Genomic DNA, 56782 nt, shown 5'->3' on the forward strand with positions numbered 1-56782 from the left:
GACATTTCGGTCATCGCCGTCGCCACCTGGTCGGTGCGCTCGAACTGCTCGTGGGTGCCCTGGGCCATCAGCGCGGCAATCGCTTTCAGCTCGCCGCCGGCACTGTCCAGGTCAGTGGTGCTGCGCTTGAGGCGGGTGAAGGTGTCGGCGAGGAAATCCCGCAGCGTGTTGGCGGCAACGGCCAGACGCCCCAGTTCATCCTGACGGGTGATGCTGACCCGGTCGCTGAACTTGCCCTGACTCAATTGCGCGACGTATTCGATCAGCAGGCGGATCGGGCCGACGATGTTGCGGTTGACCATCCACAGGGTGAGCACACCCACCAGCAGCGCCGAGGCAAGCATGACCAGCGTGCCGATGAGAATGGTCCGGTCAGCCGTGCTGCTGAGGATTTTCGACTGCTCGTCACTCTGCTTGCGCAGGCCAGTCACCAGGCCGGTCATCTGCTCGCTGGCGGCACGGTCGACGCCTTTAACGGCCATATCACCGGCGACCGGATCACCGCCGGCAGCGATGTAAGCGTCACGGCCTTTGCGGTAGGCCGCACCAAGGGTACGGTGCTCATTGCGCAGCGCATCAACCTGGGTTTTGGTGGCCGGATCCAGCCCGTCCATTGCACTCAGCCTGCCGAGGGTGTCCTGCACCTGACGTTCCTGGTCTTCGAATTGCGCCCAGAACTTGTCGCGATCGGCCGGCTGTTTGCCGCGCAGCAATACGTTTTTCCACTCCTGCACCTGAACCTTGAATTGCAGGTTGGCCTGATCGACCAGTTGCGAGGCGTGCAGCGGCCCTTCAAGCAGACCGCGATAGGCGTGCACGTTGCTGGACAGGAACTGGAAACACGCGAGGGCAATCAGCACGACCAGCACGAGGCTGCCGCTGAGCAGCGCGAGGATCTGCAATCTCAGGGATTTCGACATACGAGGATCTCAAAAGGGAGGACAACCTGCTCCGAGGATCGTCCGGAGTTTTTTGCGGCTTGCCACATCCCTGTGCCATCGCGTCGGACCGATCCGAAAACGAGGCGCCTACACAGAGTGATTCGACCCCGCGCAGGGCTTCTTGAAGGCCGGTCGGGCAGATCCGACCAACGGCTGAAAAGCGCCAACGGCAAGGCCTGCAGCCCAGTCAAACGGTGGTCGAGACGTGCTGAACGAGATTCAGATGAGTGCGTACCAGCCAGCAATCACTCCCGCTGACCGAACACCTGGGAGGGTCTGCGCAGCACCGGATCGAAGGGGTTGATTTTCTGGCTGATCGCCGCGGCCTCGCGCTTGAGCATGTCCACCACCGTGGGCATGCGGTCGGCACTGAGGCGGTCGCTGATGGTCGCCACACTTAACGCCGCCACTGCCCGGCCATCACGGTCGAGGATCGGCACCGCCAGACCCGCCATGCCCTCCAGCACACCGGTGTTGCGCGCGGCATAGCCGGTACGCCGCACCGTGTCGATTTCCGAGCGCAGCATCACTTCGTCGTACAGATGGAAATCCCGCAGGCGCGGCAGGTTGTAGCGGATCACGGTCTCGCGTTCGTCTTCCGGCAGAAACGCCAGGATCGCCAGACTGCCCTGCCCCACGCCCAGCGCCACGCGGCCGCCGATATCGCCGGTGAAAGTGCGGATCGGGTACGGCCCTTCGCTGCGGTCCAGGCACACGGCGTCGAAACCACTGCGGGCGAGCAGAAACAACGAGTCCCCCAACGAGGCCGACAGGCGCAGCAAGCTCGGCCGCACCACGTCCCGCAGGTTGCCGGACTGCCCGGCGCGCGCGGCCAGGGCGAAGAATTCCAGGCTCAGGCGGTAACGCTTGCTGCGCAGGTCCTGCTCGACCATGCCTTCGTCCATCAGGCTGCGGAGCAAGCGGTGGGTGGTCGGCTGCGACAGGCCGACCTGTTGAGCCAGTTGCGTCACGCGCTCACTGCCATCGGGACACTTGCCCAGCGCCCGCAGCACGGCAAACAGGCGAGAGACCGCGCCAACGCCCGTTTCTTTCTCACCGCTCTTCCGCTCAGTGGAATCCATTTCGCTCTACTCCTCATTTCTTTTCGCTGAATGAATGAATTCAAAAAAACGACTCACTCAATGAAATTGCTCGTTGAGCGCATCCTAGTCTTGGGCCTAGGATCGGTCCACAGGGCGATTTGAATAACAGCGGCAGCCGACACCGATCGAGCGCCAGCGTCCACGGCCACACGCAGCACTTCTCTTCGCATCTGCCCATAAAAAACGCGCGCCGTCGGTGCGCACGAAAAAAGGTGGAACGCAGCCATGGCTTTTCTTCAACTCCAGGCACTGTGCAAGCGCTACGGCCCCATCGATGCCGTCGTGGCCACTGACCTTTCGGTGGAGCAAGGCGAATTCGTCTCCCTGCTCGGCCCCTCCGGCTGCGGCAAAACCACCACCCTGCAAATGATCGCCGGCTTCGTTGATGTCAGCGCTGGGCGCATCCTGCTGGACGGCCGCGACATCACCCACGCCAAACCGGCCAGTCGCGGGTTGGGTGTGGTGTTCCAGTCCTACGCGCTGTTCCCGCACATGACCGTGCGCGACAACGTCGCTTTCGGTCTGAAGATGCGCAAAGTCTCGGCTGCCGACATCGAGCGCCGCGTCTCCCGGGTGTTGGAGCTGGTGCGCCTCACGCCCCATGCCGAACGTTACCCCCGCGAGCTGTCCGGCGGGCAGCGTCAGCGCGTGGCCCTGGCCCGGGCGCTGGTGATCGAGCCGCCGGTATTGCTACTGGACGAACCGCTGTCCAACCTCGATGCGAATCTGCGCGAAGAGATGCAGTTCGAAATCCGCCGCATCCAGCGCGAAGTCGGCATCACCACCCTGATGGTCACCCACGACCAGGCCGAAGCGCTGTCCATCAGCGACCGCGTCGTGGTCATGCAGGCCGGGCGCATCACCCAGATCGACGAGCCCTACACCCTCTACGAACACCCGCGCACGCGTTTCATCTCCGGCTTCGTCGGCAAGGCCAATCTGCTGCGCGGCGATCGCGATGCCAGCGGCACGGCCCAGGTCCGTCATCAGCCCGGCGACGGCGAACTGGTGCTGAGCCTGCGCCCGGAAAAAATCGATCTGGTGCCTGCGGGGACCGGTCGCCTGCAAGGCCGCGTGGTCATGCGCTACTTCCTTGGCAGCCAGTGGCTGTACCGCATCGAAACGCCCATCGGCGAAATCACCGTGGTGCGCCGCAACGATGGCGACGCGCCGATGAACGAAGGCTTCGCGGTGGGGCTGGACTGGCCGTCGGACCTGCTGCGGGTGTTGAGCGTCGACGAGGTGCCGGCATGAGTGTGCTGCGCGACACCGGACGCGGGTATCTGCTGTCGGCCCCGGCCCTGGCGCTGTTCTTCGGCCTGCTGGTGCTGCCATTGGCGTTGACGCTGGTACTGTCGTTCAACGTGTTCGACTACGAAGTCGGAGTCAAAAGCGGTGAATGGACCCTGGCCCAGTACGCCAATCTGCTCACCGATTCGTACTTTTACGAGATCTTCCTGCGCACCTTCTGGATCAGCGCCCTGGTGACCCTGCTCTGTGTGGTCATTGGCGTGCCCGAGGCCTACATCCTCAGCCGCATGGGCACCCCGTGGCGTTCGATTTTCCTGATCCTGATTCTTACGCCGCTGCTGATTTCGGTGGTGGTGCGGGCGTTTGGCTGGAGCCTGTTGCTGGGCGCCGACGGTCTGATCAATCAGGCGATTCAGGCCCTCGGCGGGCGTCCGATCAAGATGCTGTACACGCCGTTCGCGGTGATTCTGGCGCTGGTCCACGTGATGCTGCCGTTCATGATCATCCCGGTATGGACCTCGCTGCAGAAACTCGACGCCTCCGCCGAACAGGCCGCGCTGTCCCTTGGCGCGACTCAGGCGCAAGTGATGAGGATGGTGGTGCTACCGCAGGTGATGCCCGGCGTGCTGTCGGGGACGTTGATCGTCTTCGGCCTGTCCGCCAGTTCGTTTGCCATCCCGGGATTGCTCGGCGGGAGGCGGCTGAAGATGGTCGCCACGGTCGTCTACGACCAATACCTCTCGGAACTCAACTGGCCCATGGGCGCGGCGATTGCCGTGGCGCTGCTGCTGATCAACCTGTTGGTCATGCTGTCGTGGAACCGGCTGGTTGAAGGCCGCTACAAAAAATCCCTGGGGGAATGAGCCATGTCCAAGAACGGTCCTCTGGCCCTGTCGTTTCATGCCCTGGTGGTGGTGTTCATGCTGGCGCCGCTGGTGGTGGTCTGCCTGGTGGCCTTCACCCCGGAAAACACCCTCAGTCTGCCGTGGCACGGTTTTTCCCTGCGCTGGTTCAGGGCGGTGTTCGAGCGCGCCGACTTCATTCAGTCGTTCTACAACAGCCTCATTCTCGCGGTGGTCGCGGCCACCCTGGCGACGTTGATTGCCGTGCCGGCGGCATTGGCGATCACCCGCTATCGCTTTCCCGGCCGCGACTTTCTCAACGGCCTGTTCCTGTCGCCGATCATCATTCCCCATCTGGTGCTGGGGGTGGCGATGCTGCGCCTGTTCGCGCTGATGGGGGTGAACGGCAGTTTCGTCTGGCTGATGTTCGCCCACGTCGTAGTGATCACGCCCTACGTACTGCGCCTGGTGATCGCCGCTTCCATCGGCATGGACCGCAGCGCCGAGCAGGCCGCTGAATCCCTCGGCGCGAGCCGCTTCACCCTGTTTCGCCTGATCACCCTGCCGATGATCCTGCCCGGCGTGGCCGGTGGCTGGCTGCTGGCGTTCATCAACAGCTTTGACGAGGTCACGCTGTCGATCTTCGTCACCTCGCCCTCGACCCAAACCCTGCCGGTGCGCATGTACGTGTACGCCACCGAATCCATCGACCCGATGATGGCGGCGGTCTCGGCGCTGGTTATCGCCCTGACGGCAGCCACCATGATCATCCTCGATCGGGTGTATGGGCTCGACCGTGTGCTGGTGGGGAGGCATTGATGACTCTTTCATCCATTGACATCTGTCTCAGGGAGCGCGCGCCATGGCATTGCTGAAACGACTGGCCGAACGCGATCGCGCCGTGGTCGCCTTTACCCTCGACGGCCAGCCGGCCAGTGGTTTGCAGGGCGATACCTTGCTCACGGCGGTGCTGACGGCGGAGGACTCGCTGCGCGGCAGCGACTTCAGCGGCGAACCCCGCGCGGGTTTCTGCCTGATGGGCGCGTGCCAGGACTGCTGGGTGAAACTGGGCGACGGCCGACGGGTGCGGGCTTGCTCGACGCTGCTGGAAGCCGGCGTGTGCGTGAGTCGTGAACCGGGGCGCAACCAATGAGTGCGCCAACCCTTCAGGCCATGAACACCGTCATCGTCGGCGCCGGGCCGGCCGGAATTCGCGGCGCGCAGACACTGCTTGCCCACGGCCTTCGCCCTTGTCTGCTGGATGAAAGCCTGCGCGGCGGCGGTCAGGTCTATCGTCGCCAGCCGGAGAACTTCAAGCGCTCGGCCAAGGCGCTGTACGGTTTCGAAGCAGGCAAAGCCGTGTCGGTTCACGCCACCCTCGATCAGTTGCAGACCGAAATCGACTACCGCCCCGAGACGCTGGTGTGGAACGCCGAAGCACGCACCCTCGACACCCTGCGCAATGGCCGCACGGCGCAGGTGCCGTTCAAGCATTTGATCGTGGCCACCGGCGCCACCGACCGCATCTTGCCAGTGCCGGGCTGGACCTTACCCGGCGTCTACAGCCTCGGCGCAGCGCAGATCGCGCTGAAGTTTCAGGGCTGCGCCATCGGTGAGCGCGTGGTCTTCGCCGGCAGCGGGCCACTGTTGTATCTGGTGGCGTATCAGTACGCCAAGGCCGGTGCGACGGTGGCGGCGGTGCTCGACAGCTCGCCCTTTTCCGCTCAGACCCGCGCCCTGCCCGCGCTGCTCGGGCAACCGTCGACGCTGGCCAAAGGGCTTTATTACCGCGCCTGGCTGACGGCCCACGGCATCCCGGTGCATCAGGGCGTTCATCTGCACGGCATTCAGGGCGAGCGGCGGGTCAGCGGGGTCAGCTGGCAACAGGGCAATCAGCGGAAAAACCTCGCCTGTGACGCCGTCGCCTTCGCCCACGCGCTGCGCAGCGAAACCCAATTGGCCGATCTGCTCGGTTGCGACTTCGCCTGGAGCCCGTTGAATCGCGCCTGGCTGCCCACCCGCGACGCCGCCGGCCGCAGCAGCGTCGAGGGGGTTTATCTGGCCGGGGATGGGGCCGGGATCATGGGCGCCGACGCTGCGGAAATGGCCGGCGAACTGGCGGCGCTGACCTTGCTCGGCGACATCGGTTACCGCATCGACCGCGCGCGCAGCATCGAATTGCAGCGGCAGCTGGAAACCATCCAGCGGTTTCGCCAGGGACTGGAAACCGCGTTCCCCTTCCCCGAAGACTGGGCGGCCAAGGCGCCGGACAGCCTGACCGTTTGCCGCTGCGAGGAAGTAACCGCTGGCGACATCCGTCAGACCGTGGCCGAGGGTCACTGGGAGATCAACCGGGTCAAGGCCATGTGCCGGGTCGGCATGGGCCGCTGCCAGGGGCGCATGTGTGGACTGGCCGCGACGGAAATCGTCGCTCAGGCGTCGGGGCGCGACATCGCCAGCGTCGGACGATTGCGCGGGCAGGCGCCTATCAAGCCGCTGCCGTTTGGCGTGGAGGCAGAACAATGAGCCAGCCCGTTGAAGTGGATGCGGTGATTATTGGCGGCGGGATCGTCGGCGCCTCGGCGGCGCTGTTTCTCGCCCTGAGCGGCAAACGCGTGGCGCTGCTGGAGCGGGACTTTTTCGGCTCTCACTCAAGCGGCGTCAATTATGGCGGCGTGCGCCGTCAGGGCCGGCCGTTGTCGCAGCTGCCGCTGTCCCGGCGCGCCCACGAAATCTGGGGGGACCTGCGCGCATTCATTGGCACTGATGGCGAATACGTGCGCTCGGGGCATCTCAAGCTGGCCCGCAGCGACAAAGACATGGCCGCGCTAGTCGCGTATGAAGAGGCGTCGCGCGGGTTCGGAATGGAGCTGCAGTTGCTCGATCACGGCCAGTTGCGCGCGCGCTTCCCCTGGGCGGGCGATGTGGCGGTGGGCGCTTCGTTGTGCGCCGAGGACGGCCATGCCAATCCGCGCCTCGTCTCACCCGCGTTTGCCGCTGCCGCACGCCGCGCCGGTGCGCAGACGTTCGAGCAGGCCCACGTCAGCGAGGTCAGCCATGACGGGCAGTCTTTTCGGGTGAGGACCGCCAGCGGTCTGAGCTTTCACGCTCCGTGGCTGCTCAATTGCGCCGGTGCCTGGGCGGCTCAACTGGCCCAGCAGTTCGGCGAACCGGTGCCGATGCGCGCGGGCCACCCGGCGATGCTGGTGACCGAACCGCTGCCGATGTTCATGGACGTCAGCACCGGCGTTGAAGGCGGCGGGATTTATGCGCGTCAGGTGGCGCGGGGCAATTGCGTGCTGGGCGGCGGTCAGGGATTTCCGCTGGACCCGGCCACCGCGCGGCCGGGTCAGGCGGCGATTCTGGAGATCCTGCGCAACGCCGTTGAACTGTATCCGCCGCTGGCCGGTGCTCAGGCCATTCGCACCTGGAGCGGCACCGAAGGGTATCTGCCCGACCGCGAACCGGTGCTGGGGGCCAGTTCGACCCAACCCGGTCTGCTGCACGGCTTCGGATTCGCCGGATCGGGCTTTCAGACTGGCCCGGCGGCAGGCGAGGCCTTGGCGCAGATAGTCTGCGTCGGGGCGTCGAACATCGAGCTGAGCCCGTTCTCGATCACACGCTTTCAATCGCAACCGCACACTTCATCGCCCGCCATCGTCGTGCCGTCCGGCACCGATAACGTCATTCCATTGCTCAGAGGAAGGTCGAACCCATGACTCACATGAAACGTGTTGCCGTAACCTGCTTGTCTTGCCTGCCGCTTGCCGTGTTGCTTGCTTCGATGCCCGCACAGGCCGAACCGACGCTGTACCTGGGCATGAACGGCGGCACCATGGAGCGCTTGTACGCCGACAATGTGCTGCCTGCGTTCGAGAAGGCCAACAACGTCAAGGTGGTGATCGTGCCGGGCACGTCCTCGGACATCCTCGCCAAGGCCCAGGCCAGCAAGGACAACCCGCAAATGCACGTGATGTTCCTCGACGACGGCATCATGTACCGCGCCATTTCCATGGGCCTGTGCGGCAAGTTGAACCCGAGCGCGAGCCTGGCGGACATTCCGGCCAAGGGCAAGATCAAGGAAGAAGCGGTGGCCGTGAGCCTGGGTGTCACCGGGCTGGCGTACAACACCAAGATGTTCAAGGACAACGGCTGGAGCGCGCCGACGTCCTGGGCCGACATGGCGGACCCTAAGTACAAGGAGAAGCTGGTGTTTCAGTCGCTGGCCTCCTCCACTTTCGGGCTGCACGGTTTTCTGATGTTCAACCGGTTGCAGGGTGGCAATGAAACCAACGTCGAGCCGGGTTTCAAGGCATGGCCGAAGACGGTGGGCCCGAACGTGCTGGAGTACATCGCCAGCTCGGCGAAAATCTCGGAGATGGTTCAGACCGGTGAAGCGGCGCTGTTCCCGCTGACGCCGACCCAGGTGACCGCGCTCAAGCTCAAGGGCGTGCCGGTGGAATACGCGCCGCCGAAGGAAGGCGGTGTGGTCTTGAACGTGGCCGAATGCACCATCGCCAACAACGACCAGCCTGGACTGGCGCAGAAACTCGCGGCGTTCCTGCTGACCCCGGAAGCCCAGGCGCCGGCCCTGGAGATGGGCGACCAGATCCCATCCAACCCGAAAACCCCGACCACCGACAAGACCCGCGGTCAGGTGGAAGCCATGAACAAATACCTGGAAACCGCCGTGACCATCGATTGGGATCAGGTCAACCAGGTCCGCCCGGAATGGAACGCCCGCTGGAGCCGCTCGATCGAGCGGTAGGTGATTAAGGTTGGACCGCGATCCAGTAGTAGGACCGGCTTCAGCCGGGAAGGCGTCGGAGGCCATGCCGGAAAATGGATGGCGCGCACGCTGGCCTCTTCCCGGCTAAAGCCGGTCCCACTAACGCGCCGCGTATGCTGCAGGACCGGCTTCAGCCAGTCCCACCCAAGTGCCGCGTATCCTATGGCACCGGCTTTAGCCGGTCTCTGACCCGGAACGCCGCAAATCACACCACATATGCACCTTCGAGACGTACCGCTCATCCACCGCCACCGCATACGGCTCGACCCCGAACGCCTCAAACCCCATCCGTTCATACAAGTCCTGGGCACCGCGGTTGCCGTCGGTCACCGTCAACTGGACGAGCAACAGCTGCGGCACGCTCTGCGCATAGGCCAACACGCTGCCAACCAGATCATGCCCGACACCTTTCCCCCGATGGGCGTGGGGAACGTACATCCCGAACAGCGTGGATTTGTGACGCGCCTTTTTTCTGCTTTCAAGAGAAAGGCCGGCAACCCCCAGCAGGCTCCCTGCTTCAACGGCGCCGAACACCACCTCTGTCGCCTCAGGCCCGACCACGAGCCGTTTCTCCCACCAACTGATCGGCAAGGCTTCGCGCTCGCCGACGTTGGACGTGAACGCATCAGGATGCAGGGCGTAGGCTTCAAGCATCAGGGCTCGATAAGCCGAGGCATATTCCGGGGTCAGTCGCTGAATGGTCGTGGTCATCGAAGTCACACTGCAGGGTCGAGCGCTGATTATGTGGCTCAGCCCGCGTGACGACTACCGCCCAGGCGCAGAATCAACCAACGCCCTCTCCCGTCGTACCCGTTAGTTCATGCATCAACGTGCACCAGACGGCAAAACACCGGGTTTTCACGCCGGCTATTGCAAAAACCCTGCTCATCGCTGCAACCTCCACGGTTTGTGCGGCTCAGACTATTTCGCGACAGGTAAAATCGCGCACCGTGGGCGCGTCAGTTCGAGGGAGATTTCCATGCGTTTCAGATCATTCATCCAGTGTCTCGCTGTTGTGCCCCTGGCGCTGCTGATGGCAGGGACGGCCGTCGCCAGCGAAGAAACGCAACTGATCCAGTCAATCAATACCTATCGCAGCCAGGCTCAGCCCTGCGCCAATGTGGCGTCGACCGAGCTGCCGCCGCTGAACAGCGACCCGCGCCTGAACCTGCCCGCCAGTGGCACGGTAGATCTGCAGCCGATGCTGGCCCGGGCGTCGTATCCGATGGTCAGCGTCCAGGCCATCACTCTCTCGGGCCCGCGCGACGCGCAAGCGGCCATGGCGGCGATTCAGGAAAGTTTTTGTCAGGTGGTGCTCAATCCGCAGTTCGTCGACATCGGCGTCAGCCGCAACGACAGAGACTGGCGCATCGTGCTGGCGCGTCCACTGCTGGCGGGCGGACTGGGTAACGCGCAGGCCGAGGGCCAGAAACTGCTGGGGCTGATCAATGAAGCGCGCAAGCAACCGCAGCAATGTGGCGCTCAGTCGTTTTCCGCTGCTGCCCCGCTGGTGTGGAACGACACGTTGATGAGCGCAGCCGAAAGCCACTCGCGCTCCATGGCCAACAACAACTATTTTGATCACAAGGGTCGCAACGGCGGGACGCCGGGGGATCGTGCGGAGCTGGCCGGGTATATCGGCCAGCAGATCGGCGAGAACATTGCCGCCGGGCAGGACAATGCGCGCAAGGTGGTCGAAGGCTGGCTCGCCAGCCCCGGCCACTGCGCCAACCTCATGAACCCGCAGTTTCATGACCTCGGCGCTGCCTACGCCACCGACCCGAAAAGCGACGCCGGTATTTACTGGACGGCGCTGTTCGGGGTGCAGTAAGCGCTGATGGGCTTGCGAGCCGCCCTACCAAGCGGCTCTGCGATCAGAGGCCGTCAGCGGCGTGCAACGTGCGCAGTTCAACGTCCGCCGCGCTTTTCTTCTGCCAGACCGGCCAGTACTCAACCCGCTTGGACTCGACCGAGCTCTTGTTGCTCTCGAACCAGCTCAGGGATTTAGGCGAGTTGGTCATCAGCTTGGTGTCGGCGATCCAGTCCTTGAAATCGCTGGACTGCGAGCTGTATTCCGCTTTCGGGTCGCGGGCGACCGGCCATGGCGAGAAGCGTGCTTTCCACATGCCCATGCGCGGGATGACCATCGAATAGTAGGTCTTGCCCGGGGCCAGGTCGGCTTCCAGGAAGTCCGCCGCTTCCGAGACCACCATGAAGGTATGGTGGCCCGGCGTCGTCGGGTAGGCGATCTTGGTGCCGTTGGCCAGAATGCCGATGAACTGGGTCTTGCCACCGGTCACGTCATACACGGACGCGTCGATGGCCTTGGCCATGAACGCGCTGCGCATGAAAACGACCTGTGCGCCGTCCTGAGGACTGGCTTCGATGGCTGGGTTGTCGGCAGGTTTCATCATGGACGAACAGCCGGTCAGCACCAGTGTGCCAACCAACGCCAGAATGTGGGTAATGCGCATTTACAGCTCCTTGGGAAAAATATCCGGCCCGAAAACGGATCGGGCCCGGGGCTGTATCGGCGCTGACACCTTTCTCTTGAATGAAAAAAACACCGCGAGGGCTCTGGAATCGGCGTCCCAAGGCGCCTTGATCGAAGCGCAGTCCGATTATCCCGCCTGGATCGCCGACGCCGGAAACTGCCCGTCACTCACGTTCGCCTCGGTGTAATGCCGCCGGTGCGCCAGTGCCTGACCCTGTTCATCGAACAGATGGCAACGGTGGCCCTGCACACCGACGCGCAGCAATTGCCCCGCCTTGACCGCCGACATTCCCTCGCCCTTGACCATCAGATCATGGCCGTCGTCGGTCTGCGCGTGGGTAAACGTCTCCCCGCCCAGATGCTCGACCACCAGGGTTTTTACCGGAATTTGCGCATCGCCCTCGCCCCGATCCGACAGATGCTCGGGCCGCAGGCCCAGGGTCAATGGGTCGCCCGCCTTCACATGCTCGCCCATCACCGGAACCCACAACAGCTCGCCACCCGGCAGGCTGACCTGGACGCGTTCACCACTGACGGCCACCGCCGTGACCGGTAGAAAACTCATCTGCGGCGAGCCGATAAAGCCGGCAACGAAACGGTTGCGCGGATGGTGATAAAGCTCCAGCGGCGAACCCACTTGTTCGATGCAACCCTTGTTGAGCACGACGATTTTGTCGGCCAGGGTCATGGCTTCGACCTGGTCATGGGTGACGTAAACCATGGTTGCCTGGAGGTCGGCATGAAGCTTGGCGATCTCGATGCGCATCTGCACGCGCAGGGAGGCATCGAGGTTGGAAAGGGGTTCGTCGAACAGAAAGACTTCGGGCTCATGGACGATGGCCCGGCCGATGGCGACGCGCTGACGCTGTCCGCCGGACAATGCCTTGGGCTTGCGGTCGAGCAGCGGTTCGAGCTGCAGGATGCGTGCGGCGTTGCGCACCTTGGCTTCGATCTGGTCCTTGGGGGTCTTTTGCATCTTCAGCCCGAAGGCGATGTTGTCGTAGACCGACATGTGCGGGTACAGCGCGTAGGACTGGAACACCATGGCCACGCCGCGATCCGCCGGCTCCAGGTAGGTCACATCGCGAGCGCCGATGCGAATCTGGCCCTGGGTGATGCTCTCCAGGCCCGCGATACAGCGCAGCAGGGTTGACTTGCCGCACCCCGAAGGCCCGACGAACACCACGAACTCGCGGCTCTCGATACTCAGGTGGATGTCATGCAAGACCTTGATCTCGCCATAGGCCTTCTCGACGCCACTCAAACTGAGCTCAGTCAAAATCGTATCCCCTGAATTATTGTTGTTTGGGCATTTTTCACGGCAACGGCGCGCTGATTTGACAGCAATGCATTTTGTCCTACGATCATTTGTAATTCGTAAATTACAAATGTCAAGGAACTCGCCCGAACCGGATTGACTGCCCCGTAGATCCACCTATATGCACCGTTAACTCCTGTACCCGCGTAACCCTCACCCACAACAATAATGAGGTCACGTAAATGAAGAAGCTGGTTTGGAATGCCCTCGCCCTGTCGATTGCGCTGGGTTCCGGCGCCGCACAGGCCTGGACGCTGGAAGAGGCCGCCGCGCCGTACAAGGGCACCGAAATCAAGGCGATTTTCCTCGACCGTCCCGGTTACGCCGCCGCCATCAAACTGCTGCCGGAGTTCGAAAAGAAAACCGGCATCAAGGTCAGCTACGAAACCATCCCCTACGAGAATAGCCGCGAACGCGAGGTGCTGAGTTTCACTTCCGGCGAGCAGCTCGACGTCGTGCTGACGGACGTGGTGTGGATCGGCGAATTCGCCGGCAACGGCTGGCTCGAACCGGTCACCACCTTCACCCAGGACGCGAAGCTCGCCGACCCGGACCTCAAGCTGGAGGGTTTCTTCCCGATCCTGCTGGAGTCCTTCGGCAGCTGGGACAAACAGACCTACGGCCTGCCCTTCGATAACTACTCCGGCCTGCTGTTCTACAACAAGTGCATGCTGAAAGAAGCCGGCTTCGACAAACCGCCGGCCACGTGGGACGAGCTGCTCAAGGATTACGCGCCCAAACTCACCGACAAGACCAAGGATCGCTACGCCTACGCCCTGCAGTCGCGGCGCGGTGAAACGCAATCGGCGGACAGCTTCATGCGTTTCCTCTGGCCGTTCGGCGGCTCACTGCTGGACGATAAATTCAAATCCAATCTCAATTCCAAGGCATCTCAGCAAGGCCTGCAATTCCGGCAGGACCTGATGAAATACATGCCGCCGGGCATCGTCGATTACGACCACAACGAAGCGGTCAACGCCCTCGCCCAAGGCAAGGTCGCGATGATCACCGAATGGTCGGCGTTCTACGGCACCCTGGCCGACCCGACCAAATCCAGGATCACCGACTGCCTGGCCGTGGCCACCGAGCCCAAAGGCCCGGCCGGTCTGAAGCCGGCCCTGGGCGGGTTCTCCCTGGGGGTAAACGCCAAGTCCGACGACAAGCAGAAAGCCGCGGCGTGGCTGTTCATTCAGTGGATGACGTCAGAAGCCATGGCCAAGCCGTACCTGGACGCCGGTGGCGTGAGCGGGCGGATGTCGGTGTACAAGGACGCCGACGTGCAGAAGAAATACCCCTTCGTGCAGCCGATGGTGACGTCGTGGGAAGGCGGCGTGCCTGACTACCGCCCGCGCTTCCCGCAATGGCCGGAGATTTCCGAAGTGGTCGGCGAAAACGGCACGGCGATCATGCTCGGCAAAACCGGCGTGGAAGCCGGGGCCAAGGCGATTGGCAGCAGGATGGAGGAGATCCTGAAGAAGGCAGGGTATTACGACGGCAAGGTCAAATTGCTGAAGTGACGGTTTGACCACACTCCCGTAGGAGCCGGTTTGCTGGCGAATGGAAAATGTCTGACACCTCTGCGGTGAATGGCACAGCGTATTCGCCAGCAAGCTGACTCCCACAGGGGTGCAGCGTAATGCCGTGAGATGCCCGCACCTTCGAGACCCAACACATGCCGAACAAGAAAAAACCACCCTTCCCGACCCTGTGGAACAACACCCGCGCGGCCCTTGCCTTTCTCGCGCCGGCCACCGTTGCCCTGGCGCTGATCGGCATCTTTCCGACGGTGTTCGCGCTGGTCAACTCGTTCCGCCAGTACAACCTGGCCCGGCCAAAAGACGCGACGCCTTTCATCGGCTTCGACAACTACCTCAACGTGCTCAACGACGCTTCGTTCTGGGCGGCGCTGGGCCGAACCGGGCTGTTTCTCATCACCGTGGTGCCAATCCAGCTGGCGCTTGGGCTGATCATCGCGCTGATGCTGCACAAGCCCGGCCTGTCCGGTTTCAAACTGCTGGCGCGCATGAGCCTGGTCATCCCGCTGGCCACCGCGCCCGCCGTGGCCGGGCTGATTGGCCGGCTGATCTTCAACCGCGATTTCGGCGTGGCCAACGCCCTGCTCTCAGTGGTCAATGCCGGGCCGGTCGAATGGCTGGGCGACACCACCAACGCGTTTATTGCCGTGGCGCTGATGGACATCTGGCAATGGACGCCCTTCTGCGCGCTGGTGCTGCTGGCGGGGCTGACCATGGTGCCCAATGAAATCGAAGAGGCCGCGCGCCTGGAAACCCGAAGCCGCTGGCAGATCGTGCGCTACGTGCAGTTGCCGTTTCTGTTGCCCAGCGCGACGGTGATATTGATTCTGCGCACCGCCGACATCCTCAAGATGTTCGACACCGTGTTCACCATGACCCGCGGCGGCCCGGGCGCGGCGACCGAGCTGGTCAGCGTCTATATCCAGCGCATCGGCTTTCGCGTGTTCGATCAGGGCGTTGCCTCGGCGCAGGCGATCCTCATGCTGATCCTGACCATCGTGCTGGCCCGTCTGTACATCAAATTCGTTTACCGGGAGATCTGACATGGCCACCGTTGCGACTGCGAAAAACCCGGCCACCCCCGCCCTGGTGCGCCCACGGGCGAGCGTCAATGGCTGGCATCTGGTCGGTCTTCTGGCGATCTTCCTGTTCGCGGTGTTTCCGTTTTACTGGATGGTCGCCACCAGCCTCAAGACCCAGGCCGAAGCCCTCGCCTCGCCACCGATCTGGGCCTTCACACCGCACCTGGATAACTACGTGAAAGTGCTGTTCGAGCGCGACGTGCTGCACAGCCTCGGCAACTCGCTGATCGTCGCGGTTTGCACCACGGTGCTCGCCGTTGGCCTCGGCACGCCGGCGGCCTACGCCCTGGCGCGGTTCGAATTCAAGGGCAAGGAAGACCTGTGGTTCTGGTTCATCACCAACCGCATGCTCAGCCCCATCGTCGTGGCACTGCCGATCTTTCTGATGGCGCGCAACATGGGCCTGATCGACACCCATCTGGTGCTGATCCTGATCTACCTGACCTTCAACCTGCCCATCGTCGTGTGGATCTGCACTGACCAGTTTCGCGGCGTGCCGAAGGACCTGGACGAAGCCGCGCGGCTGTCGGGCGCGTCACGCTTCACCATCTTCTGGCGCATCGCCCTGCCCCTGGCGATGCCGGGGGTGGCGGTGTCGGCGATCTTCTCGTTCATCTTTTCCTGGAACGAGCTGCTCTATGCCCTGGTGCTGACGCGCAACACCGCCCGCACCGCGCCGGTGACCGCCACCAGTTTCATGAGCGGCTACGACTTGCCCTGGGGCGAGATCATGGCCACCGGCACGCTGATCGTGTTCCCGGTGATCATTTTCGCGCTGATGGTATCCAAGCATCTGGTACAAGGGCTGACCATGGGCGCCGTGAAATAGACGCCCCGCTTTACCGGCCACAGTAAGGACACCGCCGTGCAGAACCTTTACCCGGACACTCCCTTCACCACCGAACCGGTGAACGCCGAGGATCAGCTCAATATCCGCATCGCCTGGTCCTATTACGTCAACAGCATGACCCAGCAGCAGATCGCCGACCGGCTGGGCATCACCCGCGTTAGGGTCAACAAGGCCCTGGCGACCTGCCGCGAAACCGGCGTGGTGCAGATTCGCATCACCTCGCCGCTGGCGGCCTGCATCCAACTGGAAGAGCGTCTGCAGAATCGCTTCGGCCTGCGTCGCGTCACCGTCGTGCCCTCACCCGACGATCCGTCGACCATCTTCCGCGTGCTGGGCGTCGGCATTGCGCCGAGCATCGAGGAATACCTCACCGACGGCAGCATCGTCGCCGTGGGTTGGGGCCGCACCCTGCGCCAGGCCGTGCGCGAACTGTCCGCACGGGCGCTGCCGAACCTGACCGTGCTGTCGCTGCTCGGCGGCCTGCATTACGGCTCGGCCAACAACACGGTGGAGATCGCCTCGAGTTTTGCCGGGCTGTTCGGCGGCTCCTGGTACTACCTCGCCGCGCCGGTGTTCGCACCTTCGGAGCAATACCGCGACATGTATCTCGAAGAAGCCTCGGTGCAGGGCGTGCTCGGCAAGGCGCGGCAGGCCGACCTGGCCTTGCTCACCGTCGGTGATTTGAGTGAGCGCTCGCTTATGCTCGAGCTGGGGCTGGTCAACGATGAGGACGCGCGCTCGCTGCGGGCCGCCGGTGCCGTCGGTGACCTGCTCGGCCGCTGGCTGGACCGCGACGGCATCGAAGTCAATCACCCGCTGAACCGTCTCGCCGTCTCCCTGGACCTCGAAGACCTGCGGCGGATCAAGAAGGTCGTGCTGGTCTCCGGCGGGCCGTACAAGGCCGACATCATTCGCGCGGTGCTGCTGCGCAATTTCGTCCACGAGCTGGTCATCGACGAAAGCGCGGCGCGGCAACTGCTTGATCAGGACAAATAAATCCCCCTTCTGGAGCGATCGCGATGGCCCATCATGACTTTGGCGGCAAGCGGATTCTGGTCACCGGCGCGGGCAAGGGCATTGGCCGGGAAACCGTGCAGTGGCTGGAGCGATGCGGTGCAGAGGTGATCGCCATGGGACGCAATCCGGAGGATCTGGCCTATTGCGCGCACTCAGCGGTGGCGGACCTCGCCGACGTCATCGCCACCCGCGCGGCCGTGGCCTCGGTACTGCCCGTCGATCTGTTGGTCAACTGTGCAGGAGTGGTCGAGCTGAAGTCGTTTCTCGACACATCGGTGGAGACCTTCGATCACCTGATGGCGGTGAACACCCGGGCGCCCATGGTCGTGGCGCAAATTGTCGCCCGCGACCTGATCGCTCGCGGCGTGCCGGGCGCCATCGTCAACGTCTCAAGCCTCGCCGCTGCGGTGGGCACACGGGATCATCTGGCGTACTGCGCGTCGAAAGCGGCGCTGGATGCCATGACCCGAGTGATGGCCGTTGAGCTTGGCCCCCACGGCATTCGGGTCAACAGTGTGAATCCGGTGGTGACACTGACGCCGATGGCAGACAAGGCCTGGAGCGACCCGGTCAAGGCCGGCGCGATGCTGTCGCGGATTCCCCTGGGCCGCTTCGTTCAGCCCGGGGAAATCGCCGCGACCATCGCCTTTTTACTCAGCGACGACGCCGGCATGATCAACGGCGTGACCCTGACCGTGGACGGCGGTTTCAGAGCGGGCTGAAGCGCACGTCTAAACCCTCGCTCAGCCCCACAAGGTGCGGCCGAAGAACGTCAGCGTGCGGTCCATGGCCAGTTGCGCCCAGACCGGGTCGTATTGCGTGCCCGGAATCCGGCCAGGGCCGACGGCTTCTTCGTTGGCGAAGGCGTGGTGGGCCAGGTAGCGGTGGAATTCCAGGTCGACGCCGCCTTCGCTGAGTTTGGCTTCCAGCTGATCGACGCCGTCCGCCGGGAAGAATTCATCCTGAGTGCCCCAGTGCGCCTGAACGGGCACCTTGATCGCCGCAGGGTCGAGGAATTCCATCGGCGGCATGCCGTAGAACACCACGCCGGCGGACAGCTCGGGGATGAAGTTGAGTGCCAGAAGGGTCAGCGCGCCGCCCATGCAGAAGCCGGTGACGCCGACTTTCTGGCTGTGTCCCTTGAGGTATTGCACGGCGCCGCGGATGTCCTGGGTGGCGGCATCGGCGAAGTCGAGTTTGTCCATCAAATGGTGGGCTTCTTCTTCCTCGACCGTCATTTCGCCACGGTACAGATCCGGCACCAGCGCCAGATAACCGGACGCCGCAAGACGATCGGCCACGCCACGGATCTGATCGTTCAGGCCCCACCATTCCTGAATCACCACCACGGCGGGTGCGCCTTCGGTCTTGGCCGGGCTGGCCAGGTAGCCACTCAACTCTTTGCCGTCCGGACGTTTGAACGTGATGGTCTTGCCCGTTGCCTGTGTCGATGCTTGAGTCATGGGGTTCTCCGGATAGAAATTCAGTTGGATTAACAGCGTAAGACGACTGACCGTCAGTTCTACGGCAGCAACACGACGGTGAACAGCGTGACCCACGTGAAATTACTGACAGGTTCGGCGTGAACCCCGTTCAACCGTTTTGCAGATCCGTGCCCATGGCAGCGCCGGTCATGTCTCGACGACGCTCGTCACGTGGGGCCGAGCGATGCTCGCGCAACTGCTTTTTCAGGGTGGCCGCCGAAGGCGCGTAGAGAAAGCCGAACGACACGCTGTTGCGTCGGCCTTTCACCGCGTGGTGCATCAAGTGCGCGTGGTAGAGGCGTTTGAGGTAGCGACTGCGCGGCCGTGGGCGTGCCGGCCAATGGCGATGGACCATGCCGTCGTGAACCAGCACGTAGATCAGGCCGAACGCCGCGACGCCTGCGCCCACCCATTGCAGCGGGTCATGGCCGTGGTTGCCGGCAACGATCAGCGCGACCGCCACCATGCCCAGGGCCAGCAGATAGAGGTCGTTGGTTTCAAAGGCGCCGAGCTGTTCTTCGTGGTGGGACTTGTGCAGGAACCAGCCCCAGCCGTGCATGACGTACTTGTGCGCGAGAAAGCCGACCCCTTCCATGGCGGCAAGGGTGAGGAGAAAAATCGTTAAGTTGAAGATCATAGCGTCGGGAAGGCCGATGGGTCTGGACGTCGACGTGCAGCATACCGGGGTCACGGGAAATTTCCAGATTCGCGCTCACAACGTTTGCTTTCCTGACCAACCGATGTAAAAAATGGCCCCATGGGTGAGCGTCCCGGACGTTCACTGTATTCGTGCCCTGCCCCTCGCGGCGGCCGGCACCGCTTTCAAGGAATCAAGCATGGCTCCAAGACACGTCATCAACGCTTCGGTCAGCCCCAAGGGCAGCCTGGAAACACTGTCGCAACGTGAAGTCCAGCAACTCAGCGCCGCAGGCTCCGGCAGCATCTACACCCTGTTCCGCCAGTGCGCCCTGGCTATTCTCAACACCGGCGCCCATGTCGATAACGCCAAAACCATCCTCGAGGCCTACCAGGACTTCGAAGTGCGCATCCACCAGCAGGACCGTGGCGTGCGCCTCGAACTGCTGAACGCCCCGGCCGACGCCTTCGTCGACGGCGAGATGATCGCCAGCACCCGGGAAATGCTGTTCAGCGCCCTGCGCGACATCGTCTACACCGAGAGCGAGCTCGACAGCCAGCGCATCGACCTGAGCAGCTCCCAGGGCATCACCGATTACGTTTTCCACCTGCTGCGCAACGCCCGGACCCTGCGCCCCGGCGTCGAACCGAAGATGGTGGTGTGCTGGGGCGGCCACTCGATCAACACCGAAGAATACAAATACACCAAGAAAGTCGGCCATGAGCTGGGCCTGCGCAAGCTGGACATCTGCACCGGCTGCGGTCCCGGCGTGATGAAAGGCCCGATGAAGGGCGCGACCATTGCCCACGCCAAGCAGCGCATCACCGGCGGCCGTTACCTGGGCCTGACCGAGCCAGGCATCATCGCGGCCGAGGCGCCGAACCCGATCGTCAACGAGCTGGTGATCCTGCCGGACATCGAAAAGCGCCTGGAAGCCTTCGTCCGTGTCGGCCACGGCATCATCATTTTCCCGGGTGGCGCAGGCACGGCAGAGGAATTCCTCTACCTGCTCGGCATCCTCATGCACCCGTACAACCAGGACCTGCCGTTCCCGGTCATTCTCACCGGCCCGAAAAGCACGGCGCCGTATCTGGAGCAGCTGCACGCGTTCGTCGGCGCGACACTGGGCGACGCCGCGCACAAGCATTACCAGATCATCATCGACGACCCGTCTGAAGTGGCGCGGCAGATGACCCTGGGCCTTGCGTCGGTGCGCCAGTTCCGCCGCGACCGCGCCGATGCGTTCCACTTCAACTGGCTGCTGAAGATCGAAGAGAGCTTCCAGCGTCCCTTCGACCCGACCCACGCCAACATGGCCAGCCTGCAACTGCGCCGCGACCTGCCGCCCCACGAACTGGCGGCCAACCTGCGCCGGGCGTTTTCCGGGATCGTGGCGGGCAACGTCAAGGACAAGGGCATTCGCCTGATCGAGGAGCACGGCCCGTACGAAATCCACGGCGACGCGGAAGTGATGCAGCCGCTGGACAAGCTGTTGCAGGCCTTCGTCGAGCAGCACCGGATGAAACTGCCGGGCGGCGCGGCGTATGTGCCGTGTTATCGAGTGGTGTCCTGACTCAGCTGACGCGAGCTCTCTGACATCCGGCGATCTGCCACGCTGTCTGGAATAAACGCAGTTCCTGTGGGGGCGAGCTTGCTCGCGAAGAGGCCCGCTCAGCCAACTCATCTCTGGCGGCTGTGTAGCCGCCTTCGCGAGCAAGGTGGAGCGCCACCCCGGTCGCTCCCACAGGTATTTCGTTCGCTGCAGAACACCGTTGTGCCTGGAAGACTTATTTCCACACCTGCATCTCCCCGAAATTCCGGAACCCATCCATGATCCACATCCGCCCCATGACCGCCGAAGACTTCGCGCTCTTCTGGCCCACCTTTCAGGCTGTTGTTCTGGCGCAGGAAACCTACGCCTACGCCCCCGACCTGAGCGTCGAGCAAGCCCGGCACCTGTGGCTGGAATACCCGCTGCACACGCTGATCGCCGAAGAAGACGGCATATTGCTGGGCAGCTATTACCTCAAGGCCAACGCTGCCGGCCCTGGCAGCCATGTCAGCAACTGCGGCTACATGGTCACCCCGGCCGCGCGGGGTCGTGGCGTCGCGCGCCTGATGTGCGAGCACTCCCAGCAACTGGCGCTGGACAGCGGCTTCTCGGCCATGCAGTTCAACTCCGTGGTCGCCACCAACGACGTCGCCGTCGCGCTCTGGCAGAAACTCGGTTTTGAGATCGTCGGCCGTCTGCCCCGCGCTTACCGCCATGCCCGGCTCGGGCTGGTGGACTGTCTGGTGATGTACAAATGGCTGGCGGACATGCCGGCCTCACGCAAAGCCAAAAGCCCGTTGCTGATCGGACGCAAGAACATCGAATCGGTGATCTCCCGCCCCCGGCGCAAGCCCTCTGACGGACCTGCCTGATCTTTCCGGACATCGGGAACCACCTGCCTGCCTGACGCCACTCACCCTGCAAAGTACTCACTTGCACGGACGGCGTCAGCATGGCTTTAAATTCAGTTTTCCGTGGCCAGGCCACGAATGTCGGAAGCGTCCCCGCCACACCCTCGGCATCAGCAACTGGACCCGCTCAGCGCAAAAATGTCATGGCGCGAATGGCTACTGCCAGCCGGTCAACGCTGCAGAAAAGCCGTAACTTCGCAGGCGGTCTGTTTAAGGCCCGACAGGGAGACGCCTCGTCGACCCCACGCGCCTCCGGGGCCGGGAACACCACTAACACTGCGCTCGCACCCAACGCGGCGGCGGCATCAGCTACGGCCGCTGCATCAGCCGCGCCACAGGCGAACGCGCCGGTGCCGCCCACCGGTCCGGCGCCAACCGCTCCAACCGGTCCTGCGACAACCCAGCTACCCGCCATGGCGATGACACCCCGGCTGAGCATGGCGTTGCACAATCAGCAACTGACTTTTGGCGGCTCCGGCCAGCCCAACCGCACCGAGCGCCTGCTCGAAGGCATTCTGAGCAAGCACGACCAGCGTTATCAGGGCTTGGCGGAGCTCAATCAGAGTGCAGAGAAAACCGAATACCTGCTGGTCGACACCCAGAACCGGCTGCTCCACGCCCATGCCAGTGATGCGGCCATTTCCCTGTTCAAAAGCAGTGAAAAACGCGCCAACAACGCCTTCGATGTGGCGATGCCCACCGATGCCCATCGCGCGCAGATCACCGGCGTGCACAAAGACGCGAACAACACCGCCTGGCGCATTCACGAAAATAAGCTGTACGCGTTGCAAGGGGGCCAGTGGCAGGAAAACACCCAAGGCGCAACGCTGAAAACCCTGCACAACATCGGCGCTGGCAACCTGTTCGGGCTCAACGGCGAAGGCCGGGTGTATTCGCTGAATGATCTGAATACCCCGTTGAATTTCGATCACAAGGTCACAGCACTGGGGCGCTCGCCGGACGGTCAACTGATGGCGCTCAGCGAAGACACTCAAGGCCAGCACTTGCTGGTGCAGCGCAATGCCCTGGGCGCGGGCGTGCACGATGTGCACCACTTGATCACGCCCACCGGCACGGACAACGACGAAGCCCTGAAACCCAAATCGGTGGCCATCGCGGGGCAGCGCCTGCTGGCGACGACGGCGTCGGGCAAACTGCTGCAGGCGACGATGCCGGCGGTAGATGATCGCAAGAAAACGATGTTCGTCACGGGCGAGCTCACGCTGCAGCCAGCGCCACCCTCACCCGCCCTGCTGGCCGCCTTCGGCAATCACACCGTCAGCGACTTCTTCCACGACGATAAAAATGTCCTGCACGCCCGAGTCAAGGATCAGCAAGGCCTGGAGCACAGCGCCGCATGGGATGACAAAAGACAGGACTTCGTCCCCGGCTGGTCCATGGCGCCGCTGGTCATGGACCGTCAGCAAGGCTTGCCGGTCCTGACACCTGACGCCGCCGCGCAAATCCAGCTGCCACGCGGCAAAATCGCCAGCCACGACAACACGCTGCTGGTCCAGGACCCGCGCACCGAAGAATGGAAGAAGACCACCGAAAAGGACATCAAAGCCCTGCAGGCAGGTCAGGACGGCTTCGCTTACATCATCGACAAGGACGGCAAGCTCAAACAGTTGAAAGTGGTGCCCCAGGCCGCCGCCCATGACATGGGTCGCGGCGCCGATCTCGCCCTGCAGGGTCGCGGGACCGAAGCCAAGGGCACCGCCCTGCGCGGCGCCGAGCATCTGGTCGCCGACAAACTGGCGGTACAGAACGATCAGAATTTCATGACCCTGAGCGACGGTGAACTGCGTTTGCATGACCAGAACGGCGAACGCGCGCAGTTGCCCAAGCCACCCGGCACCGGTGATATCCAGGCGATCAGCACGGGCGGCAAGGATTGGTTCGCCCTGCGCGGCGGCGCCCTGTTCCGGCTGAGCGGCGACGATGCCAACGCTCGGAAGCTCAATCCTCAGCGGACCTGGCAAGCGGTTCAGGGCCCGACCACCCCGCCGGGGGCCGTTCTTCAGGACCTGCGCCCCAGTCACGACGGACGTTTGCTGGCTACCACCAGCGCCGGAGAATTCGTCAAAACCGCGACCGGGTGGGAAGCCGCAACACCCGCCCCGGCGGCCCCACGCAATGACCACGCGGCCTTCAATCGGCTGGCGGCGGCCGAGCCGGAAACCCTGCGCAGAGGCTCGGCCAAACTCACCGTCAACGTGATGGGCAGCAACAACGTCGAGAGCACGAAGGTGAAGCAATATGCCCCCGCCACCCTCAGGCAGAATTACCTGACGGCTCATCTGTCCTTGACCGGCGCGGCGAAAGTGCCGGCCGACAGCCTCCAGCACGCCTGGAAAGGCCGCGAAGGCCTGAGGCCGATCTACACCGAAGAAACCGCGCTGCTGCGCGAACTCCACACCCGCGCGACGGCGGCGACCGGGGCTCCGGGGCGGCCAATGGCACAGCGCATTGATGACCTGGCGCCCCGCCTGACGTCACCTGAATCGGGCGAGTTGGCAGAGCTGTTCAACTGGTTCCAGACCAGCGTCACCGAAGACCTGCAGAAAACCCTTCGTGAACTGGCTCAGGACGAGGGCGCCTTGCTCAAGAACGGTGCCGCCAATCCGGCCTTTCGGGGCAAGCCGCGTACCAACGACATGCTGCCGCAAGTGGCCGGCGTCCTGCGCCACAGCGGCATCGACAACGCCCATGAGCTGGGGCAGTTGCTCGACTCGCTGGAGAATGCGCATTTCACCCTGGAGCGTCGCAACACGGAGAAACCGCTGGATGGCTCCCGCACCCAGGGCGATAAGCAGGCGCTGCTGCGCGCCCGCCTGGCCCTTGACGTCAAAGTGCTCAACGACATCAGCACCGCCCTCGACGGGTTCGCCGATGAAGTGAAAAAACCGGGCGCCAAGGATTTCGCCCCCATCGCCACGGCGCTGGCCGCCCTGCACAACGACACCTACGAAGGCAGCCCGGTCAAACGCTACACCGACGCGGGCTTTCGTGACCACGCGTCCCTCGAAGCCAGTTACGACGCCACCAAGAACCTGCTCAAGCACTTGCGCAAGGACAACCACCCGCTCAAGCGCAACATATTGCAGGGACTGCAAACCCCTGCCGGCCCCAATAACGCCGATGTCACGCGCAGCCTGACCCAGGCGCTTCGCGATCTTGAACCCCGGGAAAGCGTCAAGCTGAACCGCAACTACGGCGGCGGTATCACCGGCGGCGTCGCAGGCCCGGCGGAACCGGCCTTCCTCGGCTTTCGCGGCAACATCGATCCGGAGCGCACCTACGGCCTGACCTTTACCCGCTTTGATCGCGGCCTGAAAGTGTCGATGAGCCGCGAAGGCGCCATCAGCGGCACAGGAAGCTTCGGTTTTGGTGGCGGCAAAAGTGACACCAAAACCACGCCGGGCGACAGCCATGCCAACATCCAGTCCAACGGTGGCTGGTTCGGCGGCAGCCTGGACGCCAAGTACAAATACGCCAACAGCACGGCGCTGAGCTTTTTCATCCGTGACGACGAAATCGATGATTTCATGGCCGACCTGATGCAGACGCCGCTGGCCAGCAGCAAGCGCCCGACCCAGGGTGGCCTCAAACCGATGGAATTGATGGATCGTGGCGTCGAGAAGGAAGTGCGCACCACCGGCAAGCACGCGTTCGACCTGGATGCGGGGGTCAACCTGGAATCCCGTACCAACAAGGGCCAGACCGATGCGGAGCCCGTCGCCGGCTTCATGCGCTTCGGCGCCGGACTGCTGGGAACCGTGTCACTGCTCAGCGCCGAACGGGAACGCACCGAGGGCCATGGCAGCGACGGCCTGCACACCGATATCTACAGCAGCAACCGTGCGCGTTTCCTCGAAAAAGGCTCGGTGACCGGCTACGCGCGGATGTTCAGCACCGTCTTTACGTCGCGCCCCAGCAACCTGTTCGTGGCTGGCGGTGCACCCTTGGGGGTCAGCGCGACACTGGCGTTCGACAACAAGACCGGCAAGAGCTACGACGTGCGCTTCAAGAACGCCCTGCCGCTGCAGACCGCCGACGTCAAAACCCTGGGCGAAACACTGGAGAAGGCCTTCCCCGGCATGAGCAAGAATCCGTCGGCTGAAGGGAAGAATCCTGAGCAGGTGCTGCAGGACCTCAAGAGCAAATACCTGACGGCCACGCCAGACGAGAACGACGCGCAATACGCCGCGCGCCAGAGCCTGCGCCAGCTCGACCGGCAGAACACCGCTGCCGGCCAGGGCTCGAGCCTGATGTCGCTGATGGACATGGTGGTCAAGCACAACAACGTCAACCGGCTGGATCAGGCCGCGCCGTCCAAGCGGCAGATCGACCGCGTCAAACAGATGCTCGGCCGCGACTGCAACGAAGGCAACGCCCAGCGCATTCACGACATGATGAGCGCCGACCCGCAGTTCAAAGGCCTGCTCGACGCGATGAAGGACACCAAGGGGACCACTCGCGCGGAAATCAAGCTTGAGGTCCGCGACGACATCAAGGAACGCATCGAAACCGGCGCGTTGGACGGAAGCCTGACCGACGCGATGCTCAAGGACATGCTCAGCGACAAGAACAATCTGCGCATCAAGAGCATCGCGGTGTTCAAGACCGCAGCCAAGGAAGACTCGTTCGGCACGCCCTTCCCGTTCGTCAGCTACAAAAGCGGCAGCGCCCTGAGCATCGAACGCCTGATGGGCGAAGTCACCTTCGAGTACGGCATGGACCCGACGAACCCGAAAAAGGCCACCGCCGACGGCGACATTGCCGACCGTGGCGACTCGCAGCCCGCCCTTGAACTGGGCCAGGTCGGCAACGGCGCCTTCCGGCCGCGCTAGGCCGACGCCCATGACTTTCCATTGATCCAATCGAAACCCCGGACAGGACACCGCAGATGATGAACACGACGACACAAGCAGACGCCTGCATTCAGGCACTGGGCAAACAACTGGGCACGGCGTTGCAACTCGAAAACGGCGTGTGCGCGCTGTTCGACGAGGGCCGCGAGGTGGTCATCATCGAGATCCCGGCGGGCGGCGACGTCGCGATCCTGCATTGCAAACTGTCACTGCGCCCCGACCCGAGCCTGTACGAGCGGCTGATGAGGCTCAACTTCGACAGCGGCGCCATGAGCGGCTGTTGGCTGGCGCTGGATGAACAACACTCGGTGCGCCTGTGCACACAACTGCCGCTCAAGGCCCTTGATGAGATGACCTTCGTGGACTGGGTGCAAGGGTTCGTCCTGCAGACCCGTGACGTTGCCGGCCTGCTGCAACAGCGCCCTTCATCGCCGGCCAAGGCACCGACTCATGCCCAGGGACACGGTGGCCTGTCGCGGCGGATCGGCTGACATCGTGCCGGCGCGCCGATGCTGCGTCGGGAAACCGGGCCGGTGACGCTTTCAGGGCCGGGCATGGCGCTTTCAAACTTGCCGGAATGCCATCTCTCGACGATTCTCTATGCACGGCCAGACCGGCCGTGCTCACAAGAAACGCGCCGGAGAGGCCAGCATGACGACCGTAGCAGAACTACTGAAGTTGAAAGACCCGCATCACGCTGACGTTCACACCGTCGGGCCTGGGGAGATGGTCCTCGAGGCGATCAAGTTGATGGCCGAAAAGAACATCGGCGCCGTGCCGGTGGTGCGCGATGGCAAGGTGGTTGGCATCGTCAGCGAGCGGGATTACGCCCGCAAGATGGAGCTCAAGGGCCGCGCCTCGGCCGGCACGCCGATCAGCGAGATCATGACCCACGACGTACAGACCGTGGGTTCGCAGCACACCGTCGAGCACTGCATGAACATCATGACCGACCGCCGGCTGCGCCATTTGCCGGTGGTGGACGAAGGCCGGCTGATCGGTCTGCTGTCCATCGGCGACCTGGTCAAGGCGGCCATCGCCGAGCAGGCCAGGCTGATCGAAAAAATGCAGGAATACATTCGCGGCGAAAGCTACTGAGCATCCACACGAAAAAGCCGGAGCTTTAAGGGCTCCGGCTTTGTGTTGTGCGAGTGAATGAATCGCCGGTTAGCGAACCTTGAAGCGATCGATCATCGCCACCAGTCGCTCGTTGGACGCCATCAGCGCGTCAACGCTGGTGTCGGTCTGCTGACCACAGCCCACCAGCTCACCGACCATGTGCCGAATGGCGATCATGTTCTGGTTGATCTCCTCGGTCACCGCGCTCTGCTCCTCTGCCGCCGTTGCAATGTGCGCGCTCAGGTCATGAATGCGCAGCACGGAACCAGCCATGCCATCCAGGCCTTCGTTGACCCGCGACGTGCGGTCGGCGGTGGACTGGCAGCTGACTTTGGTTTTTTCCATCGCGCCCACGGCAGTGCTCACGCCCTGCTCCAGCCGCGCGAGCATCTCGTTGATCTCCGACGTGCTCTGCTGGGTACGACCGGCCAGCGCCCGCACCTCATCGGCCACCACCGCAAAGCCACGGCCCTGCTCACCTGCCCGCGCCGCTTCAATGGCCGCGTTGAGGGCCAGCAGGTTGGTTTGCTGGGCGATGCCGCCGATAACCCCGAGCACATCGGTGATGCGCTTGGCATCGACCTGCATTTCCTGCACGTATTTCGTCGCGTCTTCGACTTCCGCCACCAAGGCCCGCACGCTGACCGAGGCTTCGTCGACGACGTCACGGGAACGCTGCGCTGCGTCATTGGCCGATTGGGTAAAGCTCGCCGTCTGCGTCGCGCTCTCGGCGACGCTGTCGGCGGTGGCGCTCATCTCGTTGATCGCGGTCACCGCCTGATCGGTTTCCGAAGCGTGACGGTTGAGGATCTGGTTGATGTTGCGCGACTGATCCTGCAACTGCACCAGCCCGGCCGAGATCTGCTCGGTGCCGTTGCGCACCTCGACAATCATGGCTTGCTGGAAGGCGATGAACTTGTTGACCGAATGGCCAACAGCGTCCAGCTCGTCCTGGCCTTTGATCGGAATACGGCGGGTCAGGTCAGCCTCACCCGAAGACAGCGCGTCGATGTTGGTGCGCAGAACGGTCACGCGTGCCAGCAGACGGTGGAAGGCAAAGCCCAGCACCACCAGCAACAGAATGACCAGCGGGATCTGCAACCAGCCCAGGGTCTTCAGCACTTCGGTGCTGCTGGCGGTGAGCATGGCGGTCGGCAGCGACGTGGCGATGACCCACGGCGTGCCCGCGACCGGACGCAGGAAGAAGGTCAGATCACCCAGTTGCGGGTCGATGTATTCCTGGGAATACACAGCGTCGCCGGAGATCTTGCCCAGACCCTCCTGAATGGCCTTGGCGAACATCGACTGGCCGCTGAAGCCGGAAATGTTCTTGAGGATGATTTCGCCGGGGATGCGGCTCTGGTTGGTCAGGATCTTGCCGTCGCGCTCGACGATCATCACCTGACCCTGAATGTCTTTTTCCTTTTCCTGGATCAGGCCGTTGAAGAAGCCCAGGGTGACGTCGATGGTCGAAACGCCGTACAGCGCGCCATCCTTGTAGATGCCCATGGCGCAGTTGGTGCGCGGCTGCGGGCTGGCTTCGTCCTGGTAGGCAGCGGCCCAGGCGCATTTGCCCTTGGGTGCGTTCTGCCCGGCGCGGTGCCATGGCTGTTCCCAGTAGTTGGGCGCAGGGTCGGAGTTCCAGAAGGTGCTCACCACCAGTTGGCCACTGCCGTCACGGTGGAAGAATGAGCTGTGCTTGTTGCGCCCCGGGGTGCGCTTGTCCGGCATCGGCCAGACGCCGCCGCCAAAGACTTTCTGATCGCCGTACTGATCAACCAGGCCTGGCAGCACCTTGTCGATGCCATCGCTGTCCAGCAGCGGCACCGCCTGGGTGATCGCCCGGGACTGGGCCTCTACGCGGGCCAAGTCCGACAGGATACGCGTGCCGATCTGATCAACCTGGCTCAGGACTACCTGCTCCTGGGTCGCGCGGACCTTGGGCGTGACCAAGTGAACGATGCCCTGTTCAGTGATCACCGCGATCACCACAATCAAGGCCACAAATATGACCGTATAGCGCGCCTGCACTGTTTTAAACATCGTCGTCCCCATGCCAAATATTTTGTAATTGTTTTGCATACTCCTGATGGGCTATCGACCGAAAGTCGCCAAGGATGAGGGGCGCAAAAAAAAGGTTTTTCCCCCGGCCCGGCGGGGCGTCATTGCACCGGGAGGAAGTTCAGGAACAGCAGGCTCTGGGCGTAATTCAAACCGATGCGTCTATATCGCTCGTCGAGCATCTGGGTGAGCAGATCCAGGCGCGCCACGATCTTGCCGAATTCAGTGGCAAAACTGAGGTTGCTGCCCTCCTCCGAAATTTCGTTGGAGAACAGCAACAGCTCGCCATTGGCGTTCTGTCGCTGGCTCAGCAGCCAGGTGGCCTTCTCGATATTGCGCGCGGCGTTGCTGACGAAGGTCGGGTTGATCTGGTCGGTCATGAAAAATTCCAGGCGCCCGCCGTGGGCCGTGACCAGCATGCTGCCGATGGCATAGATGAACGCACCGACGCGGTCGCCAAGAAACTCCGGGCTCAGGGCGTAGCTCAGCGCGGCGAGGTCACGCCGGGTGCCCAACTGCGGCAACGGCTTCTGTTGCTCGATGGCCTGTCGCACGTTGCGCTCCGCACTTGCGGCGTCAACGAAGCCGGACTTGCGCCACTCGCCGGGATTGCGCAGGTAGAGTTTGTTCATCAGCAGATAGAGGCTGTCGAGGTTGTCGGCCATGGCCAGTGTGGCCATGCGGTCCACGCTGGTCTGGAAGAACTCCTGGGGGCGGGTCTCGCTGAACTGCGTGGCGACATCCCGGCCGTCCTGGCGCGTACAACCCGCCGCGCAGAGCCCGAGCATGCACAGGGCAAACAGCGGGCGCAGGTGACGGCAAACGGATAAAACAGTGAACACGGCGAGCATCAATCCCAGGTTTCAACGAACGGGACACCGCGTTCATCAGCGCGTCCCGGCCAAGGTCAGAACGGCTGAAGGCAAAAAAGTGCAATGTCGGCGGCAAATCCGCGTTTAAAGCGGTTCGGCAGACATGTGAGCTTTCATGCAAATGATTCCCTCATCCATTTGACGCCGCCGTCCGCTTTCACCAAGCTAGCCGCCTTCGCATGATTCTCAGGAAACACCCCGCGTGATGACCACAAGCCTGCTCTGGCGCCGTTTCGTATTTTGCCTCGCTCCCCTGATCGCCCTGCTCGCCGCCTGTGACGGCGGTGCGCCGAAGACCAAGCCCTCCGAAGCGACGACCTACGTCAGCGTCGAGTGGGACAAACTGCCGGCGGTGAACGACACCGACCTGATGGCGGGCTACAACAGCTGGTTCTCGGCGTGCAAGCGTCTGGCCAAAGACCCGGTCTGGGGTGGCACGTGCGCCCTCGCCGCCCAGGTGCCACAAAATCCTGCGGCGGTGCGCGACTTTCTCAAGAACCAGCTGCAGGTCTACAGCCTGCGTTCCTCCGAGCACGGCGCCAACGGCCTTATCACCGGCTATTACGAGCCCATCTACAAAGGCAGCGAGCAGCGCAACGACGCACACCCGGTGGCGGTGTATGGCGTGCCCGATGACCTGATCATCGTCAACCTCGACAGCATCTATCCCGAGCTCAAGGGCAAGCGCCTGCGCGGGCGCCTTGACGGCCGCGTGCTGCGTCCCTACGACGACGCCGCCACCATCGGCAACAAAGGCGCCAACGCCCCCGTGCTGGCCTGGCTGGAAAACCCCATCGACCTGCAGTTCCTGCAAATCCAGGGATCGGGTCGGGTTCAGCTGGAGAACGGCCGTCAGCTGCGCATCGCCTATGCCGATCAGAACGGCTACCCGTACAAGCCGATCGGCCGCTGGCTGGTGGAGCAAGGGCAATTGACCAAGGACGAAGTGTCCATGGGCCGCATCCGCGACTGGGCGATTGCGCACCCCGAACGCGTGAATGAACTGCTGGGCAGCAACCCGAGCTACGTATTCTTCACTCAGCGCCCGGACAGCACCGAAGGCCCGCGCGGCTCGCTGAACGTGCCGCTGACCGCTGGCTACAGCGTGGCGATTGATCGCAAGGTCATCCCCCTCGGCAGCCTGTTGTGGCTGTCATCGACCCGCCCCGACGGCACGCCGCTGGTACGCCCGGTTGCGGCGCAGGACACCGGCGGCGCCATCGCCGGCGAAGTCCGCGCCGATATGTTCTGGGGCACCGGCGACGCGGCCGGCGAGCTGGCTGGCAATATGAAGCAGCAAGGCCAGATCTGGATGCTGTGGCCTAAAGGTGCGGCCCTGCCGGATGCCAAACCCAAGGACTGATCGAGCTGAACCGCCGCCTGATACGCCACCCGCGTCAGGCGGCGTGTATCGCGGGTTGAACTGAAATCGGTTTCAGGCATCACAGCATGCTTCTTCCCGGAAACCCTTCTCGATCTCCCATGAATACCTCCGACACCCCGCATGACTTCAACATGGGCTGGCTGCTCTTCGCCCTCGCCATGGGCGCGTTTGCCATCGGCACCACCGAATTTGCCTCGATGACCCTGCTGCCGTTTATTGCCGGCGATTTCCAGGTCACCCAGCCGCTCGCCGGGCACGCCATCAGTGCCTATGCATTGGGCGTGGTGATTGGCTCACCGGTGATCATGGTCCTCGGCGTACGCCTGCCGCGACGGGCGCTACTGGTGGCCCTCGCTGCCTTCATCGGAATCGCCAATGGGCTGAGTGCCGTGGCGCCTTCGCTGCCGTGGCTGGTGTTCTTCCGCTTTCTGAGCGGGTTTCCCCATGGCGCGTATTTCGGCGTGGCCATGCTGCTGGCCGCGTCCCTGGTGCCGAAGAATCGCCGCGCCCAGGCCGTCTCCCGCGTTTTCATGGGGCTGACCATCGCCACCATCATCGGCGTGCCGTTCGCCACCTGGATCGGCCAGACCATCGGCTGGCGCTGGGGCATGGCCATTGTTGCCGGGCTGGCTGCCATCACGGCGGTGCTGATCCGCTGCCTCGCCCCCGCGTCCCCTGCCCAGGCAGACGCCAGCCCGTTGCGCGAACTCAACGCCCTGCGCTCGCGGCAGGTGTGGCTGACCCTGGGCATCGCCGGGATCGGCTTCGGCGGGATCTTCTGCGTGTACACCTATCTGGCCGCCACCCTGATCGAGGTCACCCATGCATCGAGCTTCATGATTCCGGTGGTAATGGCGGTGTTCGGTCTGGGTACCACGGTGGGCAATCTGATCTGCGGCTGGGCCGCCGACCGCGCCACCATGCTCGCCGCTGGCGTCTCGCTGGGCTTCACCGCGCTGGTGCTGGCGCTGTATCCCTCGGCCACCGATAACCTGTGGCTGCTCATTCCGCTGGTGTTTTTCATTGGTTGCGGCGTGGGCCTGGCGGCGATCCTGCAAACCCGCCTGATGGACGTTGCGCCCCATGCGCAATCTCTCGCGGGCGCACTGGTGCAGAGCGCGTTCAATATGGCCAACGCCATTGGGCCGCTGGCGGGTGGCGCCGTGATTGCGGCGGGATACGGCCTGCCGGCCACGGGCTATGCGGCAGCGGCATTGACGCTGGGCGGTCTGGGCATGTGGTATTGGGCGCTGATGGATGCACGGCAGGGTGATCGCCGCGTTGCCCGGCAGGCTTCCGGGTCAGTCTGATGCCGCGAGCTGTTTGATTGCGCGGTTGATCCGAGCTCTGCCCTGACACTGCGTCCGGGCGAGCTCCAGACCTGTCACACGTTGGGGTCTGCCTCATCGGGCGACGGGAACAACGTATCGACCTTGTGCTTGCTTGAAGTGCGAACCGGCGCCATGGCAGCGGACTCCGCCAGGCGTGTGGCCATTTCCCAGTGACGGGATTCCTGCCCTTCAGGCTTGCCTTCGGACTCCCAGATCAACTGGGCCAACTGACGAACAGTGTCTTCGTCGACATTCATGCGTATCCCCCATTGATGCTTGCGCAGGACATTGGCCGGCGCCAGAGCGGTGCCGAATCCAGCCTCCGCTACGGTACCCGCCATGAATAGTACCAGCCGATAACGAGGGTAAATGACGGGCGTGCAAAGGCCGGCGAACGCAAGCCGGCCGCTGGTCGGACTTAACGGATCCACCGGAAATCGGCGGCGAACCACGATGGCCTCCTCAATCCCTGTTGCGTTTGAGCAACAGGCTGGCAACCAGGCCAAGGCCTGCAGCCACGCCGACGGCGGCCCAGGGATGGGTCGTCACGTAGGATTTGGCATTGCCCACCGCGCGGGTCAACGCAGGTTGGGCTTCCATCTCGATCTCGGTCACTGCGCTGGTGCCGCGGGCCAGAAAATCCTTCAGCCGCTCACGGGCCTGGGTGGTGCGATCCTCATTCAAGGCATCCCCAGCCGCCAGCAAGGCATTGGTCTCGTCGAGAAAAGTGTTCAGCTCGGAACGGGTTTTCTGATAAAGATCGTCACGCAGTTGTTCGGTGATATCGCTTGCCATAATAGTTTTGCCTCCTGGGTGTGAGAAAGGTTGACTGAAGCGCCAATCGATTCGTTCCAGTGACTTCGAAAAAACCTCTTTTCGCCGCACCGCAATTGATCATGCACCGCTCGCGGTGCAGCCTGAATCGGGATTCAACAGCCGTATGACGTATTTAAAAGGGACTCAATGAAAGTCGTGCCGATCCTCGAACTGCCCGCCGATCAACAGGCCAGCGTTCGGCAACTGCGCAACCAGCCAGACGTGCGCAAGTTCATGTACACGGACCATGAAATCGGCGAGGCCGAGCATCTGAACTGGCTTGAGGGGCTGCGTGACAGCGCCCGGCAGCAGGTCTTCGTCATCGTGATGGAAGCTGCGCCCGTTGGCGTTGTGTCCCTGAGCGCCATCAACACCACCCACGGCACAGCGGACTGGGCCTTTTATCTCGACACCACGCTGCAGGGCAAAGGGCTCGGCAGTCAGGTGGAGTTGTGGATGCTCGACCACGCGTTCGGCGCTGCAGGACTGGAAAAACTCAATTGCGAAGTGCTTGAGATCAACCCGGCGGTGATCAAGATGCACCAGAAATTCGGCTTTGTGATCGAGGGCGTACGGCGGGAACACATCGTGCGCGATGGCAAGCGTATCGACGCCGTGCTGCTGGGTATCACCAAAAGTGAATGGCAGGCGCAGCGGCCCAAGGTGCTAGCCGCGGTGGAGCGGATTGCAGGACGTCGCTAGCGCATTGTGCAGAAATGCGCGCTCATGCTTGGCTTGATGCGGGTGGAGCTGTTCGCAGATCAGGCGATGTTAAGCAGGCGAACCGCCGGGCGTTCATCGGCTTTGCAGTACAAATAGTCGCGCCATTTTCTGAAAGCGCTCTGCTGCCGCACGAAAGCCTCTTCCCATTGCATGCCGCCGATGTGCTCGACGGGGATAGACATCATCTGCTCAGTTGCCTGATCCAGCTCGCTGATCAGGTCGAGTGCGTTAGGAATATCGTTGGTCTGAGGTCTCATCCGGGGCACCTTATTTTTTGATTAATGAATGGAGTGCCCAACCCCTTGTTAGTGCTCGCGTTCCGACGAGTGGCTCGTTTGTGTAACACATTCGTCGTGTTGTAAGAAAAACCCCACGCTGGGTGGGGTTTGGTGTGACATCGGCCGCTAGCTGTTACCGGGAGAGGGCTCTTCGTCCTCGTCGACAGGCGGATTGTCGGTAATCTCCATCTCGTCCAGCCCCTTGTTCCGGGCTGCGATGGCGGCATCCTCTTCGTTGTCGATGCCTTCAGCCGAGTCGGCACTTGCGTCGGGATAGACCTCTTCTTCGCTACCCGGCTCCGCTGGGCCCTGATATGCGTTATCTGGCCCGTTGTCTTCGATACCCATGATGACCTCCAGTACGAGTCGCAGGAAATCTGCGCTTACAGGACAGAGGTGCATCAGGAAGGATTAGTGCCCGGTGGAAGATGAATGGCGCGTGAAGCCGATGGAAACTGATCTGCCGGTCATCGCGATCAGGCCGGCCTCCACAGGCACATTTCGAGATCTGCCCCCGGAGCCAGTCTGTTCGCCGGCTCCCCTCTTTGCCCAGCCTTCGGCCCAGCCTGTCGCTCGAAATGACTCTTCAACAGGCCTGTACACTGAGCAACGCACTGAATGCGACGAACAAAAAAACCGCCGAAGCGGTTTCTTTTGTGCAGCCCACCGTGGGGGTCGTCACACCTTGAAGCGAGCCACCATGTTCTGCAGCGTATTGCCCAGGCGTGCCAGTTCCAATGTCGAGGCAGCACTCTGCTCCGTCGCGGTAGCAGACTGGTCAGCGACGTCACGAACACTGATCACGCTGCGATTGATTTCGTCGGTCACCGCGCTCTGCTCCTCGGCCGCAGCCGAAATTTGCTGGCTCATTTGCTCTATCGTGCCAATGGAACGCGTAATCTCTACGAGGGCTTGCTCGGCCTGCCGCGCCAGCTCGACGGTGCCCTCTGTTCGCCGCATGCTGGCGTCCATCAAGCTCGACGCTTCCACAGTGCCGTGCTGGAGGGCCTGGATCAGCGCTTCGATTTCAGTGGTCGAGCTCTGTGTCCGCTGGGCCAATGACCGGACCTCGTCGGCCACCACTGCAAAGCCGCGACCCTGTTCGCCGGCGCGTGCAGCTTCGATGGCGGCGTTGAGTGCGAGCAGATTGGTCTGCTCCGCCACGGCCTTGATCACGTCGATGACGCTGCCGATCTTATCGCTGTCATGGGTCAGACGCTGCATCGCCACGCCCAACTGCCCGACCTCTCCAGACAGCTGACTGATTTCCTTGGTTGCATGCTGTACGACCGTGCTGCCATGGGCCGCACGCTCGGTCGCTTGCCGGGCCGCACGCGACGCATCCTCGGTGTTTTGTGCAACTTCCTGCACGGTTGAAGCCATTTCATTCATGGCAGTTGCCACCTGGTCCACTTCCAGTTTCTGCTGGGTGACGCCAGCGCTGGTCTGTTCGGTCGCGGCCGACAACTCTTCGGCGGCGGTTGCGATCTGGGTAATGCCCTGTCCGATGCCACCAATCAGTTCACGCAAGGAAGACGTCATGTGCTGCATGGTGTTTTGCAGCAGGCCCAGTTCGTCTTTCCGGTCTGTGCCAATGTCGTAGGTCAGGTCGCCATCGGCGATGCGACGGGCAGCGATGACGCTGTCGTTCAGTGGACGAGTGATCTGGCGGGTGATCAATGCTGCGGCGAGAACACCCAGTAACAGCACCACTAACGCAACACTGAACAACTGGATGATCGCATTGCTCTTTTCATTGTTTGCTGCAACGACCTGGGAGGCCATCAAGTCCTCGACACTTTTTACGGTGTCGGTCGTCAGCTTTTGTAACGCGTCACGTATCTGGTCATTTTGTTGCAGCATCTGCGAGATCGTCGCCATGTTCTCCTTGTACTGCCGGAGCGCGACAAGCGAGGTGTCAACTGCTGCAGTTGACTGCGCGGGTAACTGGCTTCGGGCTTCAGCCACCTGGCTAACCAGTGCGTCGGCAGTCGCAAAAGTGGCCCGGCGATTGTCTTCGGTAGGAATGCTCAAGTAACGACGGAATACCAGACGGAAGTTGGTCATACCATTGCGCAGGTCGCCTGCAATTTTCACATGGTCGATACCGGCCTGGTCTGGCGAGTTTGAAGCATCGTCCAACGTCTTCTGCAGCAGGCTCTCGAAGGTCGCGCTTACTTCATCCGAGACCTTGATCAACGGTTTCATCGCCCCATCGATTTTCTGGTTGTTGCTGACCAGTTGATCGAAGGTTTTCTTGAGTTCTGCTGCCTGGTTATCGATCCCCCTGAGCATGTCCACGTTTTTGGCGACGGTCAGGATCTGCAAACCTTTATCGATGGTGCTGTTCAATGACGCAAGGGCAACGCTATACGCTTCCGCAGCGCCGGCACTTGGGCTGGCCGCGTAGGTTTGCGACGCCACTTTAACGTCGAGCATATCGGCTTTCACTTCAGCGACCCTGGCTGCTTTCTCCAGTCGCTGGATAAGCAGGTTCGCGCTGCCATACCCAATCCCGGTAACCACCAGAACGCCCAGCAGAATGGCACCAAAGCCCAAGCCGAGCTTCTTGCTTACTTTCAAATTATCCAACCAGTTGGATCTCATCGCCTTTTAACCTTTGATTTTTTCGTAATGCTCTGTTATCGACTCCTTATATAAAAAGTTAATCAAAAGGATCATCGTTAAAACTGATGATTTAGTTCGAATTTCTCTATCGATCGTGGTTGATCACCCTCGGCCCCGGCCAGGCTTCAGAACCCGGGCTCTGCGTTCGGGAGGGTTGAAGGGCACGCCCAACCTCATTCGAATGGCTGATTTTCGCCATTCGGGAGCGGGTGCCACGGTGGAATTAAGGGAAACCACGTGCAACGCTCGTTTCTGACAGCGATGACCCTAATTGCACCTCACGATCCACAGCTGACCGATTTGTGTCGTAAAGCTCTGACTCATCAGATCCCGCCGCATGGCCCACTCAGGGGCAGCCGGCACACTCGCCGCGCGCAGCGTTCCACGCCCCCACTTGGCATTGATCTTATCCAGCACGTTCATCACCTTCTCGGCTTCCACGGGTTGCGAATGGGCGAACAGGTCGTCGGTAAATTCGCCGGGCTGCCGCAGGTCCATTAAAAGGACTTCGGCCTTGCTGTATTTGAAGCCTTCCCGGAATAACCGGTTGACCGCTTCCGTTGCCGCTTTCGTCATCAAGCGCACGTCATTGGTGGGGTACGGCAATTCGACCAGAGCGCCGTTGGCATATTTGGCCTCCTCAGGATTGAACATCCCCGTTCGGATACTGACCCGGATTTTTTTGCACAACGAGTTCTGTGCCCGGAGCTTTTCCGCGGCGCGCTGGGTATAGGTGGCGACGGCTTCCCTGATGGGCTCGATAGTTGTCAAACGGCTGCCAAACATTCGGCTGCAGCAGATCTCCTGCTTCGGCGGATCGACCTCCCCCAACTCCAGGCATGGAGTGCCGGACAACTCGCGCGCAGTCTTCTCGATCACAACGCTGAATTTCTGCCGCAGCGTCCAGGGATCGGCCTTCGCCAGATCCATCGCGGTCTTGATCCCCATGACTTCGAGATGGGCCTTCATGCGCTTGCCCACGCCCCACACTTCGCCGACGTCCGTGTTACGCAACGTCCAGTCACGGTTGAACGGATCGCAGATATCGACCACCCCGCCGGTCTTCGCCAGCAAGCGTTTTGCCGTGTGATTGGCGAGTTTTGCCAGTGTTTTGGTGCGAGCGATCCCCACGCCCACCGGAATGCCGGTGCGCTTGTAGAGGGTCGCCCGAATCTGCCTGCCGAACGCCGTCAAGTCGCCGGGGATGCCAGACAGGTCAGCGAAGGCCTCGTCGATGCTGTAGACCTCCAGCGCGGGGACCATTGATTCGATGATGCTCATGACCCGCTCGCTCATGTCGCCATACAGCGCGTAATTGCTGCTGAACGCGATCACACCGTCTCGGCGCAACTGGTCCTTGATCTGAAAGTAAGGCGCACCCATCTTCACGAAGGGCTTTGCGTCATAGCTTCGGGCAATCACGCAACCGTCGTTATTCGACAACACCACGATGGGCGTTTTGGCGAGGTCAGGCCGAAAGACGCGCTCGCAACTCGCATAAAAGCTGTTGCAGTCGATCAGCGCAAAGACGGGCTCAGGCTTTGTCATGATCGCGAACGCTGAATCACCACGCCCCAGATCACCCGATCGGCCGGTACGTGAAAGAAGTAAAGACGCAGCTTTTCGGCGCCGGCCGACGATGGGCCAAGAAAGGTGACGCTCATGATGCAAGCCTTGCCGTGAATAACTGTACATATATACAGTTAACGTTCTAGCCTGCCTCCGGTCAATGTACTGTGTAGGAATTTTCGACGGGTGACCGTAGGTGCGGACGCTACTCGATCTACGAGTCTGCGGACCATTGCTCTGAGGGGCTTGTGCCGCTGACCGAAAACTGACCCATTAAAGGCTGTTCTGCCGACTGAAAACTGACCCAGGTGTTCAATTGCTTCTGCTCACTTTCCGAGCAGGAGAACACTAGGTGATCAGCATGGAAATGATGAGGAAAATTCGGCGGATGTACTTCCGCGACAAGCTCTCGCTGCACCAAATAGCCAAGCGTACCGGGCTATCCAGAAACACCATCCGAAAGTGGATCAGAGCCCCCCGAAGTCAAACAGCCGGTGTACCAGCGGCAAGCCGCTTTCAACAAGCTCAGTCCTTTCCACGACACGCTGGAGCAGGCACTCAAAGCCGATTCGCTTCGGGCAAAACACAACCGCAGAACCGCAAAGGGTCTCTTTGAGCAGATCAAAGCCGGGGGCTACGACGGCGGTTACAGCCATCTGACCGCCTTTATCCGCGCGTGGCTCGGCGATTAAGGAAAATCCTTGCGAGCCTTTGTGCCGTTGACGTTCGCGTTGGGCGAGGCTTTCCAGTTCGACTGGAGTGAAGAAGGTCTGCTGATCGGCGGGCTGTTCAGGCGGATCCAGGTCTCCCACATGAAGCTCTGTGCCAGCCGTGCATTTTGGCTGGTTGCCTACCCCAGCCAAGGTCACGAGATGTTGTTTGATGCCCATACTCGCTCGTTCGGAGCATTGGGTGGTGTGCCGCATCGCGGCATTTACGACAACATGACAACGGCTGTCGACAAAGTCAGCAAAGGCAAAGGACGAACGGTCAACGCCCATTTTGCCGTGATGTGCTCGGATTATTTGTTCGACCCAGACTTCTGTAACGTAGCCTCAGGTTGGGAAAAAGGGATCGTCGAGAACAACGTCCAAGATAGTCGGCGACGCATCTGGCTCGATGCTCAAGACTGCCTGTTTCATACCTTCGATGAGCTGAATGTCTGGCTCGGCCGACGCTGCCGGACTCTCTGGAGTGAGCTGCCGCACCCGCAATACAAAGGGCTTACTGTGGCAGATGTCCTGGAGCTGGAGCGGGTGGAAATGATGCCGAAGCCCAGCGCTTTCGACGGCTATGTCGAACGCACCGTGCGGGTCTCCAGTACCTGCCTAATCAGCGTGGCACGCAATCGTTATTCGGTGCCTTGCGAGCGCGTCGGTCAGTGGGTCAGCAGCCGTTTCTATCCCTCGCGGGTTGTTGTCGTTGCCGATGAGACAACTATCGCCAGCCACGAACGGCTTTTTGATCGAGACCAGGTCAGCTACGACTGGCAGCACTACATCCCGCTGATCGAGCGCAAGCCTGGCGCACTTCGCAATGGTGCTCCGTTTGCCGATTTACCCAAACCATTGCGCCTGCTCAAGCGTGGCCTGCGGCGTCACGCTAACGGTGATCGCGTCATGACACAGGTGTTGGCTGCAGTGCCCATTACCGGCCTGGACTCCGTTCTGGTGGCCGTAGAACTGGTGCTTGAGTCTGGCAGTTTGAGCGCGGATCACATCCTGAATGTCCTGGCTCGACTGACGTCCAGCGCACCACCCCCCTCAGTGGAAACGAGCCTTCAGCTGAAGGTCGCACCGGCGGCCAACACGGCCAGGTATGACCAACTGCGTGCGAAAGATGAGGAGAGCCGAAATGCGTGACTTGATGGCAGAACTTAAAGAGCTTCGTCTGCACGGCATGGCGCACGCTTGGGAAGAATTGGCTGCGCAAGGAGAGGCGTCGACGGCGCCCTCAAAATGGCTGCTGGAGCATCTGCTCCAGCAGGAGCAAGCAGATCGTGCCGTGCGCTCCGTGAATCATCAGATGAACATGGCCAAGCTTCCCATGCACCGTGACTTTGTGGGCTTTGACTTCAGCGCTTCCAGCGCTGATGCTCGACTGGTCAAGGAGCTATCCAGCCTGGAGTTCACCGAGACGGCCCAAAACGTGGTGTTTATCGGCGGGCCTGGAACCGGAAAAACACACTTGGCCAGCGCACCGGCTGTGTCCGGGATCACCGTTCACAACAAACGAGTCCGCTTCTTCTGCACGGTAGACCTGGTCAATCTGTTGGAACGTGAAAAGTGCGATGGGAAAACGGGCCGGATTACACAGGGGCTGCTCCGCACCGACCTCGTCATCCTTGATGAGCTGGGCTATCTGCCGTTCAGCCAGAGCGGTGGCGCGTTGCTGTTTCATCTTCTGTCCAAGCTCTACGAGCACACCAGCGTGATCATTACGACCAACCTGAGCTTCTCGGAATGGTCGAGTGTTTTTGGCGACGCGAAAATGACCACCGCGCTGCTGGATCGACTGACGCACCACTGCCACATCGTCGAAACGGGTAATGAATCCTATCGTCTGCAACACAGCACCCTGGCTGACCAGACAAAGATCAGGACACGAGAACGTAAGCGTAAGGAAGAGGATGCAGTTGAGGACGATGAGCCATTTTGATCCGCATCGGAAAATGCCCTGTCACATGCGCACATGTGGTGGGGCTTTCGATCCTTTGAGATCGACAGGACTGCTGCGCTAATCCACAATTGCTGATAACAAATCGGCAATCTGCCCTGGGTCATTTTTCAATCGGCAGGGTGGGTCAATCAGCGCCAAGGGGGTCAAGACACCTTGCTGACGAATGACTACGTTGAACCTGCGTCAGGACATCTCTGCCATTCTCGCCGCCGCCTCCCCTACCACCTCCCGAATCTTGTCCATCAACGCCTGCGCCGCAGGCGATTGAAGCGCCCCCGCTCTGGAGATCAGGCCAATGGGGCGCGTGGTGTGGCTAAGGGAAAGCGGCAATCGCACCAGCTCACCGCTGACCATTTCGTGTTCCAGTTGATGCGCCGAAACAGCAGCGAGCATGTCTGAGCGCAGCAACACACCGCGCAAAATCGCCAGGTCGCCCGTTTCAATCACTGGGCTGGGTGCGGCGATGCCGATGTGGGCAAAAAACGCGTCTAGCAGTTGCCGTGCCGGAGATCCGGCGCGAGGCAAGATCCAGCGGGCGGCACTCAAGTCCTCATAGACAGGCGTCCGCTCCAGCCAAGGGTGGTCGCGGCGTACCAGGATCACCATTTCCTCCCGCAGCAAGGCTTCGCTATGCAGATCGCTGGCGTAGACCGACGGGCGCAGAGCGCCGAGTACGAAATCCACATCGCCAGCGCGCATTTCACTGGCTAGCAGGTCAAACGGGCTTTCGTTTGTGACGACTCGTACGTGGGGGTGTTCCAGGGTCAGGCGCACGATGGCTTCTGGCAGTATTCCCGTGCGCCCGAGCGGCAAGGCCCCCACGTGCACGGCACCTTGAAGGGAACCACTCAACGCGGCGATGTCCGCATCGATGTGACGCAGTTCATTCAGTGCTCGCCGCACTCGCAGCAACATTGCAAGGCACGCGCGGGTCGGCAGCAAACCGTGGGGCGTGCGTTCAAACAGGCCCGCACCACTGCCCTGCTCCAGCACTTTGATAGCGGCACTGATCGCAGGCTGCGAAACGCCTAGGGCACTCGCCGTGGTTTGCATATGGTGGGTTTCACAGAGTTTCGTGAACATTTCCAGGCGGCGGGTCTGGAACAGGTAAAGCGGCTCGGCGGAGTGGCCCAGCACCTGCCCCAGCAAAGACGGAACGGCCAGCAATTCCTCCAGGGCCCGGCGAGCCCGAGGAATGACACGGTCTCCGTAATCGGTCAGACGCATACCATTGACGGTGCGTTCGAACAGCAAGACGCCGAGGCGCTTCTCCAGCGTCAGGATGGCGCGTGTCACGACAGGCTGTGCACGAAATAGCACGGCAGATGCCTTGGATACGCTGCCGTATTCGACAACGCGAAGGAACGCGCGAACCTGCATCAAATTGGGCAACTCAGGACTCTGCATGCCTACCTGCCGTGTTTTCGAGAAAGCGGGTGCACAGCATGCATAACTCATCCCGATAAGTAAAACGCATACCTATTGCCGCCGAACGCATTATTCAACCTCCCCCTCAAATGCGACTGTGGGTGCTATCAAACAGCCGCAAGAAGAGCCCTTCGATGATCAATAAAACAAAAACTGCATTAGTCGTCAGCGCCCACTCTGCCGATTTCGTCTGGCGCGCAGGTGGCGCCATCGCCCTGCACGCCCAACGAGGTTATGCCGTACACATCGTGTGCTTGTCCTATGGCGAAAGAGGTGAGTCGGCCAAGCTCTGGCGCAAAGGCGAGATGTCTGAAGACAAGGTCAAAACCGAGCGTCGCAGCGAAGCTGAAGCCGCAGCGGAGATACTTGGCGCGTGCGTGGAATTCTTCGACATCGGCGACTACCCGATGCGCGCCGATAAAGAGACACTGTTTCGTTTGGCCGATGTGTTTCGTCGCGTGCAACCGGAGTTCGTCCTCAGTCACTCGATCAAAGACCCCTACAACTACGATCACCCGCTGGCGATGAACCTGACGCAGGAAGCGCGCATCATCGCTCAGGCCGAAGGCTACAAGCCTGGCGAAAAAATTGTGGGTGCCCCACCCGTTTACAGCTTCGAACCCCATCAGCCTGAGCAATGCGAATGGCGCCCGGATGTGCTGTTGGACATCACCGAGGTCTGGGATAAAAAATATGCCGCCATCCAGTGCATGGCTGGCCAGGAGCATCTCTGGGAATACTACACCCGTGTCGCCCTACAACGCGGTGTGCAGGCCAAGCGCAATGTGGGTATCGCCTCTACCCGTAACATCGTATATGCCGAGGGCTACCAAAGCCTCTTCCCACGGGTGACGGAGAATCTGGCATGAGCACACTGATCGGAAAAACCGGCATTGTGGTACGTAATATTCCCCGTGCTGACTCGGCACTGATCGACGAACTGGATCGCTTCGGCGTTGCCACCGTGCATGAGTCCCAAGGACGCAAAGGTCTTTTGGATTCTGCGATTCGCCCGATCCAGCAGAACCAGAGCATCAGCGGAACGGCTGTAACCGTGTTGGTCGCGCCGGGCGATAACTGGATGTTTCACGTAGCTGTCGAACACTGCCAACCCGACGACATTCTGGTGGTCGCGACATCGTCGCCATGCACCGATGGCTACTTTGGCGACTTGCTCGCCACCTCGTTGATGGCCCGAGGGGTACGTGCCCTGATCATTGACGCCGGGGTACGCGATACCCGGACGCTGCGGGACATGGGCTTCAAGGTATGGTCGCGAGCGGTTCATGCCCAAGGCACAGTCAAGGAAACCCTGGGCTCGGTCAACATACCGATCATCTGCGCCGGCCAGTTGGTCGAGCCCGGTGACGTCGTAGTGGCTGACGATGACGGCGTGGTCATTGTTCGCCGCGAAGAGTTACCCGGCGTGTTTGAAACCAGCCGAAAACGCGCTCGAATCGAAGAGCAGAAACGGGTGCGCCTGGCAGCCGGCGAATTGGGGCTGGATATCTATGAGATGCGTCAGAAGCTCGTCGACCGGGGCCTGACTTACTACGACAGCCTCACAGACCTGCAAGGATGACCTTCATGCGCCAGACCCGAATTCCGTGCCTCATGATGCGTGGAGGTACATCCAAGGGCGCTTACTTCCTGGCTGACGATCTGCCGCCTGAAGGTAAGCTGCGTGATCAAGTATTACTGGCCGTCATGGGCTCACCCGATGCACGCCAGATAGATGGCATCGGGGGAGCAAATTCGCTGACCAGCAAGGTCGCCATCATCAGCCGTTCAGATCGCCCGGATGCTGATGTCGATTATCTGTTTGCTCAGGTTTCAGTCGAACACGCTCAAGTTGATTACGGCCAGAATTGCGGAAACATCCTTGCCGGCGTCGGCCCCTTTTCAATCGAGCGAGAGCTGATCAGCGCAGACGAATCGCTGACGACCGTACGGATTTTCATGATGAACACCGGCCAGATCGCCGTGGCTAACGTCCGAACACCAGGTCGCATCGTCGAGTACGCAGGGGATACCCGCATCGATGGCGTTCCTGGCACCAGTGCTCCTCTGATTGTCGAGTTCGAAGACATTGCCGGCTCCAGTTGCGGAGCGCTCTTGCCTACCGGAAATGCCATTGACCGCTTCGATGGCATTGAAGTGACGTGTATCGACAATGGAATGCCTGTTGTGCTGATCAGGGCGACTGATGTGGGGTGCACGGGCGATGAAAACCCCGAGCAACTGGACGCCAACATGGCGCTCAAAGCGTTGCTGGAATCGATCCGGCTGCAGGCGGGCCCGTTAATGGATCTGGGGGATGTGCGCAAGCGCACAGTACCGAAAATGTCCCTGATAGCAGCCCCCCGCAACGGAGGCGCTATTGGCAGCCGTACCTTCATTCCTCACCGCTGTCATACATCAATAGGGGTGTTCGGCGCTGTCAGCGTCGCCTCTGCCTGCCTGATTCAAGGGACAGTCGCGAGCAGTTTGGCCCAAGTAGAAACAGGTGATCGAGTCCAATTGTCTGTCGAGCATCCAACCGGCGAGTTCACGGTGGAGCTGCGTGTAATTGACGGTCAGTTAGCCGGTTGCGGGTTGGTGCGAACGGCACGGCTGTTGTTCGAAGGCAACGTGCTCATTCCTGGCGACGTCTGGCAAAAACCGGTGAAATCGTAATGACCACGACCGTATCTATGATCGGCTTCGGCGAAGCCGGTGCCATTCTGGGCGAGGATCTTGCAGCACAGGGCGTGAAGATCTACGCCTATGATCGACTCCTTGAAGACCCGGCCAAACGAGCCGCGCTGCATGAAAAAGCCCAGCGGTGTGGCGTTCAACTGTGCGAGGGTGCGGCTCAAGCGATAGCGCTTGGCGAGTGGATCATTTCAGCCGTCACAGCGGATAACGCACTCGAAGTCGCACTGGACGCGGCGCCACTGATGAAGCCCGGACAACTGTTTATCGACATCAACTCGGTGGCGCCCTCTACGAAGCGGGCAGCAGCCAAAGCGATGGAGCTGCATGGCGTCGATTACATTGATGCTGCAGTCATGGCGCCGGTACCGCCACAACGCTTGAAAACACCCATCCTGTTAGGCGGCGAACACGCCACCCTGGTCGCTGAACGATTAAGCGGGCTAGGCATGAACGTGCGGGTAGTGGCTAATGTGATTGGCGTAGCGTCAGCGATAAAGATGTGTCGAAGCATCATGATCAAAGGCCTGGAAGCACTCACCACTGAATGTCTGAGTACCGCTCGCCAGTACCATGCCGACGGTGAGGTGCTGGCGTCATTGCACCAGAGTTTTCCGCAGATGGGTTGGGACGGCGCCCTACCCCACTACTTGATCAGTCGCGTGGCCGAGCACGGTCGGCGTCGCGCAGAGGAAATGAAAGAGGTCGCAAAAACCGCTCGCGACGTCGACGTGGTTCCGAACATGAGCCAAGCCATCGTCAGCGCTCAGCTCGGGCTCGTCGATGCCATGCTTGATGCCGATATTGATTACTCACACCTTGAGCCATTCGACTGGATAAACCTGATCGACACGGTGTATGGCAGTCCAATCGCTCATGAAAGCACTGTCCGGGAAAAGCGGTAACATAGCCTTTTTCCCATAGTCGCACTCATGGATCTAAAACAGCTCGAATGTTTCGTACGGGTGGCCGAGTTCGGAAGCTTCACCAAGGCCGCCGCCGTACTGAACATCTCACAGTCGGTCGTTAGCCGTCAGGTCAGGCAGCTTGAGGTCGAACTGCAGGAGCATCTGCTCTTGCGAAATGGTCGAGGCGTCTTACTGACCGCTTCCGGGCAACGCTTGTTCGATCACGGCAAAGGCATCTTGCGGCAGGTGCAGGTGGCGCGTGAAGACCTGCGCGAACAACGCGATACGTTGTCTGGCAAGGTCGTCGTCGGGCTTCCTCCCAGTATTTCCCGACGCCACACTGTGGCAGTGGTCTCTGCCTTCCGAGAGCGCTTTCCTGACTGCATATTGGGGATCAAAGAAGGGCTGACTCATTCGATGCGCGAGTGGCTGCTCTTGGGTCGCCTCGATTTCGCACTGCTCTTCAATCCTGGCCACAGCGCACAACTGCAATATGAGCACATTCACTCAGAACCATTGATGCTCATAGGTAGCCAGCACTCGAACCTCCCTTCCCAGGTATCGATGAAAGACTTGGGCCAATACCCTTTAATCACTCCCAGCGAACCTCACTCCATACGCCGCCTCATCGAGAATGAAGCGTCGAGGCATGAGGTGCATCTGAACGTTTGCCTGGAGGTCGATAGCATCCCGTCGCTATTGGAATTGATCAATCTCAACATGGGCTACGGCGTACTGTTTCGCTCGGCCTTGGCCAACGGCGACGGAAAACTCGAAGGACTCAAAGCTGCACAGATCGTTGATCCATCAATCCAGACGCACTTATTTATCGCAACGTTTGAGCAGCGCCCGCTGTCTCGCCTGGCACAACAGACCATGTCATTGGTTCGTGAAATCTGCATAGACTGAATAGACGCATGCAAAATCCGCATAACTGCTAGAGCCTGTGTCTTGTTGTTGTAAGGCGTCGAGGCGGCCACCATCGGCTATCGCTTCCGCTAACGATAATAAAGGACACGAGATGAAAAGCTGCCTCGCCCCTGACGCCAACCCAACAAAACCAAAGCAGCCGCTTCCTGTAGGTGCGTGGGATGCGCACTGCCATGTATTCGGTCCTGCGGCTGATTTCCCTTATGCCGAAGATCGTAGCTATACCCCGCCAGACGCCCCATTTGAAACATTGCAGGCATTGCACAACCACTTGGGGTTCACGCGCGGTGTAATTGTCCAGGCCAGCTGTCACGGCAGTGACAATCGCGCAATGCTCGACGCTATTGCACGGAGTGAAGGACGGTATCGAGGCGTAGCAATCGTTGACGGCAGCGAAACCGATGAACAGCTTGCCGAGATGGACGCCGGCGGTGTTCGTGGCGTGCGATTCAACTTCGTTGCACATCTGGGTGGCGCGCCAGATCTGGACGTCTTTGATAGCACTGTGGATCGCCTTGCGGATTTGGGATGGCATGTCGTCCTGCACCTTGATGCACAAGACATCCTGACTTATGCCGAAAGATTGGCGCGGATACCCGTACCTTTCATCATCGACCACATGGGTCGCGTCAAAGCGCAGGATGGTATTGAGCAGCAGTCCTTCCGGGCATTGCAGCAACTGATGGAAAATCCGCTGGCGTGGGTCAAGGTATGTGGCGCAGAGCGTGTATCGGTCGGGCGGCGACCATTCGAAGATGCCGTTCCGTTCGCGCAGAAGCTGATTGAGCTAGCGCCGGAACGCGTCCTGTGGGGCACTGATTGGCCGCATCCAAACATCAGTAAAGACATGCCCAACGACGGCGGGTTGGTGGATCTGATGTTCAATTTCTGTACCGATCCTCTGCTGCGTCAAAAACTGCTGATCGATAACCCGATGAAGCTCTACGGCCGTTAAGTGCACCCAGCTTTGCTGCATCTCCAAAAATAAGACTTACAGTGAGTGAAAGCCATGAACCCCAGCCCTGCATCTGCTCAGGCAGAAGTAACCCTTCCCGCCAAGGTGAAAACCAAGCCGCCGTTCTATCGCGCGATGTACTTTCAAGTCCTGTTGGGGATTCTCGCGGGAGTCGCCGTCGGCCATTTCTGGCCAACCTTTGCCGCCGACCTCAAGCCACTGGGCGATGCGTTCATCAAGCTGATCAAGATGATCATCGGCCCTGTAGTTTTCTGCACAGTCGTCACCGGCATCGCCGGTATGCGCGACCTGAAAAAGGTCGGTCGGGTCGGAGGGAAAGCACTGCTCTACTTCGAGGTCATTTCGACGGTATCGCTGCTGATAGGCCTTATCGGTGGGCACCTTTTCAATCCAGGGGCAGGCTTCAATGTCGATGTGAATACCCTGGACGCGTCGGCAGTCACCGGGTTCGCCGAGAAAGCTCAGCACATGCACATGGTTGAATTTCTGATGGGGATCATTCCCTCGACGTTTGTGCAGGCCTTTGCCGAAGGTAACGTGCTTTGCATATTGCTGGTCTCCGTGCTCTTCGGGTGCGCGCTGTCAGCCATGGGCGAGAAAGGCAAACCGGTCTACGACATGATCGAAGGGCTGTCCGGCGTGTTCTTTCGCATTGTGCACATCATCGCCAAGCTTTCCGCCATCGGCGCGTTCGGCGCCATCGCGTTCACCGTCGGTACTTACGGTGTCGGTGCGCTCCTGCCGCTGATGAAACTGGTCGGCAGCTTTTATATCCTGTGTGCATTGTTTGTCATCGTGGTGTTGGGTGGCGTGGCGAAAGTTTGCGGGTTCAGCATCCTGCGCTTTATCGCTTACATCAAAGAGGAGTTGCTGGTCGTGCTTGGCACCAGTTCATCGGAAGTGGTGCTGCCGCAGATCATGGAAAAGATGGAGCGACTCGGGTGCTCCAAACCAGTCGTCGGGCTGGTCATTCCCACCGGCTACTCCTTCAACCTCGACGGTACCAACATCTATCTGACGATGTCAGTGCTCTTCATCGCTCAAGCGCTGAACATCGACCTGTCACTTTCTCAACAACTGACGTTAGTCATCGTGGCCATGCTCACCTCCAAGGGTGCCAGCGGTGTGTCAGGCGCCGCCTTTGTCATGCTGACCAGCACCTTGATGGTGGTGCCGCTTGTACCGGTGGCGGGCATGGTGTTGATTCTGGGTATCCACCGCTTCATGGGCACCGGACTCGCCATGACTAACCTGGTGGGTAACGGTGTCGCCGCGCTGGTTGTCTCAGCGTGGGAAAAAGAACTGGATCACGACAAGCTCGCCCAGGAACTTGGCACCAAGCCGTAAAACTTCTGCTCTATCGATCACACCATTTCTAAACAGTCACTGTTCGGTCCAGCACCGAGCAGCGACTCCCTGCGTCAGGAAAATAATAAAAATGAGCCGCGCCTTATATGTTGCTTTGCTCACACCTGCACTTATCTCCATCAACACCTCAATGGCCGATGATTTTATCGCGGACAGCAAGATTCGCCTGGAAGCACGAAACTTTTACTACAACGGGGATTTTCGTCAGGGAACGGGCGTATCCAAAAGAGAAGAATGGGCCCAAGGTTTTTTGCTCAACTATGAGTCGGGATACACACCGGGAATCATCGGATTTGGCGCCGACGCACTGGTGTTTGCAGGTTACAAACTGGATTCGAGCCCAGACCGTTCCGGTAGCGGCCTGCTCCCCAAACGGGCTTCCGGTGAGGCCGTTGATGAATACTCAAAAGCAGGCTATGGCGTCAAACTCAAAGTATCTCAAACATCACTGCGCTACGGCATGTCATTGCCAAAGGTTCCAGTGCTTCAGTACAACAACAGCCGACTGCTTCCTCAGACGTTCCAGGGCTGGCAGATCAACTCTACCGACGTAGATCGCCTGACCCTGAACCTGGCGCAATTCGATAAGACAATCACACCCGACTCTACCGACCTTCAGGACATAACCCTCGCAGTGAAAGATGGTCGCTATCGTGCAACCGGTATCGGCGAAAACTATCGATATGGCGGCGGGACCTACAAGCTGACGCCAGAACTGAGTGCAACGTACTTTTATGGCGAGCTTGTCGACGTGTACCGTCAGCAGTTCGCTGGATTGATACATAACACGCGCCTCGGCAAAGGCATGTTGATCACTGACCTGCGTGCCTTCTCAAGTCGTGATGTTGGCGCAGCCAAAGCGGGAGAGGTTGATAACCGCGCATACGCTGCCGCGCTCGGATACGCCTTAGACAATGGGCATAGCGTCATGGCGACCTACCAAGTCATGGGCGGTGCTACGGGCTTTCCTTATATCAATAACCCCTACCTGCCCAACTACGTTCAATACCACGACTTCGGGAGCGCAGGCGAACGTAGCTGGCAGCTGCGCTATGGCTACGACTTCGCAGCCTTGGGTATCCCAGAGTTGAGCTTTTTCACGGCCTATATCCGGGGAGACGGCCTGAAGACGGTCGGTGCCGAGAAAGAGTGGGAACGCGATGTGGACGTAAACTACGCCTTCCAGGGATCGTTAAAGGGGTTCTCTGTGCGATTACGGAATGCAACCTATCGAAGTGACGCTGCCAGAGATATTGACGAGACACGCTTGATCGCAAGCTACTTGTTCACATCCTTTTAAACTTGGATCGAGTATCGATGTAAGAAGTCAGTTCGAACGGGTCAAGTGATCTTGTCAGCCGGCTAAGGTTTCACGCCGCAAGCTTTTCCCTGACGTCGGGTGACCGAGAGTCAATGAAGCTTTGAGGCCTGGCGATTTGTAGCGCGATACGCAGCGCCACACGTCCGCTCGGGCCTCATGCTCCGATCTGTAGCCAGTTTGGGTACCCACTCTGAATTCAAAAGACCAAAGTAGTGCCTCATCGGAGCGTTGCCCCGACACTCCCCCTTACCGCTCACGCTCTGATTGAGCCGATCTTGCCCAAGGTACGACGCACACAGACTTCGACGCCCTGTGATGCTTGAACGCTAAAAACTCTGTCTTGCTGAACTTACCTGTGAGCGATTAGGCAATTGCATTCTTGGTTAAGACGGTCGGTTCGGGTATCCCCATGAACCTTCTGACTCTCTCAGCATAGTCCGCGTCTCGAATCTCTTGGGGAGAAGCATCAAGCTGGATTTTTCCATTTTCCATGAAAATGACTCGGTGAGAAATTGACATTGCGAACTCCATTTCGTGGGTGACGATCAGCAATGTCATGCCGTCATCGGCCAATCCCTTGATCACCTCAAGCACTTCTCCAACCAGCTCTGGATCCAGTGCTGAAGTGGGCTCATCGAACAGCATAATGTCTGGAGACATCGCCAGCGCACGTGCAATTGCCACTCGTTGCTGCTGACCTCCTGAAAGCTGATGCGGGTACTTGTGGGCATGCTCAAGCAGTCCAATGCGATCAAGGAGGGAATAGGCGTTAAGCTGACATTTATTCTTTGAGCCGCCGTGATGCAACGGTGCGAGCGTTACGTTATCGACCAGCGTTCGATGGGGGAACAAGTTGAAGCTTTGGAAAACCATTCCTATGTGTTTTACGCGTCCCCGAAAGGCACGCAGGTTACCGCCACCCAGTGTGTCCTTTTCGATGAAGTCGGCGCCAAAGAGCTTGATGCTTCCCTTATCAATTTTTTCCAGCCCGTTAATGGTTCTGATGAGAGAGGTTTTGCCTGAACCAGATGGGCCAATGATGGAAAGAACCTCGCCCTTCCTGATCGACAAGTCGATTCCTTTCAGAACCTCATGACTCCCATAGCTCTTATGCAAACCCTGAAGACGCAGCACTGTATCGCCCTCGTATGAACGGCGCTGGCTTTCCTGTTTAAAGTTCTCCATCGATTTTCTTAAAGCGTTGGCCTGGTCATTACCCAGGGTATGCGGCTTACGTAGGCTAAGATCCAGTGAGCGCTCGAAACGCTCAAGCATGTATCCGAACACCGTAACAATTAATACGTAATACACCGCAACAGCTGCCAGCGTCTCCATCACCAAAAAATTCTGGGAGTACAAGCGCTGACCGACCGTGAGAATCTCTGTGAGGGAGATGACGGATGCCAGCGATGTCAGTTTTACGATGGTGACGTATTCGTTGATCATCGTCGGCAGCGATATACGAATGGCCTGAGGGATGACAATAAGCCATTGCGCGCCGACCGTACCGATGGCCAGCGCCTTTCCGGCCTCCTTTTGCCCCTTGGCAACAGAAATCAGTCCCCCTCGATGAATCTCAGCCATGTACGCCGCTTCGGTGATCACCAGGGCCATGAGGCCCGAATAAAACGGATTCGAAAGCAGTCCACCAGAAGAAGGAACCAGTTGCGGTAGGTTGTAGGTAAAAACGATCAAGACCAACAGGGGAACGCTGCGGAAAAACCATATGTACACCGAAGCTGAGCCGCGAAGTAGTGGGGAACTCGACATCTTGGCCAATGCCAGAAGAAACCCTAGAAGACCGCCCAGCAGCCATGCCGCAGTACTGAGCTTGATGACCTGAAGACAGGCTGCCCAAAACGAATCCACCGCGAAGAGGGAGACGAAGTAACTCCAATCAAATGACATAGTTGCCCCTTGATAACGCCACCGCTGTGAGCATCGGTGGGCTATGCTTGTTATTCTGAGATGGGTTCAAGGCTGTACTTTTTGAGGATGACCTCGTATTCCCCGCTTGCTCTGCTTAGCGATAATGCTTTCATCAGAGCTGCGTGCGTGGCGCTGTTGCCTTTCTTGACGAAAATCCCCAGTGTTTCAGGGTAAATGAGTTCTTTAGAGCTGATGACTACTCGACCATTGGTGCGCTCGGAAATGATGTGCGCCGCACCTGCAATCTCTACTTGAGCCTGCACGTTGCCGGAAAGCAGCGCTTGGGTCGCCTCTGGCGCAGATGGATACTCGCTCACCATCACTGCGGCTTTGTTATTAGGTATGCAGTATGTCTCAGAGAGTTTTTGCAGCTTCGGAAGCCACGAGTTCCCTTGCTCCAATCCAATCTTTTTGCCACATAGATCTTCCGGAGATTGAGGCTGAAATACGCTGTCCCGTGCCACTAAAATGGCTGATCCTGTTTTGGCGTAGGGAATGACCAGCGCATGGGTCTGACGCTCAGCAGTGATGTACATACCTGAGATAATCGCGTCGTATTTTCCCGCGTTGAGTCCGTTGATCAGGCTCAGAAACTTTGTGTCGATAAACTCCACTTTCCTGTCCAAAGACTTTCCTATAGAAGCGGCAAGCTCAGGGTCCGCCCCCACAATATTGTTCTCAGCGTCGTAGTATTCAAACGGTGGGTAGGTGATCTCCATGCCAATCTTCAAAGGAGATTGTTCTTGAGCGTGGACGAGCGCCACTCCAAATCCAATGACTGCAACTAAAGAAAAGCTTTTCACGAGGGCGTGCTTGTTCATGGCGTTTCCATTATTGAGAGGGCAGGAACGAAAAGGGCTCTTATATTTTTCTTGTTATGCGCAATAACGGATATAGCAGAAGCTTATCTTTAAACCTGTCACTACGCAATCAACGACAGTAGTGATCTTTTTGAGAGGAAATTATGTGCAAACCACCCTGCCATGCCAGCTCCACGATCCCGTGATCATAATCGCCTGCAAACGTATCATAAGTTCTTTTGCACATATGCGGATCTGGGGTAACAATGCTTTTATTCATGCTCCGAATTTGCACGTGTATCTGGCAGGCCCGCTCTAACATATAAATACTGTGAAAGGCTTCGCCGATAGTCCGCCCGCCGACGATAATTCCGTGATTTCGCAAAAGCATGGCGTTGGAATCACCAAGGCTATCAATCATATTTTGCTGTTCCAATTTGGTATCTATGAAAGAGCCGTAGGTGTGGTATTTGAGTCGCTCGTAAAACTTCATTGCATGCTGGGACAAGGGCGGCAACCCTTCTTCAAGTGCCGAAACTGTAATTCCTGCTGCAGTGTGGGTATGTATTACGCAGGCCATATCGGGCCGGGCATTATGAATCGAAGAGTGGATCAAGGCACCTGCGATGTTCATCGTTTCGGATGTACCATTGGTACCAACACACAGTCCATCGAATCCAACTTTCACAAGATCACTTGCCTGCATCTTTTCAAACGGCACACCGTAGCGATTGATGAGAAAGACTCCCGGCTTCCCAGGGATGCATGCCGAGGCATGGGAGTCGACGAGGTCTGTCATGCGGTAGTAGGCCAGCAGACGGAAAAGAGCGGCAAGGTCACAACGAGTTGACCACTCCTGCGCGCTGATACCTTCGAGTGTGTTCATTTATTGGGCGCTCTCACAGTGTTGTTATTGGCTGACACCCTATGAAATTAACTTTCCAGTGCCTATTCGCATTTTGTTATATTGGGTATTGGGCAAACCAATACGAGTACTATTTCATGGGTTTCCGACCGACTACCGCGATAAATTCCGGCGAACTGCGTTCTGTGAGCGAACGAATGGACTGGAATCTCCTGAAAACATTTTGTGTCGTGGCGATCGAGAAAAGCATAAGCAGGGGGGCAGCACGGCTAAATTTGTCTCAGCCCGCCGTGAGTCAGGCTATCAAACGCCTGGAGGAACAGCTTGGAACTACTTTGATCGAGAGGGACAGCCACAGATTTGAAATTACCGAAATCGGTATTTCGCTTTTAAAGGTGGCTCTAGCGGCCAGAAAAAACATTCAGGAAGTTGATGCTATCCTGGATGAAAAACGAGGCAATATTAAAGGCGCTATACGCATACTCACTATCAGCGGCGTAAATTCTCCACTGTACGACAAAGTTTTACGGGAGATGCATTCGGAATTTCCAGAGGTCACGTTCAACATTGAAGTTGCAACCACTCAGGAAATAATCAGCGCCCTGCACCGTAACGTAGTTCCGTTTGGTATTGGAATCAGTCATCCCGGGGAGGTTGACATAAAACAATGTACACTCACCCGCGAGGAGACATTTTTCTACTGCAGCAACTATCACCCACTTTTCAACGAAGAGTCGGTGACACTTGATCAAATCAAAGCCACAAAACTGGTCAGTTTCTCAGGGGAGTCCTTGGGAGGCACGCTATCTAAGTTGTCTGAGCACTATGGCAGTCATTATATACACCAGCAGATATCTGCCTCATCAGCGAACACGGCAGAGATGTTGCGGCTTGTACTGGCGGGGATAGGGATAGGTTCTCTCCCCGAGCACCTATGTAGGGAGTATGAGGAGCGAGGGCTTCTGCGAAAGCTCGTACCAGAAACGAGCATTTGCGAGGTCTTGATTGTAATGATGTGGAGCACCCATCAAGTACACACTGAAGCGGAGGCTATTTTTCTCGACAGAATGCAGTCCGCATTGGATTTGAGCTGATATCGGCAATATCAGAAATAAGTCTCGGATCATCTAGCTTTGCATATTGGCTCAACTTGCATACGCCGCAGACATGGACGACTTTGAAGTAGTCGCAGCCGTGCTACTCATTGAGCGGGCAGCACGGACGGCGAGTCAAAGCTATATCATCAAAACGTCACGCTGGCGCTCAGGCGTGCAGTGCGTGGTTCGCCAACATTGACCGCCAGTTGGCTGCCAGTGGAGGACGGTTAGTACTGTTTATCAAAGAGGTTATCGACATTGAACTGCAACGAAGTCTTGTATCCGAACATCGGCGACTCCCAACGCACGAAGGCATCGGCCACGGT

Annotated in this window: 50 protein-coding genes and 3 pseudogenes (2 of these 53 cut by a window edge); 32 read left to right on the forward strand and 21 right to left on the reverse strand. The window is 60.1% G+C overall.

Annotation, left to right across the window (positions count from 1 at the left end):
* Both AC07RO_RS06820 and AC07RO_RS06825 read right to left on the reverse strand, forming a co-directional pair.
* Positions 1-920 carry the 5' portion of a methyl-accepting chemotaxis protein gene (locus AC07RO_RS06820; protein WP_282369888.1) on the reverse strand. It extends 700 nt beyond the left edge of the window, so the window shows 920 of its 1620 coding nt (coding positions 1-920); it begins with the start codon at positions 918-920; its stop codon lies off the left edge, out of view.
* A 266-nt stretch (positions 921-1186) separates the two neighbouring features.
* Entirely contained in the window at positions 1187-2023 is an 837-nt protein-coding gene (locus tag AC07RO_RS06825) for an IclR family transcriptional regulator (RefSeq protein WP_346628342.1), read from the reverse strand.
* Between the two features lie 246 nt (positions 2024-2269).
* On the opposite strand from AC07RO_RS06825, the gene AC07RO_RS06830 reads away from it, so the two are divergent.
* The 7 genes from AC07RO_RS06830 to AC07RO_RS06860 are packed head-to-tail and all read left to right on the forward strand — an operon-like array spanning position 2270 to position 8905.
* On the forward strand, positions 2270-3298 hold the full coding sequence (locus tag AC07RO_RS06830) for an ABC transporter ATP-binding protein (RefSeq protein WP_495085634.1): 1029 nt from the start codon (positions 2270-2272) through the stop codon (positions 3296-3298).
* Positions 3295-4158 (forward strand): ABC transporter permease, encoded by an 864-nt coding sequence (locus tag AC07RO_RS06835; protein ID WP_346629900.1) that lies wholly within the window; start codon positions 3295-3297, stop codon positions 4156-4158. The genes AC07RO_RS06830 and AC07RO_RS06835 overlap by 4 nt, the downstream gene beginning before the upstream one ends.
* A gap of 3 nt (positions 4159-4161) precedes the next feature.
* Entirely contained in the window at positions 4162-4956 is a 795-nt protein-coding gene (locus AC07RO_RS06840) for an ABC transporter permease (RefSeq protein ID WP_037010374.1), read from the forward strand.
* A 43-nt stretch (positions 4957-4999) separates the two neighbouring features.
* A complete protein-coding gene (locus tag AC07RO_RS06845; RefSeq protein WP_192171918.1) occupies positions 5000-5290 on the forward strand; it encodes a (2Fe-2S)-binding protein in 291 nt (96 codons plus the stop codon).
* Positions 5287-6663 carry an FAD/NAD(P)-dependent oxidoreductase gene (locus AC07RO_RS06850; protein ID WP_495085635.1) on the forward strand — a complete coding sequence of 459 codons (1377 nt, stop codon included), beginning with the start codon at positions 5287-5289 and terminating at the stop codon, positions 6661-6663. The genes AC07RO_RS06845 and AC07RO_RS06850 overlap by 4 nt, the downstream gene beginning before the upstream one ends.
* Entirely contained in the window at positions 6660-7856 is a 1197-nt protein-coding gene (locus AC07RO_RS06855) for an NAD(P)/FAD-dependent oxidoreductase (protein WP_495085636.1), read from the forward strand. Before AC07RO_RS06850 ends, AC07RO_RS06855 begins: the two co-directional genes overlap by 4 nt.
* Positions 7853-8905 (forward strand): ABC transporter substrate-binding protein, encoded by a 1053-nt coding sequence (locus AC07RO_RS06860; RefSeq protein WP_282369911.1) that lies wholly within the window; start codon positions 7853-7855, stop codon positions 8903-8905. Before AC07RO_RS06855 ends, AC07RO_RS06860 begins: the two co-directional genes overlap by 4 nt.
* Before the next feature lie 195 nt (positions 8906-9100).
* Here the strand turns inward: AC07RO_RS06860 and AC07RO_RS06865 are convergent, their stop codons facing one another.
* Positions 9101-9637: a GNAT family N-acetyltransferase gene (locus AC07RO_RS06865; protein ID WP_495085637.1), complete on the reverse strand. Its 537-nt coding sequence runs from the start codon at positions 9635-9637 to the stop codon at positions 9101-9103.
* A gap of 322 nt (positions 9638-9959) precedes the next feature.
* On the opposite strand from AC07RO_RS06865, the gene AC07RO_RS06870 reads away from it, so the two are divergent.
* Positions 9960-10757, forward strand: a complete 798-nt coding sequence (locus AC07RO_RS06870) for a CAP domain-containing protein (RefSeq protein ID WP_442969455.1) — start codon at positions 9960-9962, stop codon at positions 10755-10757.
* Positions 10758-10800: 43 nt separating this feature from the next.
* Here AC07RO_RS06870 and AC07RO_RS06875 read toward each other — a convergent pair whose 3' ends face one another.
* Positions 10801-11400 (reverse strand): hypothetical protein, encoded by a 600-nt coding sequence (locus tag AC07RO_RS06875; RefSeq protein ID WP_282369917.1) that lies wholly within the window; start codon positions 11398-11400, stop codon positions 10801-10803.
* Between the two features lie 147 nt (positions 11401-11547).
* Positions 11548-12699: an ABC transporter ATP-binding protein gene (locus tag AC07RO_RS06880; RefSeq protein ID WP_495085638.1), complete on the reverse strand. Its 1152-nt coding sequence runs from the start codon at positions 12697-12699 to the stop codon at positions 11548-11550.
* Between the two features lie 221 nt (positions 12700-12920).
* Here AC07RO_RS06880 and AC07RO_RS06885 point away from each other — a divergent pair, with 221 nt between their 5' ends.
* The 5 genes from AC07RO_RS06885 to AC07RO_RS06905 all read left to right on the forward strand — a co-directional run bounded on the left by AC07RO_RS06885 (position 12921) and on the right by AC07RO_RS06905 (position 17944).
* Positions 12921-14255: an ABC transporter substrate-binding protein gene (locus AC07RO_RS06885; protein WP_495085639.1), complete on the forward strand. Its 1335-nt coding sequence runs from the start codon at positions 12921-12923 to the stop codon at positions 14253-14255.
* 155 nt (positions 14256-14410) lie between these two features.
* Entirely contained in the window at positions 14411-15316 is a 906-nt protein-coding gene (locus tag AC07RO_RS06890) for a carbohydrate ABC transporter permease (RefSeq protein ID WP_346629892.1), read from the forward strand.
* Between the two features lies 1 nt (position 15317).
* Positions 15318-16184 (forward strand): carbohydrate ABC transporter permease, encoded by an 867-nt coding sequence (locus tag AC07RO_RS06895; protein ID WP_495085640.1) that lies wholly within the window; start codon positions 15318-15320, stop codon positions 16182-16184.
* 36 nt (positions 16185-16220) lie between these two features.
* On the forward strand, positions 16221-17201 hold the full coding sequence (locus tag AC07RO_RS06900; RefSeq protein ID WP_495085641.1) for a sugar-binding transcriptional regulator: 981 nt from the start codon (positions 16221-16223) through the stop codon (positions 17199-17201).
* A 23-nt stretch (positions 17202-17224) separates the two neighbouring features.
* A complete protein-coding gene (locus AC07RO_RS06905) occupies positions 17225-17944 on the forward strand; it encodes an SDR family oxidoreductase (RefSeq protein ID WP_495085642.1) in 720 nt (239 codons plus the stop codon).
* A gap of 21 nt (positions 17945-17965) precedes the next feature.
* Here AC07RO_RS06905 and AC07RO_RS06910 read toward each other — a convergent pair whose 3' ends face one another.
* Positions 17966-18685 carry a dienelactone hydrolase family protein gene (locus tag AC07RO_RS06910; RefSeq protein WP_495085643.1) on the reverse strand — a complete coding sequence of 240 codons (720 nt, stop codon included), beginning with the start codon at positions 18683-18685 and terminating at the stop codon, positions 17966-17968.
* Positions 18686-18815: 130 nt separating this feature from the next.
* Entirely contained in the window at positions 18816-19343 is a 528-nt protein-coding gene (locus AC07RO_RS06915; RefSeq protein WP_495085757.1) for a sterol desaturase family protein, read from the reverse strand.
* Between the two features lie 199 nt (positions 19344-19542).
* On the opposite strand from AC07RO_RS06915, the gene ppnN reads away from it, so the two are divergent.
* The 5 genes from ppnN to AC07RO_RS06940 all read left to right on the forward strand — a co-directional run bounded on the left by ppnN (position 19543) and on the right by AC07RO_RS06940 (position 27778).
* Entirely contained in the window at positions 19543-20916 is a 1374-nt protein-coding gene (gene ppnN / locus AC07RO_RS06920) for a nucleotide 5'-monophosphate nucleosidase PpnN (protein ID WP_495085644.1), read from the forward strand.
* A 257-nt stretch (positions 20917-21173) separates the two neighbouring features.
* On the forward strand, positions 21174-21767 hold the full coding sequence (locus tag AC07RO_RS06925) for a GNAT family N-acetyltransferase (RefSeq protein ID WP_495085645.1): 594 nt from the start codon (positions 21174-21176) through the stop codon (positions 21765-21767).
* Positions 21768-22219: 452 nt separating this feature from the next.
* Positions 22220-26659 carry an AvrE-family type 3 secretion system effector gene (locus tag AC07RO_RS06930; RefSeq protein ID WP_495085646.1) on the forward strand — a complete coding sequence of 1480 codons (4440 nt, stop codon included), beginning with the start codon at positions 22220-22222 and terminating at the stop codon, positions 26657-26659.
* A 56-nt stretch (positions 26660-26715) separates the two neighbouring features.
* A complete protein-coding gene (locus AC07RO_RS06935; RefSeq protein WP_192171933.1) occupies positions 26716-27171 on the forward strand; it encodes a type III secretion system chaperone in 456 nt (151 codons plus the stop codon).
* Positions 27172-27331: 160 nt separating this feature from the next.
* Positions 27332-27778 (forward strand): CBS domain-containing protein, encoded by a 447-nt coding sequence (locus AC07RO_RS06940; protein ID WP_282369943.1) that lies wholly within the window; start codon positions 27332-27334, stop codon positions 27776-27778.
* 69 nt (positions 27779-27847) lie between these two features.
* On the opposite strand, the gene AC07RO_RS06945 is transcribed toward AC07RO_RS06940, so the two are convergent.
* Both AC07RO_RS06945 and AC07RO_RS06950 read right to left on the reverse strand, forming a co-directional pair.
* Positions 27848-29842 (reverse strand): methyl-accepting chemotaxis protein, encoded by a 1995-nt coding sequence (locus AC07RO_RS06945; RefSeq protein WP_192171935.1) that lies wholly within the window; start codon positions 29840-29842, stop codon positions 27848-27850.
* A gap of 119 nt (positions 29843-29961) precedes the next feature.
* Positions 29962-30648: a hypothetical protein gene (locus AC07RO_RS06950; protein WP_282369985.1), complete on the reverse strand. Its 687-nt coding sequence runs from the start codon at positions 30646-30648 to the stop codon at positions 29962-29964.
* A gap of 289 nt (positions 30649-30937) precedes the next feature.
* Here AC07RO_RS06950 and mltA point away from each other — a divergent pair, with 289 nt between their 5' ends.
* Together mltA and AC07RO_RS06960 are read left to right on the forward strand one after the other, a co-directional pair.
* On the forward strand, positions 30938-32095 hold the full coding sequence (gene mltA, locus AC07RO_RS06955) for a murein transglycosylase A (RefSeq protein ID WP_282369987.1): 1158 nt from the start codon (positions 30938-30940) through the stop codon (positions 32093-32095).
* Positions 32096-32214: 119 nt separating this feature from the next.
* Positions 32215-33426 carry an MFS transporter gene (locus AC07RO_RS06960; RefSeq protein ID WP_282369948.1) on the forward strand — a complete coding sequence of 404 codons (1212 nt, stop codon included), beginning with the start codon at positions 32215-32217 and terminating at the stop codon, positions 33424-33426.
* 74 nt (positions 33427-33500) lie between these two features.
* On the opposite strand, the gene AC07RO_RS06965 is transcribed toward AC07RO_RS06960, so the two are convergent.
* On the reverse strand, positions 33501-33788 hold the full coding sequence (locus AC07RO_RS06965) for a DUF2934 domain-containing protein (RefSeq protein ID WP_282369950.1): 288 nt from the start codon (positions 33786-33788) through the stop codon (positions 33501-33503).
* A 121-nt stretch (positions 33789-33909) separates the two neighbouring features.
* A complete protein-coding gene (locus AC07RO_RS06970; protein WP_192171937.1) occupies positions 33910-34242 on the reverse strand; it encodes an ElaB/YgaM/YqjD family protein in 333 nt (110 codons plus the stop codon).
* 168 nt (positions 34243-34410) lie between these two features.
* Here AC07RO_RS06970 and pseH point away from each other — a divergent pair, with 168 nt between their 5' ends.
* Positions 34411-34965, forward strand: coding sequence for a UDP-4-amino-4,6-dideoxy-N-acetyl-beta-L-altrosamine N-acetyltransferase (gene pseH, locus AC07RO_RS06975; protein ID WP_495085647.1), 555 nt, complete (start codon positions 34411-34413; stop codon positions 34963-34965).
* Between the two features lie 59 nt (positions 34966-35024).
* Here the strand turns inward: pseH and AC07RO_RS06980 are convergent, their stop codons facing one another.
* From AC07RO_RS06980 to umuC, 5 genes and pseudogenes are all read right to left on the reverse strand, one after another.
* The gene (locus tag AC07RO_RS06980; protein WP_192171939.1) at positions 35025-35243 is read right to left on the reverse strand and encodes a hypothetical protein; all 219 of its coding nucleotides are present in this window, start codon (positions 35241-35243) and stop codon (positions 35025-35027) included.
* 147 nt (positions 35244-35390) lie between these two features.
* Complete coding sequence (locus AC07RO_RS06985) at positions 35391-35612, reverse strand: hypothetical protein (protein WP_346629881.1); 222 nt, start codon at positions 35610-35612, stop codon at positions 35391-35393.
* A 330-nt stretch (positions 35613-35942) separates the two neighbouring features.
* Positions 35943-36815, reverse strand: coding sequence for a methyl-accepting chemotaxis protein (locus AC07RO_RS06990; RefSeq protein WP_442969456.1), 873 nt, complete (start codon positions 36813-36815; stop codon positions 35943-35945).
* Positions 36798-37871 (reverse strand): annotated as a pseudogene (locus AC07RO_RS06995) (methyl-accepting chemotaxis protein); the annotation flags it as partial. The pseudogene AC07RO_RS06995 and the gene AC07RO_RS06990, both read right to left, overlap by 18 nt.
* A 288-nt stretch (positions 37872-38159) precedes the next feature.
* Positions 38160-39440, reverse strand: a complete 1281-nt coding sequence (gene umuC, locus AC07RO_RS07000) for a translesion error-prone DNA polymerase V subunit UmuC (protein WP_495085758.1) — start codon at positions 39438-39440, stop codon at positions 38160-38162.
* Between the two features lie 382 nt (positions 39441-39822).
* On the opposite strand from umuC, the pseudogene istA reads away from it, so the two are divergent.
* Positions 39823-41323 (forward strand): annotated as a pseudogene (gene istA / locus AC07RO_RS07005) (IS21 family transposase).
* Positions 41316-42119 carry an IS21-like element helper ATPase IstB gene (gene istB / locus AC07RO_RS07010; RefSeq protein WP_495085648.1) on the forward strand — a complete coding sequence of 268 codons (804 nt, stop codon included), beginning with the start codon at positions 41316-41318 and terminating at the stop codon, positions 42117-42119. The pseudogene istA and the gene istB overlap by 8 nt, the downstream one beginning before the upstream one ends.
* A 204-nt stretch (positions 42120-42323) precedes the next feature.
* On the opposite strand, the gene AC07RO_RS07015 is transcribed toward istB, so the two are convergent.
* Positions 42324-43547: a LysR family transcriptional regulator gene (locus tag AC07RO_RS07015; protein ID WP_495085649.1), complete on the reverse strand. Its 1224-nt coding sequence runs from the start codon at positions 43545-43547 to the stop codon at positions 42324-42326.
* Positions 43548-43702: 155 nt separating this feature from the next.
* On the opposite strand from AC07RO_RS07015, the gene galB reads away from it, so the two are divergent.
* The 8 genes from galB (at position 43703) to AC07RO_RS07055 (ending at position 51744) form a co-directional block, all read left to right on the forward strand.
* The gene (gene galB / locus AC07RO_RS07020; protein WP_495085650.1) at positions 43703-44437 is read left to right on the forward strand and encodes a 4-oxalmesaconate hydratase; all 735 of its coding nucleotides are present in this window, start codon (positions 43703-43705) and stop codon (positions 44435-44437) included.
* Positions 44434-45150 (forward strand): 4-carboxy-4-hydroxy-2-oxoadipate aldolase/oxaloacetate decarboxylase, encoded by a 717-nt coding sequence (locus AC07RO_RS07025; RefSeq protein WP_346628368.1) that lies wholly within the window; start codon positions 44434-44436, stop codon positions 45148-45150. The genes galB and AC07RO_RS07025 overlap by 4 nt, the downstream gene beginning before the upstream one ends.
* 5 nt (positions 45151-45155) lie before the next feature.
* A complete protein-coding gene (locus tag AC07RO_RS07030) occupies positions 45156-46244 on the forward strand; it encodes a 4-oxalomesaconate tautomerase (RefSeq protein WP_495085651.1) in 1089 nt (362 codons plus the stop codon).
* Entirely contained in the window at positions 46244-47167 is a 924-nt protein-coding gene (locus AC07RO_RS07035) for an NAD(P)-dependent oxidoreductase (RefSeq protein ID WP_495085652.1), read from the forward strand. Before AC07RO_RS07030 ends, AC07RO_RS07035 begins: the two co-directional genes overlap by 1 nt.
* Before the next feature lie 27 nt (positions 47168-47194).
* Entirely contained in the window at positions 47195-48079 is an 885-nt protein-coding gene (locus tag AC07RO_RS07040) for a LysR family transcriptional regulator (RefSeq protein WP_346628371.1), read from the forward strand.
* A 112-nt stretch (positions 48080-48191) separates the two neighbouring features.
* A complete protein-coding gene (locus tag AC07RO_RS07045) occupies positions 48192-49055 on the forward strand; it encodes an amidohydrolase family protein (RefSeq protein WP_346628372.1) in 864 nt (287 codons plus the stop codon).
* A 54-nt stretch (positions 49056-49109) separates the two neighbouring features.
* Positions 49110-50423 (forward strand): dicarboxylate/amino acid:cation symporter, encoded by a 1314-nt coding sequence (locus AC07RO_RS07050; protein ID WP_346628373.1) that lies wholly within the window; start codon positions 49110-49112, stop codon positions 50421-50423.
* A 91-nt stretch (positions 50424-50514) separates the two neighbouring features.
* The gene (locus tag AC07RO_RS07055) at positions 50515-51744 is read left to right on the forward strand and encodes an OprD family porin (protein WP_495085653.1); all 1230 of its coding nucleotides are present in this window, start codon (positions 50515-50517) and stop codon (positions 51742-51744) included.
* 384 nt (positions 51745-52128) lie between these two features.
* Here AC07RO_RS07055 and AC07RO_RS07060 read toward each other — a convergent pair whose 3' ends face one another.
* The 3 genes from AC07RO_RS07060 to AC07RO_RS07070 all read right to left on the reverse strand — a co-directional run bounded on the left by AC07RO_RS07060 (position 52129) and on the right by AC07RO_RS07070 (position 55380).
* Positions 52129-53673 (reverse strand): amino acid ABC transporter permease/ATP-binding protein, encoded by a 1545-nt coding sequence (locus tag AC07RO_RS07060; protein WP_495085654.1) that lies wholly within the window; start codon positions 53671-53673, stop codon positions 52129-52131.
* A 50-nt stretch (positions 53674-53723) separates the two neighbouring features.
* Positions 53724-54515: an ABC transporter substrate-binding protein gene (locus AC07RO_RS07065; RefSeq protein ID WP_495085655.1), complete on the reverse strand. Its 792-nt coding sequence runs from the start codon at positions 54513-54515 to the stop codon at positions 53724-53726.
* A gap of 109 nt (positions 54516-54624) precedes the next feature.
* Complete coding sequence (locus AC07RO_RS07070; RefSeq protein ID WP_495085656.1) at positions 54625-55380, reverse strand: class II aldolase/adducin family protein; 756 nt, start codon at positions 55378-55380, stop codon at positions 54625-54627.
* A 176-nt stretch (positions 55381-55556) separates the two neighbouring features.
* Here AC07RO_RS07070 and AC07RO_RS07075 point away from each other — a divergent pair, with 176 nt between their 5' ends.
* Positions 55557-56453: a LysR family transcriptional regulator gene (locus tag AC07RO_RS07075; protein ID WP_495085657.1), complete on the forward strand. Its 897-nt coding sequence runs from the start codon at positions 55557-55559 to the stop codon at positions 56451-56453.
* 149 nt (positions 56454-56602) lie between these two features.
* On the opposite strand, the pseudogene AC07RO_RS07080 reads toward AC07RO_RS07075, so the two are convergent.
* A pseudogene (locus tag AC07RO_RS07080) lies at positions 56603-56782 on the reverse strand (TonB-dependent receptor domain-containing protein) (its annotated part continues 156 nt past the right edge of the window); the annotation flags it as partial.

The organism is Pseudomonas sp. GW821-FHT07F05 (assembly GCF_059418765.1).

What these genes read in the sequence shown, in the direction of transcription:
- AC07RO_RS06825 (WP_346628342.1), bottom strand. Translation starts at nt 2,023, where the DNA reads ATGGATTCCACTGAGCGGAAGAGCGGTGAGAAAGAAACGGGCGTTGGC.
- AC07RO_RS06830 (WP_495085634.1), top strand. Translation starts at nt 2,270, where the DNA reads ATGGCTTTTCTTCAACTCCAGGCACTGTGCAAGCGCTACGGCCCCATC.
- AC07RO_RS06835 (WP_346629900.1), top strand. Translation starts at nt 3,295, where the DNA reads ATGAGTGTGCTGCGCGACACCGGACGCGGGTATCTGCTGTCGGCCCCG.
- AC07RO_RS06840 (WP_037010374.1), top strand. Translation starts at nt 4,162, where the DNA reads ATGTCCAAGAACGGTCCTCTGGCCCTGTCGTTTCATGCCCTGGTGGTG.
- AC07RO_RS06845 (WP_192171918.1), top strand. Translation starts at nt 5,000, where the DNA reads ATGGCATTGCTGAAACGACTGGCCGAACGCGATCGCGCCGTGGTCGCC.
- AC07RO_RS06850 (WP_495085635.1), top strand. Translation starts at nt 5,287, where the DNA reads ATGAGTGCGCCAACCCTTCAGGCCATGAACACCGTCATCGTCGGCGCC.
- AC07RO_RS06855 (WP_495085636.1), top strand. Translation starts at nt 6,660, where the DNA reads ATGAGCCAGCCCGTTGAAGTGGATGCGGTGATTATTGGCGGCGGGATC.
- AC07RO_RS06860 (WP_282369911.1), top strand. Translation starts at nt 7,853, where the DNA reads ATGACTCACATGAAACGTGTTGCCGTAACCTGCTTGTCTTGCCTGCCG.
- AC07RO_RS06865 (WP_495085637.1), bottom strand. Translation starts at nt 9,637, where the DNA reads ATGACCACGACCATTCAGCGACTGACCCCGGAATATGCCTCGGCTTAT.
- AC07RO_RS06870 (WP_442969455.1), top strand. Translation starts at nt 9,960, where the DNA reads ATGGCAGGGACGGCCGTCGCCAGCGAAGAAACGCAACTGATCCAGTCA.
- AC07RO_RS06875 (WP_282369917.1), bottom strand. Translation starts at nt 11,400, where the DNA reads ATGCGCATTACCCACATTCTGGCGTTGGTTGGCACACTGGTGCTGACC.
- AC07RO_RS06885 (WP_495085639.1), top strand. Translation starts at nt 12,921, where the DNA reads ATGAAGAAGCTGGTTTGGAATGCCCTCGCCCTGTCGATTGCGCTGGGT.
- AC07RO_RS06890 (WP_346629892.1), top strand. Translation starts at nt 14,411, where the DNA reads ATGCCGAACAAGAAAAAACCACCCTTCCCGACCCTGTGGAACAACACC.
- AC07RO_RS06895 (WP_495085640.1), top strand. Translation starts at nt 15,318, where the DNA reads ATGGCCACCGTTGCGACTGCGAAAAACCCGGCCACCCCCGCCCTGGTG.
- AC07RO_RS06905 (WP_495085642.1), top strand. Translation starts at nt 17,225, where the DNA reads ATGGCCCATCATGACTTTGGCGGCAAGCGGATTCTGGTCACCGGCGCG.
- AC07RO_RS06910 (WP_495085643.1), bottom strand. Translation starts at nt 18,685, where the DNA reads ATGACTCAAGCATCGACACAGGCAACGGGCAAGACCATCACGTTCAAA.
- AC07RO_RS06915 (WP_495085757.1), bottom strand. Translation starts at nt 19,343, where the DNA reads ATGATCTTCAACTTAACGATTTTTCTCCTCACCCTTGCCGCCATGGAA.
- ppnN (WP_495085644.1), top strand. Translation starts at nt 19,543, where the DNA reads ATGGCTCCAAGACACGTCATCAACGCTTCGGTCAGCCCCAAGGGCAGC.
- AC07RO_RS06925 (WP_495085645.1), top strand. Translation starts at nt 21,174, where the DNA reads ATGATCCACATCCGCCCCATGACCGCCGAAGACTTCGCGCTCTTCTGG.
- AC07RO_RS06930 (WP_495085646.1), top strand. Translation starts at nt 22,220, where the DNA reads ATGGCGATGACACCCCGGCTGAGCATGGCGTTGCACAATCAGCAACTG.
- AC07RO_RS06935 (WP_192171933.1), top strand. Translation starts at nt 26,716, where the DNA reads ATGATGAACACGACGACACAAGCAGACGCCTGCATTCAGGCACTGGGC.
- AC07RO_RS06940 (WP_282369943.1), top strand. Translation starts at nt 27,332, where the DNA reads ATGACGACCGTAGCAGAACTACTGAAGTTGAAAGACCCGCATCACGCT.
- AC07RO_RS06945 (WP_192171935.1), bottom strand. Translation starts at nt 29,842, where the DNA reads ATGTTTAAAACAGTGCAGGCGCGCTATACGGTCATATTTGTGGCCTTG.
- AC07RO_RS06950 (WP_282369985.1), bottom strand. Translation starts at nt 30,648, where the DNA reads ATGCTCGGGCTCTGCGCGGCGGGTTGTACGCGCCAGGACGGCCGGGAT.
- mltA (WP_282369987.1), top strand. Translation starts at nt 30,938, where the DNA reads ATGACCACAAGCCTGCTCTGGCGCCGTTTCGTATTTTGCCTCGCTCCC.
- AC07RO_RS06960 (WP_282369948.1), top strand. Translation starts at nt 32,215, where the DNA reads ATGAATACCTCCGACACCCCGCATGACTTCAACATGGGCTGGCTGCTC.
- AC07RO_RS06965 (WP_282369950.1), bottom strand. Translation starts at nt 33,788, where the DNA reads ATGGCGGGTACCGTAGCGGAGGCTGGATTCGGCACCGCTCTGGCGCCG.
- AC07RO_RS06970 (WP_192171937.1), bottom strand. Translation starts at nt 34,242, where the DNA reads ATGGCAAGCGATATCACCGAACAACTGCGTGACGATCTTTATCAGAAA.
- pseH (WP_495085647.1), top strand. Translation starts at nt 34,411, where the DNA reads ATGAAAGTCGTGCCGATCCTCGAACTGCCCGCCGATCAACAGGCCAGC.
- AC07RO_RS06980 (WP_192171939.1), bottom strand. Translation starts at nt 35,243, where the DNA reads ATGAGACCTCAGACCAACGATATTCCTAACGCACTCGACCTGATCAGC.
- AC07RO_RS06985 (WP_346629881.1), bottom strand. Translation starts at nt 35,612, where the DNA reads ATGGGTATCGAAGACAACGGGCCAGATAACGCATATCAGGGCCCAGCG.
- AC07RO_RS06990 (WP_442969456.1), bottom strand. Translation starts at nt 36,815, where the DNA reads ATGCAGCACATGACGTCTTCCTTGCGTGAACTGATTGGTGGCATCGGA.
- umuC (WP_495085758.1), bottom strand. Translation starts at nt 39,440, where the DNA reads ATGACAAAGCCTGAGCCCGTCTTTGCGCTGATCGACTGCAACAGCTTT.
- istB (WP_495085648.1), top strand. Translation starts at nt 41,316, where the DNA reads ATGCGTGACTTGATGGCAGAACTTAAAGAGCTTCGTCTGCACGGCATG.
- AC07RO_RS07015 (WP_495085649.1), bottom strand. Translation starts at nt 43,547, where the DNA reads ATGCAGAGTCCTGAGTTGCCCAATTTGATGCAGGTTCGCGCGTTCCTT.
- galB (WP_495085650.1), top strand. Translation starts at nt 43,703, where the DNA reads ATGATCAATAAAACAAAAACTGCATTAGTCGTCAGCGCCCACTCTGCC.
- AC07RO_RS07025 (WP_346628368.1), top strand. Translation starts at nt 44,434, where the DNA reads ATGAGCACACTGATCGGAAAAACCGGCATTGTGGTACGTAATATTCCC.
- AC07RO_RS07030 (WP_495085651.1), top strand. Translation starts at nt 45,156, where the DNA reads ATGCGCCAGACCCGAATTCCGTGCCTCATGATGCGTGGAGGTACATCC.
- AC07RO_RS07035 (WP_495085652.1), top strand. Translation starts at nt 46,244, where the DNA reads ATGACCACGACCGTATCTATGATCGGCTTCGGCGAAGCCGGTGCCATT.
- AC07RO_RS07040 (WP_346628371.1), top strand. Translation starts at nt 47,195, where the DNA reads ATGGATCTAAAACAGCTCGAATGTTTCGTACGGGTGGCCGAGTTCGGA.
- AC07RO_RS07045 (WP_346628372.1), top strand. Translation starts at nt 48,192, where the DNA reads ATGAAAAGCTGCCTCGCCCCTGACGCCAACCCAACAAAACCAAAGCAG.
- AC07RO_RS07050 (WP_346628373.1), top strand. Translation starts at nt 49,110, where the DNA reads ATGAACCCCAGCCCTGCATCTGCTCAGGCAGAAGTAACCCTTCCCGCC.
- AC07RO_RS07055 (WP_495085653.1), top strand. Translation starts at nt 50,515, where the DNA reads ATGAGCCGCGCCTTATATGTTGCTTTGCTCACACCTGCACTTATCTCC.
- AC07RO_RS07060 (WP_495085654.1), bottom strand. Translation starts at nt 53,673, where the DNA reads ATGTCATTTGATTGGAGTTACTTCGTCTCCCTCTTCGCGGTGGATTCG.
- AC07RO_RS07065 (WP_495085655.1), bottom strand. Translation starts at nt 54,515, where the DNA reads ATGAACAAGCACGCCCTCGTGAAAAGCTTTTCTTTAGTTGCAGTCATT.
- AC07RO_RS07070 (WP_495085656.1), bottom strand. Translation starts at nt 55,380, where the DNA reads ATGAACACACTCGAAGGTATCAGCGCGCAGGAGTGGTCAACTCGTTGT.
- AC07RO_RS07075 (WP_495085657.1), top strand. Translation starts at nt 55,557, where the DNA reads ATGGACTGGAATCTCCTGAAAACATTTTGTGTCGTGGCGATCGAGAAA.